At 67.3% G+C, this 57,671-nt stretch carries 49 protein-coding genes and 3 tRNA genes (2 of these 52 cut by a window edge); 30 read left to right on the forward strand and 22 right to left on the reverse strand.

Annotation, left to right across the window (positions count from 1 at the left end; all coding sequences use genetic code 11):
• The 7 genes from aceE to dctA all read left to right on the forward strand — a co-directional run.
• Positions 1-1,315: the end of a pyruvate dehydrogenase (acetyl-transferring), homodimeric type gene (gene aceE / locus ACFXHA_RS39170; RefSeq protein ID WP_379365656.1), read on the forward strand. It extends 1,553 nt beyond the left edge of the window; the window shows 1,315 of its 2,868 coding nt (coding positions 1,554-2,868); its start codon lies off the left edge, out of view; it ends in the stop codon at positions 1,313-1,315.
• 15 nt (positions 1,316-1,330) lie between these two features.
• Positions 1,331-2,662: a PucR family transcriptional regulator gene (locus ACFXHA_RS39175; RefSeq protein ID WP_379365411.1), complete on the forward strand. Its 1,332-nt coding sequence runs from the start codon at positions 1,331-1,333 to the stop codon at positions 2,660-2,662.
• A 128-nt stretch (positions 2,663-2,790) separates the two neighbouring features.
• Positions 2,791-3,705, forward strand: a complete 915-nt coding sequence (locus tag ACFXHA_RS39180; protein WP_379365413.1) for an ACP S-malonyltransferase — start codon at positions 2,791-2,793, stop codon at positions 3,703-3,705.
• A gap of 96 nt (positions 3,706-3,801) precedes the next feature.
• Entirely contained in the window at positions 3,802-4,104 is a 303-nt protein-coding gene (gene acpM, locus ACFXHA_RS39185) for a meromycolate extension acyl carrier protein AcpM (protein ID WP_379365415.1), read from the forward strand.
• Between the two features lie 9 nt (positions 4,105-4,113).
• On the forward strand, positions 4,114-5,364 hold the full coding sequence (locus ACFXHA_RS39190) for a KasA/KasB family beta-ketoacyl-ACP synthase (protein ID WP_379365416.1): 1,251 nt from the start codon (positions 4,114-4,116) through the stop codon (positions 5,362-5,364).
• A gap of 165 nt (positions 5,365-5,529) precedes the next feature.
• A complete protein-coding gene (locus tag ACFXHA_RS39195) occupies positions 5,530-6,960 on the forward strand; it encodes an acyl-CoA carboxylase subunit beta (protein ID WP_379365418.1) in 1,431 nt (476 codons plus the stop codon).
• A gap of 155 nt (positions 6,961-7,115) precedes the next feature.
• Complete coding sequence (dctA, locus tag ACFXHA_RS39200; protein WP_379365420.1) at positions 7,116-8,471, forward strand: C4-dicarboxylate transporter DctA; 1,356 nt, start codon at positions 7,116-7,118, stop codon at positions 8,469-8,471.
• An 11-nt stretch (positions 8,472-8,482) separates the two neighbouring features.
• Here the strand turns inward: dctA and ACFXHA_RS39205 are convergent, their stop codons facing one another.
• Complete coding sequence (locus ACFXHA_RS39205; protein WP_379365421.1) at positions 8,483-9,874, reverse strand: FAD-binding oxidoreductase; 1,392 nt, start codon at positions 9,872-9,874, stop codon at positions 8,483-8,485.
• 248 nt (positions 9,875-10,122) lie between these two features.
• On the opposite strand from ACFXHA_RS39205, the gene ACFXHA_RS39210 reads away from it, so the two are divergent.
• On the forward strand, positions 10,123-12,375 hold the full coding sequence (locus ACFXHA_RS39210; RefSeq protein ID WP_379365423.1) for a protein kinase: 2,253 nt from the start codon (positions 10,123-10,125) through the stop codon (positions 12,373-12,375).
• On the opposite strand, the gene ACFXHA_RS39215 is transcribed toward ACFXHA_RS39210, so the two are convergent.
• From ACFXHA_RS39215 to ACFXHA_RS39230, 4 genes are all read right to left on the reverse strand, one after another.
• Positions 12,364-12,780 carry a hypothetical protein gene (locus tag ACFXHA_RS39215; RefSeq protein ID WP_379365425.1) on the reverse strand — a complete coding sequence of 139 codons (417 nt, stop codon included), beginning with the start codon at positions 12,778-12,780 and terminating at the stop codon, positions 12,364-12,366. The two genes, ACFXHA_RS39210 and ACFXHA_RS39215, sit on opposite strands and share 12 nt — an antisense overlap.
• Positions 12,781-12,861: 81 nt before the next feature.
• Positions 12,862-13,395 carry a DUF3145 domain-containing protein gene (locus tag ACFXHA_RS39220; RefSeq protein ID WP_379365426.1) on the reverse strand — a complete coding sequence of 178 codons (534 nt, stop codon included), beginning with the start codon at positions 13,393-13,395 and terminating at the stop codon, positions 12,862-12,864.
• Between the two features lie 118 nt (positions 13,396-13,513).
• Positions 13,514-14,329 carry a serine hydrolase domain-containing protein gene (locus tag ACFXHA_RS39225; RefSeq protein ID WP_379365428.1) on the reverse strand — a complete coding sequence of 272 codons (816 nt, stop codon included), beginning with the start codon at positions 14,327-14,329 and terminating at the stop codon, positions 13,514-13,516.
• Positions 14,330-14,380: 51 nt separating this feature from the next.
• A complete protein-coding gene (locus tag ACFXHA_RS39230) occupies positions 14,381-15,814 on the reverse strand; it encodes an amino acid permease (protein ID WP_379365430.1) in 1,434 nt (477 codons plus the stop codon).
• Between the two features lie 199 nt (positions 15,815-16,013).
• Between ACFXHA_RS39230 and ACFXHA_RS39235 the strand changes: the two genes are divergently transcribed.
• Positions 16,014-17,201 carry a serine hydrolase domain-containing protein gene (locus ACFXHA_RS39235; protein ID WP_379365432.1) on the forward strand — a complete coding sequence of 396 codons (1,188 nt, stop codon included), beginning with the start codon at positions 16,014-16,016 and terminating at the stop codon, positions 17,199-17,201.
• A gap of 21 nt (positions 17,202-17,222) precedes the next feature.
• Here ACFXHA_RS39235 and ACFXHA_RS39240 read toward each other — a convergent pair whose 3' ends face one another.
• Together ACFXHA_RS39240 and ACFXHA_RS39245 are read right to left on the reverse strand one after the other, a co-directional pair.
• On the reverse strand, positions 17,223-17,801 hold the full coding sequence (locus ACFXHA_RS39240) for a DinB family protein (protein ID WP_379365434.1): 579 nt from the start codon (positions 17,799-17,801) through the stop codon (positions 17,223-17,225).
• Positions 17,802-17,880: 79 nt separating this feature from the next.
• Positions 17,881-18,945, reverse strand: a complete 1,065-nt coding sequence (locus tag ACFXHA_RS39245; protein WP_379365658.1) for a phosphotransferase family protein — start codon at positions 18,943-18,945, stop codon at positions 17,881-17,883.
• A gap of 116 nt (positions 18,946-19,061) precedes the next feature.
• Here ACFXHA_RS39245 and pabB point away from each other — a divergent pair, with 116 nt between their 5' ends.
• Positions 19,062-21,182, forward strand: a complete 2,121-nt coding sequence (pabB, locus tag ACFXHA_RS39250; RefSeq protein ID WP_379365436.1) for an aminodeoxychorismate synthase — start codon at positions 19,062-19,064, stop codon at positions 21,180-21,182.
• Between the two features lie 26 nt (positions 21,183-21,208).
• On the opposite strand, the gene ACFXHA_RS39255 is transcribed toward pabB, so the two are convergent.
• Positions 21,209-21,703: a hypothetical protein gene (locus ACFXHA_RS39255; protein WP_379365438.1), complete on the reverse strand. Its 495-nt coding sequence runs from the start codon at positions 21,701-21,703 to the stop codon at positions 21,209-21,211.
• Between the two features lie 87 nt (positions 21,704-21,790).
• Here ACFXHA_RS39255 and ACFXHA_RS39260 point away from each other — a divergent pair, with 87 nt between their 5' ends.
• Together ACFXHA_RS39260 and ACFXHA_RS39265 are read left to right on the forward strand one after the other, a co-directional pair.
• Positions 21,791-23,395, forward strand: a complete 1,605-nt coding sequence (locus ACFXHA_RS39260; protein ID WP_379365440.1) for a TerD family protein — start codon at positions 21,791-21,793, stop codon at positions 23,393-23,395.
• Positions 23,396-23,637: 242 nt separating this feature from the next.
• The gene (locus tag ACFXHA_RS39265) at positions 23,638-24,420 is read left to right on the forward strand and encodes an SDR family oxidoreductase (protein WP_379365442.1); all 783 of its coding nucleotides are present in this window, start codon (positions 23,638-23,640) and stop codon (positions 24,418-24,420) included.
• A gap of 137 nt (positions 24,421-24,557) precedes the next feature.
• Here the strand turns inward: ACFXHA_RS39265 and ACFXHA_RS39270 are convergent, their stop codons facing one another.
• Positions 24,558-25,328 (reverse strand): hypothetical protein, encoded by a 771-nt coding sequence (locus ACFXHA_RS39270; protein WP_379365444.1) that lies wholly within the window; start codon positions 25,326-25,328, stop codon positions 24,558-24,560.
• Between the two features lie 110 nt (positions 25,329-25,438).
• Between ACFXHA_RS39270 and ACFXHA_RS39275 the strand changes: the two genes are divergently transcribed.
• The 3 genes from ACFXHA_RS39275 (at position 25,439) to ACFXHA_RS39285 (ending at position 28,812) form a co-directional block, all read left to right on the forward strand.
• Entirely contained in the window at positions 25,439-26,674 is a 1,236-nt protein-coding gene (locus ACFXHA_RS39275) for an MFS transporter (protein WP_379365446.1), read from the forward strand.
• Positions 26,675-26,720: 46 nt separating this feature from the next.
• A complete protein-coding gene (locus ACFXHA_RS39280) occupies positions 26,721-27,089 on the forward strand; it encodes an ArsR/SmtB family transcription factor (protein ID WP_379365660.1) in 369 nt (122 codons plus the stop codon).
• A gap of 115 nt (positions 27,090-27,204) precedes the next feature.
• Positions 27,205-28,812, forward strand: coding sequence for a flavin-containing monooxygenase (locus ACFXHA_RS39285; RefSeq protein WP_379365448.1), 1,608 nt, complete (start codon positions 27,205-27,207; stop codon positions 28,810-28,812).
• Positions 28,813-28,877: 65 nt separating this feature from the next.
• Here ACFXHA_RS39285 and ACFXHA_RS39290 read toward each other — a convergent pair whose 3' ends face one another.
• Positions 28,878-29,915 carry an alpha/beta hydrolase gene (locus tag ACFXHA_RS39290; RefSeq protein ID WP_379365450.1) on the reverse strand — a complete coding sequence of 346 codons (1,038 nt, stop codon included), beginning with the start codon at positions 29,913-29,915 and terminating at the stop codon, positions 28,878-28,880.
• Positions 29,916-30,190: 275 nt separating this feature from the next.
• On the opposite strand from ACFXHA_RS39290, the gene ACFXHA_RS39295 reads away from it, so the two are divergent.
• On the forward strand, positions 30,191-31,567 hold the full coding sequence (locus ACFXHA_RS39295) for a serine hydrolase domain-containing protein (protein ID WP_379365452.1): 1,377 nt from the start codon (positions 30,191-30,193) through the stop codon (positions 31,565-31,567).
• Positions 31,568-31,716: 149 nt separating this feature from the next.
• Here ACFXHA_RS39295 and ACFXHA_RS39300 read toward each other — a convergent pair whose 3' ends face one another.
• Complete coding sequence (locus ACFXHA_RS39300; protein WP_379365454.1) at positions 31,717-35,226, reverse strand: BTAD domain-containing putative transcriptional regulator; 3,510 nt, start codon at positions 35,224-35,226, stop codon at positions 31,717-31,719.
• Positions 35,227-35,391: 165 nt separating this feature from the next.
• On the opposite strand from ACFXHA_RS39300, the gene ACFXHA_RS39305 reads away from it, so the two are divergent.
• Positions 35,392-35,808 carry a PaaI family thioesterase gene (locus ACFXHA_RS39305; protein WP_379365456.1) on the forward strand — a complete coding sequence of 139 codons (417 nt, stop codon included), beginning with the start codon at positions 35,392-35,394 and terminating at the stop codon, positions 35,806-35,808.
• Here the strand turns inward: ACFXHA_RS39305 and ACFXHA_RS39310 are convergent.
• Together ACFXHA_RS39310 and ACFXHA_RS39315 are read right to left on the reverse strand one after the other, a co-directional pair.
• Positions 35,805-37,562, reverse strand: a complete 1,758-nt coding sequence (locus ACFXHA_RS39310; RefSeq protein ID WP_379365458.1) for an AMP-dependent synthetase/ligase — start codon at positions 37,560-37,562, stop codon at positions 35,805-35,807. The genes ACFXHA_RS39305 and ACFXHA_RS39310 overlap by 4 nt on opposite strands.
• Before the next feature lie 97 nt (positions 37,563-37,659).
• Entirely contained in the window at positions 37,660-38,274 is a 615-nt protein-coding gene (locus ACFXHA_RS39315) for a TetR/AcrR family transcriptional regulator (RefSeq protein ID WP_379365460.1), read from the reverse strand.
• 98 nt (positions 38,275-38,372) lie between these two features.
• On the opposite strand from ACFXHA_RS39315, the gene ACFXHA_RS39320 reads away from it, so the two are divergent.
• From ACFXHA_RS39320 to ACFXHA_RS39340, 5 genes are all read left to right on the forward strand, one after another.
• Complete coding sequence (locus tag ACFXHA_RS39320) at positions 38,373-39,266, forward strand: metal-dependent hydrolase (protein ID WP_379365462.1); 894 nt, start codon at positions 38,373-38,375, stop codon at positions 39,264-39,266.
• A gap of 146 nt (positions 39,267-39,412) precedes the next feature.
• Positions 39,413-40,477, forward strand: coding sequence for a PDR/VanB family oxidoreductase (locus tag ACFXHA_RS39325; RefSeq protein WP_379365662.1), 1,065 nt, complete (start codon positions 39,413-39,415; stop codon positions 40,475-40,477).
• 13 nt (positions 40,478-40,490) lie between these two features.
• Entirely contained in the window at positions 40,491-42,017 is a 1,527-nt protein-coding gene (locus tag ACFXHA_RS39330; protein ID WP_379365464.1) for a flavin-containing monooxygenase, read from the forward strand.
• Entirely contained in the window at positions 42,017-42,943 is a 927-nt protein-coding gene (locus ACFXHA_RS39335; protein WP_379365466.1) for an SDR family oxidoreductase, read from the forward strand. The genes ACFXHA_RS39330 and ACFXHA_RS39335 overlap by 1 nt, the downstream gene beginning before the upstream one ends.
• A gap of 67 nt (positions 42,944-43,010) precedes the next feature.
• Positions 43,011-43,556 carry a hypothetical protein gene (locus tag ACFXHA_RS39340; protein WP_379365468.1) on the forward strand — a complete coding sequence of 182 codons (546 nt, stop codon included), beginning with the start codon at positions 43,011-43,013 and terminating at the stop codon, positions 43,554-43,556.
• A gap of 88 nt (positions 43,557-43,644) precedes the next feature.
• On the opposite strand, the gene ACFXHA_RS39345 is transcribed toward ACFXHA_RS39340, so the two are convergent.
• Positions 43,645-44,544, reverse strand: a complete 900-nt coding sequence (locus ACFXHA_RS39345; protein ID WP_379365470.1) for a tyrosine-protein phosphatase — start codon at positions 44,542-44,544, stop codon at positions 43,645-43,647.
• A 195-nt stretch (positions 44,545-44,739) separates the two neighbouring features.
• Between ACFXHA_RS39345 and ACFXHA_RS39350 the strand changes: the two genes are divergently transcribed.
• Complete coding sequence (locus tag ACFXHA_RS39350; RefSeq protein ID WP_379365472.1) at positions 44,740-45,222, forward strand: GNAT family N-acetyltransferase; 483 nt, start codon at positions 44,740-44,742, stop codon at positions 45,220-45,222.
• Between the two features lie 127 nt (positions 45,223-45,349).
• Here the strand turns inward: ACFXHA_RS39350 and ACFXHA_RS39355 are convergent, their stop codons facing one another.
• Positions 45,350-47,866, reverse strand: a complete 2,517-nt coding sequence (locus ACFXHA_RS39355; protein ID WP_379365474.1) for a (Fe-S)-binding protein — start codon at positions 47,864-47,866, stop codon at positions 45,350-45,352.
• A 405-nt stretch (positions 47,867-48,271) separates the two neighbouring features.
• On the opposite strand from ACFXHA_RS39355, the gene ACFXHA_RS39360 reads away from it, so the two are divergent.
• Positions 48,272-48,345 (forward strand) — tRNA-Ala (locus ACFXHA_RS39360).
• Positions 48,346-48,377: 32 nt separating this feature from the next.
• Positions 48,378-48,449 (forward strand) — tRNA-Trp (locus ACFXHA_RS39365).
• Positions 48,450-48,491: 42 nt separating this feature from the next.
• Here ACFXHA_RS39365 and ACFXHA_RS39370 read toward each other — a convergent pair.
• Positions 48,492-49,037, reverse strand: coding sequence for a GNAT family N-acetyltransferase (locus ACFXHA_RS39370; protein WP_379365476.1), 546 nt, complete (start codon positions 49,035-49,037; stop codon positions 48,492-48,494).
• 123 nt (positions 49,038-49,160) lie between these two features.
• Here ACFXHA_RS39370 and ACFXHA_RS39375 point away from each other — a divergent pair, with 123 nt between their 5' ends.
• Complete coding sequence (locus tag ACFXHA_RS39375) at positions 49,161-49,490, forward strand: hypothetical protein (RefSeq protein ID WP_379365478.1); 330 nt, start codon at positions 49,161-49,163, stop codon at positions 49,488-49,490.
• 119 nt (positions 49,491-49,609) lie between these two features.
• The gene (locus ACFXHA_RS39380) at positions 49,610-50,617 is read left to right on the forward strand and encodes an AraC family transcriptional regulator ligand-binding domain-containing protein (RefSeq protein ID WP_379365480.1); all 1,008 of its coding nucleotides are present in this window, start codon (positions 49,610-49,612) and stop codon (positions 50,615-50,617) included.
• A 7-nt stretch (positions 50,618-50,624) separates the two neighbouring features.
• On the opposite strand, the gene ACFXHA_RS39385 is transcribed toward ACFXHA_RS39380, so the two are convergent.
• Together ACFXHA_RS39385 and ACFXHA_RS39390 are read right to left on the reverse strand one after the other, a co-directional pair.
• Positions 50,625-50,698 (reverse strand) — tRNA-Ile (locus ACFXHA_RS39385).
• 124 nt (positions 50,699-50,822) lie between these two features.
• Positions 50,823-51,200, reverse strand: a complete 378-nt coding sequence (locus ACFXHA_RS39390; protein WP_379365482.1) for a DUF4234 domain-containing protein — start codon at positions 51,198-51,200, stop codon at positions 50,823-50,825.
• A gap of 131 nt (positions 51,201-51,331) precedes the next feature.
• On the opposite strand from ACFXHA_RS39390, the gene ACFXHA_RS39395 reads away from it, so the two are divergent.
• The 3 genes from ACFXHA_RS39395 to ACFXHA_RS39405 all read left to right on the forward strand — a co-directional run bounded on the left by ACFXHA_RS39395 (position 51,332) and on the right by ACFXHA_RS39405 (position 53,464).
• Positions 51,332-51,760 carry a nitroreductase family deazaflavin-dependent oxidoreductase gene (locus ACFXHA_RS39395; RefSeq protein ID WP_379365484.1) on the forward strand — a complete coding sequence of 143 codons (429 nt, stop codon included), beginning with the start codon at positions 51,332-51,334 and terminating at the stop codon, positions 51,758-51,760.
• A 176-nt stretch (positions 51,761-51,936) separates the two neighbouring features.
• Positions 51,937-52,974, forward strand: a complete 1,038-nt coding sequence (locus tag ACFXHA_RS39400; protein WP_379365486.1) for a TerC/Alx family metal homeostasis membrane protein — start codon at positions 51,937-51,939, stop codon at positions 52,972-52,974.
• A gap of 4 nt (positions 52,975-52,978) precedes the next feature.
• Positions 52,979-53,464, forward strand: a complete 486-nt coding sequence (locus tag ACFXHA_RS39405) for a hypothetical protein (protein WP_379365488.1) — start codon at positions 52,979-52,981, stop codon at positions 53,462-53,464.
• A gap of 18 nt (positions 53,465-53,482) precedes the next feature.
• Here ACFXHA_RS39405 and ACFXHA_RS39410 read toward each other — a convergent pair whose 3' ends face one another.
• The 4 genes from ACFXHA_RS39410 to ACFXHA_RS39425 all read right to left on the reverse strand — a co-directional run.
• Positions 53,483-53,815: a hypothetical protein gene (locus ACFXHA_RS39410; RefSeq protein ID WP_379365490.1), complete on the reverse strand. Its 333-nt coding sequence runs from the start codon at positions 53,813-53,815 to the stop codon at positions 53,483-53,485.
• A 464-nt stretch (positions 53,816-54,279) separates the two neighbouring features.
• A complete protein-coding gene (locus ACFXHA_RS39415; protein WP_379365664.1) occupies positions 54,280-56,007 on the reverse strand; it encodes an SDR family oxidoreductase in 1,728 nt (575 codons plus the stop codon).
• A gap of 63 nt (positions 56,008-56,070) precedes the next feature.
• Positions 56,071-57,180, reverse strand: coding sequence for a PDR/VanB family oxidoreductase (locus ACFXHA_RS39420; protein WP_379365492.1), 1,110 nt, complete (start codon positions 57,178-57,180; stop codon positions 56,071-56,073).
• Positions 57,177-57,671, reverse strand: partial view of a metal-dependent hydrolase gene (locus ACFXHA_RS39425; RefSeq protein WP_379365494.1) — the 3' portion only. It continues 414 nt past the right edge of the window; only the last 495 of its 909 coding nucleotides appear in the window; the start codon falls outside the window, past its right edge — the gene reads right to left on this strand; it ends in the stop codon at positions 57,177-57,179. Before ACFXHA_RS39425 ends, ACFXHA_RS39420 begins: the two co-directional genes overlap by 4 nt.

The following is a 57,671-nucleotide window of genomic DNA, read 5'->3' on the forward strand; positions in this document are numbered from 1 at the left end:
CCGCAAGGGTTCCGGCAAGCAGCATGTCGCCACCACCATGGCGTTCGTGCGCTTGATGAAGGAACTGTTGCGCGACAAGGAGATCGGCAAGCGCATCGTCCCGATCATCCCGGACGAGGCCCGCACCTTCGGTATGGACTCGTGGTTCCCGTCGCTGAAGATCTACAACCGCAACGGCCAGCTGTATACCTCCGTCGACGCGGATCTGATGCTCGCCTACAAGGAGTCGAGCGTCGGCCAGATCCTGCACGAGGGCATCAACGAGGCCGGTTCCACCGCCAGCTTCACCGCGGTCGGCACCTCCTACGCCACCCACGGCGAGCCGATGATCCCGCTCTACATCTTCTACTCGATGTTCGGCTTCCAGCGCACCGGCGACGGCCTGTGGGCGGCCGCGGATCAGATGGCCCGCGGCTTCGTCCTAGGAGCGACCGCCGGTCGCACCACGTTGACCGGTGAGGGCCTGCAGCACAACGACGGTCACTCGCTACTGATCGCCTCCACCAACCCGGCATGCGTCGCCTACGACCCGGCGTTCTCCTTCGAGATCGCCCACATCGTGCGCGACGGCATGCGCCGCATGTACGGCGGCGGCCTGGTCCAGGGCTATCAGGAGGCGCTGCCCGGCACGGATCCGGAGTCGCACTCGGTGCATCACGAGTTCGGCGGCGAGGACATCTTCTACTACATCACCCTCTACAACGAGCCGTATGTACAGCCGGCCGAGCCGGAGGGCCTCGATATCCAGGGTCTGCTCAAGGGCATCTATCTCTACAAGCCCGGTGCCGCGGGCGATTTGCGCGCCAACATCATGGTCGCGGGCGTCACCATGCCCGACGGTCTGCGCGCGCAGGAGATGCTCGCCCAGGAGTGGGGTGTGCAGGCGGATGTCTACTCGGTGACCTCGTGGGGTGAGCTCCGCAAGGAGGCCCTGGCCAAGGAGATCGCGAAACTGCGTCACCCCGACCAGGATCCGGGTCTGCCCTACGTCACCGAGGTGCTGTCCAAGGCGTCCGGCCCGTTCGTGGCCGCCACCGACTGGATGCGCGCCGTGCCGGATCAGATCCGCCAGTGGGTGCCGGGCGAGTACATCACCCTGGGCACGGACGGTTTCGGTTTCTCCGATACACGTCCGGCAGCCCGCCGCGTCTTCAATGTGGATGCCGCATCGATCGTGGTAGCGGCCCTGCAGGGCCTTGCCGCGCAGGGCAAGATCGCACCGGCGACAGCCGCCGAGGCGGCCCGCCGCTACGCCATCGACGATGTGAACGCCGCGCCGAAGGCGGCACCCGGTACCGAAGGTGGCGACGCATAGCCGAACATAAAGACCGTGGAACGTAAACCGCCGAGGCCGCGCCGGATCAATGAAGAAGGCACCTCCTCACACGAGGTGTATCTCCCGACCGGTGCGCTCTCCCCGAATCGGCAGACGCGCGACCCGCTTCCGGACACTCTCCTGAAACGGGTCAAGCAGTTCTCCGGTCGCCTGTCGACCGAGGCCGTGGCGTCGATGCAGGATCGGTTGCCGTTCTTCGCCAATCTGGACGCCGCCCAGCGCGCCGGCGTCCAGATGCTGGTGCAGACGGCGGTGGTGAACTTCCTGGAGTGGCTGCAGGACCCGGAATCGGATATCCGCTTCAGTCTCGATGCGTTCCAAGTGATTCCGGACGATCTGGCGCGGCGGCTGACGCTGCGCCAGACCGTCGACATGGTCCGGGTGGCCATGGAGTTCTTCGAACAGTGGCTGCCGGCGTTGGCGCGCAACGACCGGCAGCTGGTGGCGCTCACCGAGGCGGTGCTGCGATACGGGCGCGAGCTCGGTTTCGCGGCCGCCTCGGTGTACGCCTCGGCCGCCGAGTCGCGCGGCGCGTGGGACACCCGATTGGAGGCCCTGGTCGTCGACGCGGTGGTGCGCGGCGACAACGGCCCCGAGATGCTCTCGCGCGCGGCCACGCTCAATTGGGATGCGACCGCCCCGGCCACGGTGCTTGTCGGCACGCCCCCCAAGGATCAGGTGGCCGTTGTCAGTTCCGTACATAGCGTCGCCGGACGACACGGCCGAAACGCCCTCGCGGTTGTCCAGGGTTCGCGGCTCGTCATGGTAGTCAGCGGACATCTCGGCGACCCGTTGTATCCGTCGCAGTTCCTGGCGGACCTCCTCGCGGACGCCTTCTCCGACGGCCCGGTGGTGATCGGCCCGACCATGCGCACACTGTCGGCAGCGCACGTCAGTTCGGTGGAGGCGATGGCCGGGATGGAGGCCGTGGTGGGCTGGCGTGGCGCGCCGCGCCCGGTGCACGCCTCGGAACTGCTGCCCGAACGCGCCCTACTGGGTGACCGGGCCGCGGTAGACGCCCTGAACGAGCACCTCGTGCTACCGTTGGCCGCCGCCAGCGCCGATTTGTCGGACACGCTGGATGCGTACCTGGATTGCGGTGGAGCCGTCGAAACTTGCGCCCGCCAGCTGTTCGTTCATCCAAATACGGTGCGCTATCGGCTCAAGCGAATCGCAGACATCACGGGCAGGGATCCGATGAATCCGCGCGATGCGTATGTGTTACGTATCGCGGCCACAGTAGGTCGTCTGACTCGAACTCGTAACGAATCGCCCACTCCTGCCACGGATGTGACTCCCGTCACAGACCCTAAGGATGGGCTGTAACGAGATTCGCGGATGGGGCGATCCGGACAACCCACTAGGTCTTTTGTGGACTCCTCACAAAACTGCCAACAAAGCTTCATTCGCGCCGACATCTCGTGAGAGCGGCATCACGGTGTTTTCTAGGAAGCGTGATCGCACTGCTCGCCCCTGGACAGGGCTCTCAGACACCCGGCATGCTCACCCCTTGGCTCGAACTTCCCGGCGCCGCGGATCGCATCGCGCTGTGGTCGAAGGCCTCGGGGCTGGACCTGCTGCGGTTGGGCACGACTGCGACCGCGGAAGAGATCGTGGACACGGCTGTCACCCAGCCGCTCGTCGTCGCGGCCGCTCTGCTTGCTTTTGCTGAAATCCCGCAGGATTCGCTTCCCGCGGATACTGTCGTCGCCGGACACTCGGTCGGCGAATTCGCCGCCGCTGCCGTCGCCGGAGTGCTCTCCGCCGACGACGCGGTGGCATTGGCCGCCATCCGCGGAGCGGAAATGGCCAAGGCTTGCGCCCTCGAGCCGACCGGAATGTCCGCGGTGCTCGGTGGTGACGAAGCGGTAGTGCTCGCTCGTCTCGAGGAGCTCGGGCTCGTTCCGGCCAACCGCAATGCGGTGGGTCAGATCGTGGCGGCGGGTAAGCTCGAGGCGCTCGAAGCCCTTGCCGCGAACCCGCCCGAAAAGGCTCGCGTCCGTGCACTGCCGGTCGCCGGCGCCTTCCACACCGTGTTCATGGCACCCGCCCAGGACGCAGTGGCGGAGGCCATCGCCAAGATCGCTCCCCATGAGCCGGTCCGGACCCTGCTGTCGAACTTCGACGGTCAGCCGGTCAGCTCCGGTCAGGATGCGATCGACAAGCTCGCTGCCCAGGTCACCCGCCCCGTGCGGTGGGATCTGTGCACCGAAACGATCCGTGCGGCAGGGGTTTCCGCGGTGGCAGAGTTGCCGCCGGCGGGCACCCTGGTCGGCATCGCCAAGCGGGAGCTCAAGGGCACCCCGAATCTGGCGCTGAAGACCCCCGCGGACCTCCCCGCGCTCGCCGAGCTGACTTCGACAAGCTAGCTTGGCTCGCGGCCCGCTCCCTCAACGGCGAGGGAGCGATCGGGTCGCAAACCGAAATCAAGTCCCACCCCTCTACATAAGTAAGGAGCCACCACAGTGGCCGCTCTGACCCAGGAACAGATCGTCGAAGAGCTCGGCAAGATCATCGAAGAGGTGACCGGTATCGAGCCCTCCGAGGTGACCATCGAGAAGTCCTTCGTCGACGACCTGGACATCGACTCGCTGTCGATGGTCGAGATCGCCGTCCAGACCGAGGACAAGTACGGCGTCAAGATCCCCGATGAGGACCTGGCGAGCCTGAAGACCGTCGGCGACGCGGTGGCGTACATCCAGAAGCTCGAGGCCGAGAACTCCGACGCGGCCGCCGAGCTCAAGGCCAAGTTCGGCGAAGAGGCCTAGGACCCGACCGTGACCACTCCTTCCACCTTGAACGGGAACTTTCCCAACGTCGTCGTAACGAGCATGGCGGCGACCACGTCGATCGCCGGTGACGTCGATGCGACGTGGAAGGGCCTCCTCAATGGCGAGAGCGGCATCGACACTCTCGAGGACGACTTCATTGCGGAGTACGACCTTCCGGTTCGAATCGGCGGCCACCTGAAGGTGTCGCCGGACACGCTGCTCGATCGGGTCGAGATCCGACGCATGGCGTATGTCGAGCGTCTGGCGACCGTCCTCGGTCGCGAGGTGTGGAAGAACGCCGGCTCGCCCGAGGTTGACCCGCTGCGGCTGGGTGTGGCCATCGGCACCGGTCTCGGCGGCGGCGACGCGCTCATCGATTCGGTGGACAAGCTGAAGAACGGTGGCTATCGCAAGATTTCGCCGCTGGCTGTTCAGATGGTCATGCCGAACGGCCCGTCCGCCGTCGTCGGTCTCGAACTCAAGGCCCGTGCGGGCGTGATCACTCCGGTCTCGGCGTGTTCGTCGGGTTCGGAGGCCATCGCCAACGCGTGGCGGATGATCGTCATGGGCGACGCCGACATCATGGTGACCGGCGGTGTCGAGGGCTTCATCGACTCGGTGCCGATCGCCGCTTTCTCCATGATGCGGGCCATGTCGACCCGTAACGACAACCCGAAGGGTGCCTCGCGCCCCTTCGACAAGGATCGCGACGGCTTCGTCTTCGGCGAAGCGGGTGCGCTCATGGTCATCGAGACCGAGGAGCACGCCAAGGCTCGTGGTGCCACGATCCACGCCCGGCTCATGGGTGCGGGTATCACTTCCGACGGGTTCCACCTGGTGGCTCCCGATCCGGAGGGCAGTGGTGCGGCTCGCGCCATGCAGCGCGCGATGCAGACCGCCGGGTTGTCCGCCAAGGACGTCACCCACGTCAACGCTCACGCGACTGCCACCCCCGTGGGTGACACCGCGGAGGCCAACGCGATTCACAAGGCGGGCGTCAACCACGCCTCGATCTATGCACCCAAGTCGGCCCTGGGCCACTCGATCGGCGCCGTCGGCGCTCTCGAGTCGATTCTCACGGTCCTCAGCATCCGGGACGGCATCGTCCCTCCGACGCTGAACCTCGAGAACCTGGATCCGGCGATCGATCTGGATGTCGTGCACGGCGCAGCGCGTCAGCAGGACATTCAGTACGCGATCAACAACTCTTTCGGTTTCGGTGGGCACAATGTCGCGCTCGCCTTCGGCCGGTACTGACGCGCAACTAAGAAGAACCGCGCACTTCTAGAACCGGTCAGTAAGACGAACACCCGGTAGGGGATTCGGATTCGGCAACCCCGCATCCGAATCCCCCCGCCGGGGACAAACGACATCAGCAGCCGCTCTCAGCGACCGCGCTTCCCTTTAATAGGAGAGTTTGCGATGACCATCATGGCTCCCGCGCATGCGGATACCACTACCGATCCCCGTGACCCGCTGGGTCGGTTGCAGCGCTTCTTCGATCCCGGAACGGTTCTCCCGCTACACCCGCGCGACAAGTCCGGTGTGCTGGCCGCGATCGGTGAGATCGACGGCGTTCGTACCGTGGCCTACTGCTCCGACGCGACCGTGATGGGCGGCGCCATGGGCGTCGAGGGTTGCAAGCACATCGTCGACGCGATCGACACCGCCATCGATTCCAAGGTTCCCGTTGTGGGCCTGTGGCATTCGGGTGGCGCTCGCCTGGCCGAAGGCGTCGAGGCGCTGCACGCCGTCGGACTGGTCTTCGAGGCCATGGTTCGCGCGTCCGGTCAGGTCCCCCAGATTTCCGTGGTGCTCGGCTTCGCCGCCGGTGGCGCCGCCTACGGTCCCGCGTTGACCGACATCGTGATCATGGCCCCGCAGGGCCGTGTCTTCGTCACCGGCCCGGACGTGGTCCGCAGTGTCACCGGTGAGAACGTCGACATGGAGACCCTCGGCGGCCCGGTCACCCACGGCAAGAAGTCCGGCGTCTGCCACATCATGGCCGATGACGAGCAGGACGCCATGCACCGTGCGCGCCGCCTGGTCTCGATGTTCGCCGAGCAGGGTGAATTCGACCTGGCCGCCGCCGCACACGGCGATGTGGACCTCAAGGCCATGATGCCGCCGTCGGCCAAGCGCGCCTACGACGTCAAGCCGATCATCAACGAGCTGCTCGACAATGTCGACGGCGAAAGCTCTTTCGAGGAGCTGCAGGGCGGTTACGCCCGCTCCATGGTGGTCGGCATCGGCCGCCTCGGCGGTCGCACCGTCGGCGTGCTGGCCAACAACCCGATCCGCCTGGGTGGCTGCCTCAACTCCGAAAGTGCCGAGAAGGCTTCGCGTTTCGTGCGCCTGTGCAACGCCTTCGGCATCCCGCTGATCGTCGTCACCGACGTGCCCGGCTACCTGCCCGGTGTCTCGCAGGAGCTCGAGGGCGTGGTGCGCCGCGGCGCGAAGCTGCTGCACGCCTTCGCCGAGGCCCGCGTCCCCCGCGTCACCCTGGTGACCCGCAAGATCTACGGCGGCGCCTACATCGCCATGAACGCCCGCTCGCTGGGCGCGACGGCCGTATACGCCTGGCCCGGTTCCGAAGTCGCCGTCATGGGCGCCAAGGCCGCGGTCGGCATCCTGCACAAGAAGGCCATCGCGGCCGCCCCGGAGGAGGAACGCGAGGCCCTGATCGAGCGGCTGACCGAGGAGCACGAGCGGATCGCGGGTGGCGTCGAGCGCGCCATCGCCATCGGCGTCGTGGACCAGGTCGTCGACCCGGCCAAGACCCGCTCGACCATCGCGGCGGCGCTCGCGGCGGCCCCGGCCCGCCCGCAGCACAACAAGAACATCCCGCTGTAATCGGTTACGCGGCAACAACATCGGGCGGCCTCTTCGGAGGCCGCCCGTTTTTGTGTTCGGAGGCATCGGGCACGGCGGCCGTGTACAAAACTTACGAAATTTCGGCGATACGCATGGGATACGGCGTTGATACCGGGTGTTTCTAGCGTGCGGGCATGTCAGAGACGCTCGAAGCCGATGCGGTGGCGGTCCCGCGCACGGCCTGGTATCGGTCCATGTTCGTGCAGTTGCTGGTGGCGGTGGTCGCGGGGATCGTCGTCGGCAAGTTCTGGCCGCAGCTCGGGACGGATCTGAAACCGTTGGGGGACGGGTTCATCAAGCTGATCAAGATGGTGATCGCGCCGATCGTGTTCTGCACGGTGGTGCTGGGGATCGCGCATGTGGGGAATCTGCGGTCGGTGGGGCGGATCGGGGTCAAGGCGCTGATCTACTTCGAGGTGGTGACCACGTTCGCGTTGCTGTTCGGGTTGCTGGTGGGGAATCTGGTGAAGCCAGGGGCCGGGTTCAGTATCGATGCGCAGACGCTGGCGACCGGGGCCGATCAGATCGCGAAGACGACGCAGAAGGCGGAGTTGCCGCATACGGTCGACTTTCTGCTGAATGTCATTCCGACATCACTGGTTTCGGCGTTCGCGGAGAACAAGCTGTTGCAGGTGCTGTTCGTGTCGGTGCTGTTCGGGCTGGCGCTGGCAAAGTTCGGGGAGAACGGGCCGCCGGTGGTGCTGGAGGCCATCGATCATGTGAGCCGGATCCTGTTCATCGTGATCGGCTGGATCATGCGGCTGTCGCCGCTGGGCGCGTTCGGGGCCATGGCGTACATCATCGGGCAGTACGGGCTGAAAGCCCTTGGGACGTATGGGAAATTGATCGCCTGCTGCTATGGGGCGGCGGTGTTGTTCATTCTGGTGCTGGCGGCGATCACCCGGATCTTCGCGGGTGCGAGCCTGTGGAAGTTCGTGCGCTACATCAAGGATGAGCTGTTCGTCGCGCTGGGCACGGCGTCGACCGAGGTGGTGCTGCCGCGCATCATGACCAAGCTGGTCGATGCGGGCTGCTCGCGGGCGACGACGGGATTGGTTGTGCCGACCGGGTATTCGTTCAATCTGGACGGTGCGACGCTCTATCTGGCGATCTGCGTGCTCTTCCTGGCGCAGGCGCTGGACGTGAATCTGAGCGTCGGCGAGCAGATCACGGCGCTGCTCGCACTCATGCTGACCTCCAAGGGCATGGCGGGCGTTCCGGGCTCTTCCTTCCTCGCCCTGTCCGCGACGGTCAGCGCCATCGGCCACGGCTCGATTCCTGTTGCGGCGGTGGCGATTCTGCTGGGTGCGGATCGGCTGATGGATTCCATGCGGGTGACGGTGAACCTGCTCGGCAACTGTGTCGCCACGCTGGTGGTCGCCAGGTGGGAGGGGCAGTTGGATGGCGAGCGGCTCGCGCGGGTGCTGGACAGGCAGCCGGTGGAACCGCTCGCGGACCCGGACCCGATGGCGGAGACGGCCCGGGTGTGAGGGGCCCGGCGTCAGGCCGGGGAGATGTTCGCGTTGTGGCGGAAGACGTTGTCGGGGTCCCAGGTGGATTTGAGCGCTGCGAGGCGGGAGTACTTGTCGCCGTACGACTCTCGCAGGCGGTCCGGGTCGTTGTCGGCCAGGAAGTTGACGTAGGTGGCGGCGGAGTTCGCGTGGGGGCGCAGCTCGTCCCAGAGGTCGCGGACCCACTGGCGTTCGGTGGAGAAGCCGGTGGGGTCGGGGGTCATGGCGCTGATGTTGATCACCCAGCAGGGGTTCCGGGGGCCGCTGAAAGCTGTTTCACCGTCGCCGATTTCGCTGTAGCGGCCGCGCAGCGGGAAGATCGGGACGATGGTCAGCGGGGAGTTGCGCAGCGGGTAGCGGGCGATGATCGGGGCCAGCACGTCATCGGTCAGATCGTCGACATAGAGGGCCTTCTCGTACGCGTAGAACCCGTGCGGGGCAGCCTCGTCGAACATCTGCTGCAGGGCGGTGTACGGGATGGGGGTGACCAGTTCCCAGGCGGGGGCGGGGGCGGCGTCACGCAGCGGTTTCAGCACCGCCTCGAGCTCGTCGGGCGCACCGAAACCCGCTATGCCGACCGCGAATCCCGGTTGTCCCTGATACTGCTCGGGAACGAACGGGGCCGGTGGGCCGCAGACGGCGAACACGGCGGCGCAATAGCCCTCGGGCAGGGATTCGATGAGTGCGCGTCCGGCCGCGAGACCCTCGGCGCCGGCATCGGGCGTCCACCACAGCATCGCCAGTTGGGCAAGCGGTGAGAGTTCGTGCAGGGTGAAGCTGAATCGGGTGACGATGCCGAAGTTGCCTCCGCCGCCGCGCAATCCCCAGTACAGGTCGGCGTTCTCCTCCGCCGAGGCGGTGACGATGCGGCCGTCGGCAGTGACGACTTCGGCCGCGGCCAGGTTGTCGCAGCTCAGGCCGTACCGCATGGTGAGCCAGCCCATCCCGCCGCCGAGGGTGAGGCCGCCGATGCCGGTGTGGCTGATGAACCCGCCGGTGAAGGCGAGGCCGTGCGCGGTGGTGGCGGCGTCGACGTCGGCCCATAGGGCCCCGCCGCCGCAGTGGGCGAGCTTGGCTTCCGGGTCGACGGTGACGGTGTTCAACACCCGCAGGTCGATCATCACGGCGTCGTCGGCGACCGCATGACCGGCGTAGTTGTGGCCGCCGCCTCGGACGGTCAGATCCAGGCCCTGGGCACGGGCGGCCCGCACCGCCGCCGCCACTCCGGCCGCGCTCGACGGGCGGACGATCGCCGCCGGGAGACGGTCGAAACAGCCGTTCCAAACCTGGCGTGCCGCTTGGTATTCCGGGTCTTCAGGGGTGATCACCTCCCCGTCGACGGCGGCGCGCAATCCTTCGATGTCGATGCGGGCTGTGGTCATGGTCGGCTCCTTCGGTATTCGTTTCCCGGGCGAATCCAGGGTGAGCTGCGCGGCGTACCGGCACATCGGTCGTTCGCCCTATCGACCGCCCCTCGGTGTCGTGCCGCGTTCCAGTCGTTACGCAGGCGAGCGGCGTGCGGTTCATTCCCGGGGCGCGGCGGGTGCGCTCATCCGATTCGCCGGGCGACCGATCGGACCCGGGCGTATGGTTGCCTGGCTGGCATTGGGGATGTGGCGGAGGCAGCGGTATGCGGCTCGAACCGGGGGCGGAGTTCGCGGGGTTCACCATCGAGCGGGTGCTCGGCAACGGGGGTATGGGGGTCGTCTATCTGGCGCGTAATCCGCGGCTGAATCGACTGGTTGCGTTGAAGGTGCTGGGGGACTTGATCGCCGCCGACCCGCGCGGGCGGGCCCGGTTCGAGCGGGAGGCGGCGCTGGCGGCACGGCTGGAGCATCCGAACATCGTGGCTATCTACGACCGCGCGGACTCCGAGGCCGAAAGTCCTTGGATCTCCATGAAATTCGTGTCCGGCGGTGATGTGGCGCAGCGGATGGCCGAACGCGGCGGTCCGCTCGCCCCCGACGAAGCGGTGCGCATTCTCACCGATGCGGCCCACGGCCTCGACTACGCGCACCAGCACGGCGTCCTGCACCGCGACGTGAAGCCGGGCAACATCCTCCTCGACCGCAGCACACCCCACCGAGACCGCGCCCTGCTCACGGATTTCGGCATCGCCCGCGCCCTCGACGACACCCTCACCCTCACCGGCACGGCCGCCACCTTCGCCTACGCCGCCCCCGAACGCTTCCACGGCACCACCGCCGACCACCGCGCCGACATCTACTCCCTCGGCTGCACCCTCTACGAACTACTCACCGCCACACAACCTTTCCCCCGCACCGACCAGGCCGCCGTCCTCGCCGCCCACCTGACCGCTCCCCCACCCCGCCCAACCGACACCAACCCCGCCCTACCGCCCGGCCTCAACGACGTGATCGCCATCGCCATGGCCAAGAACCCGGACGACCGCTACCCGACCTGCACCGCCCTCGCCGACGCCGCCACCCGAGTACTGGCCGACGCGGGCCGCGCCCACGCCGATCGCGGAAACCCACGCACCGCACCGACTCTCGCCGCCCCGCCCCGCCAAGAATTCATCGAGACCCTTCCCGCTGCGGATTCACCGAACACTGCGCCCGACGCAGATCTACCGGACTCGATCCGCACCGCCCTCGACAGCCCACACCCCGAAATTCGCCAGGGGGCGGTACACGCCCTGGGTACCATTCTGTCGTCCAGCGATAAGGTTCGCGCCGACTCGGCGCGAAACGCCCTGCGGGATATAGCGATCAGCGATGTTCCAGCCGTAGCGTCCGCCGCCCGCGAAGTTCTCGGCGGCGCATCCACCATGGACAGCCCCCGCCTGCCTACCGTCCGGCAGCCCCGCGACAAGTCATCGCCGAGTCCGGGGCCCGCCGGACCGCCGGATCATGCACCGCAAGGCGGTTCGTGGGCGAGTGCCACCGGGCCGCGTGGTCCCGAAGCATCCACGCCCGGTCGGACACCGGATCCTTCAGCAGGAACTGTTGGGGCTGATTCATCGGGAACTTCTGGGACACAGCCGGATACGAGCAAGCGAGTGGATGTCGGGGCGGCTGGTCGTGGACGCCGGCGGGGCAAGCTCGCCACCGTCGTGACCGGGTTATCCGGCGTCTCTGCCTTCGTGGCCGGCGGTGTGATGCTGGACAGCGGGCACATGCCGTTTGCCGATTCGACCTCCTCGGGTCTCACGTTCTTGCCTTTCGGCGATCTGGTCTCCGGTGGCGACCTGTATCTCGCGGTGCTCACGTTCGTGTCGGCCGCAGTGGGGCTGCTGACTTTCCTCGTTCAGCCGCGCCGGCAGATCACGCAGGCTTTGCTGGCCGGGTTCGCGGCGACGAGCCTGTGGGGTGTAGCGGTCATCGCTCGGCTGGAGGGCTGGATCACGCGGGAACGACCGATGTTCGATGTTTCCACCGGTGCTCACTTCGCGCTCAACGGCCATCTGTTCCTATGCCTGGCAACGGTACTGGCGGTGGCGGCGCTGCTATTGGAGGGCACACGATTCGAATTCCATTGGCCAAGAGGACGATTTGCGACCGCGACCGCTGTCCTGGCTGGTGTGGGCTGCGCTTCCCTGACTGCGGTGCTGCTGCGGTCGGTCATCGGCTCGCCGATCACCCGGGTGGACTTCTACTGGCAGTTCGCGACCGCCGCGATGCTGGCCCTGGCACCGGTCTTGCTGTCGGCCGTGCATCCGCGATGGCCAGCCGGCCTGCTCACCATCGGTTATGTGGCCGGGGAATCCGTGATCGGCACCCTGCTCATCGCCCAGGCGAGGTCGCAGAGCCGCACTACCGCCGAGCTCTGGAGTGTGGCGATGCCCGTCCTGTCCATGATCACGTTGGTGGCCATCGCCGCGGTCAGTGTGCTCGAGCTCCGCCGCACGTCAAGACAGTAGCCGAACCTTGTCGGCGGATTCGTTCTGGCTCGAGCATTCCTGGTAGGGGTTGGGGTCGCCTTGGCGTTGGCCGCAGACCCAGCGGATGGTGTCGATGGTGACGGCGATGTCGCCGGAGGATTGTTTGCCGCGTTCGTCGGCGTAGGCGGTCACGACGGAGAGGGCGGTGGGGCAGAAGTCGTCGCCGTGGGCGGTGGAGGCTACGACGGCCAAGCCCCAAGGGCCGGTGCCGCATTGGACGGCCTGGTGGCCGGCGGCCGGGAAGGCGGCCGCGGAGGTGGGGGCGGCGGGCTTCGGGGTGGTGCTGCCGACGGCCGCGGTGGAGGTGCTGTCGTTGCAGGCGGTCAGGGCCAGGGCCGCTGTGATGGCCAGGGTCGCGCCCGCGATCTTCGCTGTGGTCCGCACGAAATCCTCCTCGTCGACTGTCGCTCCCCTGGGCATTCTGCCCGGTTCGCGGCGATCGCGAGGGATGCCACGCGTGGTCGGTCAGCCGACGTCGCGGCGCAGCCAGGTGACTTCCGCGCCGTCGCCGCCGAGGCGGTAGGGCTCGAGGATGTCGTCCCAGGCGGTGCCGAGGGCGCGGTCGATCTCGGCGGCGATCTCGGTGGCGGAGGAGCGGCCGTGGGCGCGGGCCTCGGCGACGATGGCGCGCAGCCGGTTCTCGCCGACGACGAGATCGCCGCTGGCGCTGGTGACGCAGTTCCACAGGCCGAGGCCGGGGACGAAGGAGAAGCGTTCGCCGTCGACGCCCTCACTGGGTTCCTCGGTGACCTCGAAATACAGGACGGGCCAATCTCGCAATGCTCTAGCTAATCTGCCACCGGTACCGACCGGGCCGTACCAATCGGTGGTGGCACGCAAATTTCCGGGATCCGCCGGTTGCGCGGTCCACCGGAGTTTCGCAGGGGCTTTGAGGGTGGAGGTCAGCGCCCATTCGATATGTGGGCACAGCGCGGCCGGCGACGAATGGACATAGACGACTCCAGACGTCGACTCCGCGAACTGACTAGACGCACGCACCACTGACACCTCCGGCTCGACGAGGGACGTCTTCCCCAACGGCCCGTCTCGATGCTCGGCGTTGCCCGAGTTTACTGGAGTGCCCGATGTTGCGTGTGTTACTTATTGCCCGTGTCGGCTACCGCTCAAACTCCACGATTACGGCGTCACTGAGGGGTGGCCACGCCACCCGGGCCCAGTCCCCGAAATTTTCGTCCGCCAGCGCGAGACACGCCATGCCGACTTCCGGATCGACCCAGAGAAATGTCCCGGACTGCCCGAAGTGCCCGAAAGTCCGGGGCGAGTTAGCGGTACCCGTCCAGTGCGGCACCTTGTGGTCACGGATTTCGAAACCGAGACCCCAGTCATTGGGACGCTGCGACCCGTATCCCGGCAGGACGCCATTGCGATCCGGGAATTGCACTGTGCTTGCTTCGGAAACCAATTCCGCACTGACGACCACCGGATTCAGCAATTCGTCAGCGAACCGCAGGAGATCTGCGACAGAGGATCGGCCCGCATGCCCGGCCGGACCCGCCAGCACCGACGCGGTCATACCCAGCGGCTCGAACACCGCCTCCTGCAGGTAAACGTTGAACGGGATACCGGTTTGGGCGGCAACGAAATCCGCGAGCACCTCGAATCCGGCGCTGGAATAGATGCGCTTTGCGCCCGGCTGCGCCAGCACCTCGGCGGAGTCGAAGGCCAGCCCGGAGGCGTGGGCCAGCAGATGCCGCACCGTCGATCCGGGCGGCCCGGCGGGCTGGTCCAGCTCGATGGCCCCTTCCTCGACGGCCACCAGAACCCCGTACGCCACAAGCGGTTTGGTCACCGAGGCGAGAGGAAACACCTTCGCGGTATCGCCCTCGGTGTCCACCACGCCCTTGCCGCGCACGACAACGCCCGCCGCCGCGTTCCGGACCGGCCACCGTTCAATCTGCTCCAGCGCTCGCACACGACGAGCCTACGTGTGCGCGATCTTCCCCCGCGCCACCCTCCGGGGCAGCTACGAATATATTTCGGGCGCTGCGGCTTTCGCGCTCCGGTCCAGCAGCGACCGGCGGCGGCCGTAGCCGAAGTAGACGACCAGGCCGACCGCCGACCACAGGGTGAAGGCCAGCCAGGTGACGCCGGGCAGGTGGATGAGCAGCCACACGCACATGGCGACGCCGATCACCGGCACCAGCGGCACCAGGGTGCGGAAGGAACGCGGCAGGTCGGGCTTGGTGCGGCGCAGCACCAGCACACCGATATTGACCAGCCCGAACGACACCAGGGTGCCGATATTGGTGGCGTTCACGAGTTCGCCGAGCGGCACCAGCGCCGAGAGCACCGCCACCACGCCGCCGACGATGAGCGTGTTGACCGTCGGCACCCGCTGCTTGCCGACGCGGGAGAGCACCGGCGGCATGAGCCCGTCGCGGGACATGGCGACCAGGATGCGGGTCTGTCCGTAGAGCACGGTCAGCACCACCGAGGCGATGGCGATGATCGCGCCGCCCGCCAGGATGGTGGCGGGCCAGCCGCGTCCGGTGACCGTTTCGAGCACGGTCGCGAGGGACGCGCCGGAGCTGCTCACATTGTCGACGCCGACCGCGCCGACGGCGGTCAGCGCCACCAGCACGTACATCAGGGTGACGATGCCGAGCGAAATGATGATGGCGCGCGGCAGATCTCGCTGCGGGTTCTTGGCCTCCTCGCCGGCGGTGGAGGCGGCGTCGAAGCCGATGAAGGAGAAGAACACCATGGAGGCGGCCGCGCCGACACCGGAGACGCCGTAGGGCGAGAAGGGGTGCAGATTCGAGGAGTCGAACGCGGTGACCGCCACGCAGACGAAGAAGATCAGCACCGCGATCTTGATCGTGGTGGTGACGGTGGTGACGCGCGCGCTCTCGCGAACGCCGCCGAGCAGCACCACGGTCGCGAGCAGCACCACGATGGCCGCGGGCAGGTTGAACACGCCGCCCGCGCCCGGCGGCTGCGCCAGCACGTCCGGAATCCGCCAGCCGACGGTCGAGCCGAGGAACTCGTTGAGGTAGGCACCCCACCCGACGGCCACCGCCGCCACCGAGACGCCGTACTCGAGCAGCAGGCACCACCCGCAGATCCAGGCCACGATCTCACCCAGCGTCGCATAGGTATACGAGTAGGCCGAGCCGGATACCGGGACGGCACTGGCCAGTTCGGCGTAGGAGAGCGCCGAGAACAGCGCGGCCAGGGCGGCGATCACGAAGGAGACGACGACGGCGGGCCCGGCCAGCGGGGCGGCCTCGCCGAGGACCACGAAGATACCGGTGCCGAGGGTCGCGCCGACCGACAGCGCGATCAACGGAATCAGGCCCATGCTGCGCCGCAGTGCGGTGTGCTCGCCGTCGGCGGCGAGCTGTTCGACGGGCTTGGTCCGCAGCAATGACGCGGTAATCCGCTGGAGTCCAGGCATGTACGGCCACGCTACCTGGTCAGAGGCGTATTCCGGCCATCGGAGGGTCGTGTCGAAAGGTATTCGCAAGGCCGCAGCAATGCGGTGGCGTGACCCATTGTGCGCTGGGTCGCACGGCCGTCGCGTGGTGGATGGCAGGGCTCGTACCTGCGCCGCAGGGGTACGCGGGACCGATGCCCCCGGCTACCATCGACGCATCATGAGTGAGCAGGTTATCCACGGCGAGGTGGACTCCGGCTTCGGTCCGGTCGCCGACGCGTTCCGCCGCAATTTCACCCGGCACGGCGAGATCGGTGCGGCGGTGGCCGTATTCGACGGGGATCGGCCGGTGGTCCAGCTGTGGGCCGGGCATCGCGATCGCAAGCGTCAGGTGCCGTGGGAGCGCGACACCATGGCCCCGGTGTGGTCCTCGACCAAGGGGATGGCCGCGTTCACGATGGCCGCCGCGGTGTCGGCGGGGCTGCTGGACTACGAGGATCCGGTGGCGTTGCACTGGCCGGAGTTCGCCGCGCACGGCAAGGAATCGATCACCGTACGGCAACTGCTGGATCATCAGGCGGGGTTGGCTGCGCTGGATCGGCCGTTCCGGCTCACCGATATGGCCGATCTGGACGGCATGGCGGTGGTGCTGGCCGAGCAGAAACCGTTGTGGCGGCCGGGAACCCGCCAGGGCTATCACCCGATCACGGCGGGGCTGTATCAGGGCGAGCTGCTGCGGCGCGTCGATCCGCACCATCGGACGCTGGGACGGATCTTCGCCGAGGATATCGCCGGGCCGCTGGGCGCGGAGTTCTATATCGGTCTGCCGGAAGAGGTTTCGATGGATCGGGTGGCCACGCTGTCGGCCACCGAGGGCCTCGATATCCTGCGTTACGAGCGAGATCTGCCGGTGCGCATCGGAATTCAGCTCTACGGCAAGCGTGGGCTGTCCTTCCGTGCCCTCAACAGCCCGCAGGTCGGCGCGCCCGCGCGGGCCGCTCGGCGCGAGTTCCTGTCGGTGGAGAGCCCGGCCGCGGGTGGTGTCGGCACCGCGAGCGCGCTGGCCCGGGTGTACGGGGCGGCCGCCAAGCAGACCGGCGAGCTACCCATCGACAAAGCGCTGCTCGACCGACTGGCGGCCGCCGACACTCCCGAAGATGTACCGGCCGGGGACCTCGTACTGCTCACACCCAGCCGCTATCACCTGGGCTTCCGGAAGTCACGGGGCAGCTTCCGGTTCGGGACCGACAAGCGCGCCTACGGCACCACCGGCTACGGCGGTTCGTTCGGATTCGCCGATCCGGCAACGGGTCTCGGGTTCGGTTATGTGATGAACCGGCTGGGCATGGCGGTGCTCGACGATGTCCGCTCCCGCAATCTGCGCGAGGCGCTGCTGCGCTGCGCGTGACGCGCTTCCACTGACGCGGGTTCAGCCGCGCACGTCGTGGACGTGGTGTACGAGGTCGTGCAGGAAGTAGCGCGCCATCGAGTCGATGGTGAAGGCGGATCCGTTGCTGCGCAGCGCCGCATTGTCCCGCTCGGCGACCGGCACGGCTTCGAAGGCGCGCGCTGCGGTTTCGGCGGCGTCGGCGAGTTCCGCTGCGACGGTGGCGGTTTCGGCGGCAGCGTAGTCGGCGGCGAGCGCGGTGGCGTCCTGGTCCCAGTTGGCGAACATGGGAATCCCGTTGTCCCCCACGGTGACCGTGGTGTCGTAGGCGGCGATGACCGGACCCGGCCGGGCACCGCCGGTGCGGGCGATGTCGAGGCGGTGGGTGAAGATGCGGCACACGTCGCGCACGTGTGCCGCGTATTCCAGGGTCGACCAGGTCGAATCGTCGGGGCGCCGGGCGGCATCGGGGCGCGCCAGAGCGGCGGCCAGGCGGGCGGCGCTGTCGCGGGTCACTCCCGGCACGGCCTCGAAAGCGGTGTCCTCCGGGACGAATCCACAATCGGCGCAGGTACGTTCGAGCACCCAGGTCCAGTCTTTGGCATCGGGAACGATCGGCATGACCGATAACCTAATCTGGCGCTAGATTATCGGCCACCAATATCCTGCCAACCGTCACCAAGATGGCGACAAGTTGCCTTCACTCCATGATGCTGTGCGCCTTCTCGAACAATTCGAGGGTGATGGCATGCAGGAAATCGCCGACCTGCTTGGGCGCCTTGCCCGCACAGGCCCGGGCATGCGTGCCTTCCAGCACGATGCCCAGCTTGAAACAGGCCAGCACGGAATACCAGTTCACGTGGCTGAGATCGCGGTCGGAGAAACGGCCGTAGTGCTCGATCATCTCCTCGACCGTCGGCAGGCCGCCGACCGCACCCAGCGAGCCGACCAGCGCCGCACCGGTGGTGCCGGGCACCGGCCGGGTGGCGATCTGCCAGCCGAGATCCAGCAGCGGATCGCCGATGGTGGACATCTCCCAGTCGACCATGGCCACCACTTCGGGGCCCTCGAAGGAGAACATCATGTTGGCGAGGTGGCAGTCACCGTGCAGGATGCCGGGTTTCGCGTCGGCGGGGCGGTTGCGGTCGAGCCAGTCGCCGACCTGCTGGACGCCCGGGATCTCGGGTCCGGGGTAGCCCTCGTTGACGCTGTAGGAGTCGAGTTCCTTGAGCCAGCGCGGCACCTGGCGTTCCAGGAAGCCCTCGGGCTTGCCGTAGTCGGCCAGACCCAGCGCCTCGTGATCGAGCGAACCGAGCCGCGCGATGGCCTCGACGGCGGACAGGCCCATCTGCCGCCGGATCTCGGCGTCGCCCGCGTGCAGTGCGGGCAGTTCGGTCTGGGGGTTGAACCCGGTGATCGGTTCCATGAGGTAGAAGGACGCGCCGATGACCGACTCGTCGGGGCAGGCGGCGATCACCTTGGGGGCGCGAATCTCGGTGTCGCCGAGCGCGCCGAGAATGCGGGACTCCCGCTGGATGACGGTGTTGCTGGCCGAGCGCAGATGCTTGGGCCCACGACGCAGCACATAGTCGCGACCGCCGCGACGGAAGCGCAGCATGATGTTCTGGGTGCCGCCGCCGAGCGGTTTCACCTCCTCGAACTCGCCGCCGGGCAAGCCCTGCGCCTCCATCCATTTCCCGACGATCGCGAAATCGACGACGTCACGATCCACTTCGACCGGCTGTGCGACAGACATGCCGCCCATTGTGCCGTAGGCCACGGGTGAAACTGAAGGCGTCCGCCCGCAGTAGTGGCGGGCGACTCGTTCGCGCAGGTCGGAACACGGAGTGTCCCGGGCACAGGCGTAATGTGCTTCGACAAATGCGGACCCTGTTGATCGATAACTACGACTCGTTCACCTACAACCTGTATCAGCTGATCAGCCAGGTGAACGGGGTCGAGCCTGTCGTCGTGCGCAATGACGAAGTGGCGTCGATCGAGGAGTTGGGGCTCGAGCGGTTCGACAACATCGTCATCTCCCCCGGGCCCGGACGACCCGACATTGCCCGCGATTTCGGCATCTCGGCCGAGCTGATCGCGCGGGCCGAACTGCCGTTGCTGGGTGTGTGCCTGGGGCATCAGGGCATCGTCATCGCAGCGGGCGGGTCGGTCACCGCCGCGCCGCGTGCCCGGCACGGGTACCCGGATCGCATCACCCATGACGGACAGGATCTGTTCGCCGGTGTGCCCCAGGACTTCTCGGTGGTGCGGTACCACTCGCTGTGCGCGGGGCGGCCGCTGCCGCAGGCACTGGAGGTCACCGCGACCGCGCCGGACGGGGTGGTCATGGGGGTCCGGCACCGCACCCGGCCGCAGTGGGGCGTGCAGTTCCATCCGGAATCCATTTCCAGCGAGCACGGCGAGCTGCTGCTGCGCAATTTCGCCGACCTGACCGTCGAACATCAACCTCGTCATTCCGGCGTGCCTGTGACCGGAATCCGACGCCCGAGTGCGGATTCCGGCCGAGCGCACGCCGGAATGACGATGGGAAGCTCGGTCCGTTACCGGGTCGACCAGACTGTCGTAGAGCGGGCGGTCGACGCCGAGGCGATCTTCGACGCCCTGTATTCCGAGTCTCCGCATGCCTTCTGGCTCGACAGTGAGCATGTCGAACCCGGCCTGGATCGTTTCTCCTTCCTCGGTGACGCCTCGGGCCCGCTGGCCGAGGTGGTGCGATACCGGGTCGGGAGTGGCCGGGTGCAGGTCGAGTCCGCGGCCGGTCGGCGCGAGGTGCCGGGTGGGGTGCTCGATTACCTATCGGGTGAGCTACGCCGCCGGGAGATCGACTTCCCTGATGTGCCTTTCGATTTCGTCGGCGGCTATGTCGGCTATCTCGGCTACGAGATGAAGGCCGACTGCGGTGCGCGAGCGGTGCACCGCGCCCCCACCCCCGACGCACAGTGGATCTTCGCCGACCGCCTGATCGTGGTCGATCACGAGGCGGGCCGCACCCATCTGCTGGCCCTGTCCGAACCGGAATCGCCTGTCGCCGCCCAGGATTGGCTGGCCGCCACCCGCGCGATCGTGGAAACGCTGCCGACCTGGGAAAACCCGCCGCCCCTGGCTTTGCATGTGGACGAGGCGACGGTCGCGCCCTTCCTGACCCGCGGCCGAGATCGGTATCTCGCCGATGTCGCCGCGTGCCGGGAGCAGTTGCTCGCCGGCGAGTCCTACGAAATCTGTATCACCGACAGTGCCTGTCCCCCGGGCGATGCCGACGGCCTCACCGTGTATCGCACGCTGCGACGCAGCAATCCGGCCCCGTACGCGGCCTTCCTGCGCTTCGCCGACCTCGAGGTGGCCTCTTCCTCGCCCGAGCGCTTCCTCAAGGTGGATCGCTCCCGCACGGTGGAGAGCAAGCCGATCAAGGGCACCGCACCGCGCGGGCACACACCGGCCGAGGATGCCGAGCTGGCAGCGGAATTGGCGCGCAATCCCAAAACGCGCGCCGAGAATCTCATGATCGTGGATCTGCTCCGCAACGATCTGGGTCGCGTCTGCGAGATCGGTTCGGTGCATGTGCCGCACCTGATGGCGGTCGAGACGTACACCACGCTGCACCAATTGGTGTCCACGGTGCGCGGCAGCCTGCGCCCCGAACTGACCGTGATCGACTGTCTGCGCGCCTGCTTCCCCGGCGGCTCCATGACCGGCGCCCCCAAACTCCGCACCCTCGAGATCATCGACACACTGGAAACCGAAGCGCGCGGCGTCTATTCAGGCACCATCGGCTTCCTCGGCCTGGGCGGCACCGCCGATCTCAATATCGTCATCCGCACCGCCGTCCGCCACGACGATCGCTGGCGAGTGGGCGCGGGCGGCGCGATCGTCCTGGATTCCGATCCGGCCGAGGAGTATCGCGAAATGGTCTGGAAAGCCGCCGCCGCCCTGCGTGCCCTACCCGGTCTGGCCGGGCCGGTGCCGCAGGTGATTCAGGCGTAGCTCCACCCGCATTCGCGGCATTCGGCCTATTTGCGGCGGCTGCGGCGAGACTTGTCGGGTTCTGGTTCGGGTTCCCGGCGCGTGCCGGTGAGGCGGCCCAGCAGCGAGACGCCGGGCAGCTTGTCGAGGCGGCCGAAGACGTCTTCGCCCAGGGCGGTGAGCGACTCGAGGCGGGTGAGCACCTTGTCGTAGGCGAGGAAAGCGGGCTCGGCCAGTGCGAGGGTGCGGTCCAGGCGGTCGATCGTCGCGTTGAGGCGTTCGACGGCGCTGGTGAGGTTTTCGATCAGGTCGGGGAGCTGGGCGGCCAGCTGGATCGAGGCGGGCGGGAGCCGCACGGCGGTGTCGAAGGCGGTGGAGGCGGTGGTCTGGGCGGAGTCGAGGGCGAGTCCGGCGGCGTTCTGGGCGGCTTCGACGGCGGCCTGGGCGGCGGCGAGGATGTCGCTCGCGGTCGGGACGCGCGAGGTCGGGGGTTTGGCGCGGGGGGTGGGGTCCGGGCGACCGGAACCCTTCGGAGTGCTCATGCCTCTACTGTGCCGGACGTTTTTCAGATTCCGGTGGAGGATCGATCGCAATCTCTTGTCGGGGGGTCATGGCATCATTCGAGCACCATGAATCTGACCACGGGCGAGCATACGGCGGTTCCGACATCGCTTCTCACGGTTGTGCTTTCGTGGCGGTCGCGACAACCGGTACGGGCACAGGCCGTGCTGGTCGGGGCGAACGGGCGGGCCCGGACCGATCGGGACTTCGTGTGGTCGGAGGCGCCGCGGCACGTATCGCAGGCGGTGACCCTGGATCCCGAACCCGAAGCGGGCATCGCGCGACTGTCGGTGTCGCTCCCGCGAACCGGGCCCGATGTGGCCGGGATCGTGGTCATCGGTTCGGTGTCCGACAGTTTCGCCGAGGTCGCTGATCTACGGCTGACGGTGCTCGACCATGACGATCCGGTGGTCTCCTACGACGTGGACACCTCGGTCTCGGTACCGGCCCTGGTCCTCGGCGAATTCCTGCGTGTGGAAGCGGATTCGGGCCGGGGCTGGGAGTTCCGGGCACTCGGTGAGAGCGGGGTGAGTTTGGCCGGGCTGGTCCGGGAGTTCGGGGTGCGGGTTGATCCGGTCCGCGCGCCGCAGCCGCGGCAGACCCCGCCGCCACCGGATTCCGAACGCCCGGACTGGCATCCGGACCCGCGCGATCCGGCCCGGCTGCGCTGGTGGGACGGCACCACCTGGACGGGTGCGACACGCGCTGTGCCGCCGTCGGATTCCCGGCACTGCCCACGATGCGGCGAGCCCCGCCGCCGACGGCTGTTCAACGCGACCGCGTGGTGCCGTGAATGTGCCACCGAAACAGGCGAATACCTTGCCGATTGGCGGCCGCGCGCCGAACGCGCGCTGCGCCGCGCCGAACCGTACGAGGACTGGGACACGCTGTGGGCCGCGCTGCGCTATCAGCGCATCGATCGCGCGCCCGCCCTGGAGCTGCTGCGTCCGACGGCTCATGATCACCTGGAACGCCTGGTGGCCTTCACCTTCGCCGACGGCGTGGTCGAGCAGGCGGATCTGGACGATTTCGAGGACACGGTCGCCGAGCTGTCGCTGTCGGGTCCGCTCATCGAGGATCTGCGCCGCCGATTGCGGCGCTGCCGCGTGCTCACCCGGCTCCGCTCCGGCGAACTGCCGCTGGCCCAGACCACCGGCCTGCACCTGGACCCGGACGAACGCGTGCACCTGAGCCTGCCCGCCGCCCACATCCGGCAGCTGGCCCGCGGCACCAAACGCAGCGAGGGCCGTCTCATTGTCAGCAATCGCAAGATTCGCTTCACCGCATCGGATGCGGGCACCGAAATTCCCTGGGCCCGAGTGGTTTCGGTGACGTCCACCGACGGCCTGGTCGAAGTGTCGGCCACATCCGCGCGCGGCGGCGCCCTCTTGGAGGTGGCCGACCCGGCCTACGTGGCGGCCGCCATGGAGGGTGCGCTGCGCATCGCCAAACGCCTGGCGCTGGCTCCCGGCCGCCGCGACACCCGCACCATCCCACCGGATGTGAAGGCGGTCGTCTGGCAGCGCGACGGCGGCCGCTGCGTCGAATGCGGCGACAGCCACTACCTCGAATTCGACCACATCATCCCGATCAGCCGCGGCGGCGCAACCAGCCCCGCCAACCTCCAAATCCTCTGCCGCGGCTGCAACCGCACCAAGGCCACCCATATTTGATCCGCCGCCACTCTCCACCGGACCGCCACGCCCCGACGCGGGGTCCGAATCCCGGCCCCACTGCCGCGAATTCGCGGCGCTGGACCTCCGTCGACAGCGGGGCACGGGGGCGGGCATTGAACCTCGCCGACGCGCGGTTGCGGACGGAATGTGGCGAATTCCTCTGCATGCGATGAATCATGTTGAGCGGCAGTGGGTGTGGTTCTAGCGTCCGAGGGAGTCAGTCGCGGAAGGGGTTCGGTATGCAGGTGGCGGTCGTAGGGGGCACGGGGGCGCTCGGGGTGCCGGTGGTGCGGGAGTTGGTCGCGCGGGGGCATACGGTGCGGGTATTGAGCCGGACGGCTCCGGCCGATCCGGTGCCGGGGACCACGCATCACGCCGTGGACCTGGCGAGTGGGGCGGGGCTCGACGCGGCACTGGCGGGTGTGCACACTGTGGTGGACGCGGTCAGCCATCGGGGTCTGCGCAGCGCGCCGGTCATGGTCGAGGGGGTGCGGACATTGCTGGCCGCCGAGCAGCGGGCGCAGGTCGGCCATCATGTGGAGATCTCGATCGTCGGCTGTGAGCAGGTGCCGTTCAGCTATTACCGCACGAAGGTCGCGCAGGAGCGGGTCGTGACTGCCGGTCCGGTGCCGTGGACATTGCTGCGCGCCACCCAGTTCCACGACCTGATCGACGAAATCCTCGGCGCGAGTGCGACTTTCCGGCTAGCACCGCGCAGCGCCATGCGTTTCCAGCCGATCGACACCGGCGCGGTGGCCGCGCGGCTGGCCGACGCGGTCGACGCGGGTCCGGCCGGGCGGGTCCGCGACCTGGGTGGCCCGGCGGTGCAGACCCTCGCCGAGCTGGCCGATATCCGCCGGCGCGCCCTCGGGCAGCGGGTGCTGCCGTTGCCGGTGCCGCCACTCGGACGCGTCGTGCGACGGGTGCGCAGCGCTGCGCTGTGCCTCGACTCCGATGGCGAGGCAGTGTCGTTCGACTATGCCGAGTGGCTGCGCCGGCGTCATTCGAAGCCGGCGAACTGACCCGTATTCATGGTCGCGCCGCGGCCGATCGGGCGGTATCGGGAACACCCCTGAGACATCCCGGATTCGGTGCCCGACGCGTGGAACGATTCATGTCCGACGTGCAGCACGATTCAGTGCCCGACGCTCGAAACAAGTCAGCGCCGAACGCGGAGCACGGTGGGTTCGGCGCAGAACTGGGTGGTGGCCTGGTCGGGGGTGAGGGTGGTGCGGGCGAGACCGCCGGTGTCAGTGACCGTGCATTCGCTGCCGCCGATGTGGCCGGTGCCGTCGTCGAGGAATTTGACCTCGGCGGTGACGAGCGGGTGCAGGATGTCGGCGTCGAAGTAGAAGAACTCGATCTTCCAGAGTTCGTAGCTGTCACGCGCGGTGACGACGGTGTAGCCCGCGGCGGTGGTGTCGAGCCCGATGCCCGCGAGTTCGCCCGCGCGCTGGAGGTGCACCGAGTCGCCGGTGGCGTGGTAGACGAGGTAGCGGGTGTTGGAGCTGGCCAGCATGATCGGGATGACGAGCTCGTCGCGGCCGTCGTTGTCGAGGTCGCGTAGCCGGGGCGCGGTGGTGCCGACGGACTGTTCGGTAATGGTCTGCACCTGCGCGCCGGTGGCGTCGAGCACGCTGATGGTGACCGTGGCCCGCTGTCCGGTGCCGGTGTGGCGCACCTCGAAGGTCAGGCCGACCCGGTCGCGGGACTGCAGGTAGCAGTCGGGAGGCGTTGCGGCGGTGGCGATGTCGCCGCAGGGCGGTAAGTCGGACACCGGGGCGGCCGGAGCGGTGGTGGCCTGGGTCGGCTCGGCGGCGGGCGGGGCGAGATTGCCGGCCATGGGCGCGGTGGCGGTGGTATGCCGAGCGCAGGCGGCGGTGGCCAGCGTCGCGGCGGCCAGCGCACCGGCCGCGAATTTCCTCCCCATGCACGCGAGGATAGCGACGAATCGCCCAGCAAACCCAATGGGTTCGGGCAGCCCGGAGGATATCGGACATCATGTGCACACCTGCGCACGTATTGGCCTATAGTGGTTTCGTGCTCGTCGTGCTCCGTCATCCCCAGTTCCGCAAGCTGTACACCGCCCAGGTGGTCGCCCTGGTCGGCACCGGGCTGCTGACCGTCGCCCTCGGCCTGCTCGCCTATCAGATCGCGGGCGGCCAGGCAGGTGCGGTGCTCGGCACCGCGCTGGCCATCAAGATGGTGGCGTATGTGGCTGTGGCGCCGGTGATCTCGGCGCTCACCCAGCGGCTGCCGCGGCGGCTGGTGCTGGTCTCGGCGGACGCTGTGCGCGCGGCGATCGCGCTGCTGCTGCCGTTCGTCACGCACACCTGGCAGATCTATGTGCTGATCGCGCTGCTGCAATCGGCCTCGGCGACCTTCACGCCCGCGTTCCAGTCGCTGATCCCGTCGATCCTGGTCGACGAGGAGGACTACACCCGCGGACTGTCGCTGTCGCGGCTCGCCTACGACATGGAGTCGCTGCTGAGCCCCGTGCTGGCGGCCGTACTGCTGACGGTCATCAGCTATCACTCGCTGTTCGTCGGCACCGCGGCCGGTTTCGTGGCCTCGGCACTGCTGGTGGTGACCACCCGGCTGCCGCACCTCGCTCCGGCGGAGCGTTCCGCCCCGCTACTCGAGCGCATCACCGAGGGCGCGCGGATCATGCTGAACCGCCCGGTGCTGCGCGGGCTGCTGGCCATGAACCTGGTGGTGGCCGCAGCCACCGCGCTGGTGATCGTGAATACCGTTGTGTACGTGCGGGATCGGCTGGGCGGGTCGAACACCGAGGTGGCGCTGGCGCTGGGCTGCTTCGGATTCGGGTCCATGGTGGTGGCGCTGGCGACCCCACGGCTGCTGGCCGTCATCCCCGAGCGCCGTTTCATGCTGACCGGCTGCGTCGTACTCCCGCTCGGCTTGCTCGCCGCGGCCCTGCCGACCCTGCTCCCCCGCCCCGCCGGAGCCGTCGTGCTGGCACTGACCTGGATGCTGCTCGGCGCGGGCACCTCCCTGATCAACACCCCCTCCGCCCGGCTGCTGCGCGCCCAGTCCGAACCCGAAACCCGCACAGCCGTTTTCACCGCGCAGTTCTCGCTCTCGCACGCCTGCTTCCTGATCACCTACCCGATCGCGGGCAAGCTGGGCGCGCTGGCGGGCCTGCCGACCACGGCGATCGTGCTGGCCGCGCTGGCTACACTGGCAGCTACGACGGCGGCCCGCGCCTGGCCCGCGTCCGCCGCGGCGGACACCGAAAGGGCGACGGCGACACGGTGACAGGAAGGTGGAGCAGGTGAGCAAGGCGAAATCGGTACCCGCCGCAGTGAATCCCGCCCACCCGCCGGAACACACCCACACTCCGAGCCTGACCCATCCCGTCGTTCCGGATCAGACCCGACTGGACGCCGCCACCGCCACCTTCCGCATGCTGTCGGATCCGACCCGGCTGCACATTCTCTGGCTGCTCGCCGATGCCGAGGCCGATGTCACCGCGTTGACCGAGGCGTGCGGCGCGTCCCGCACGGCGGTCAGCCAGCACCTGGCCAAACTCCGCTTCACCGGCATGGTCGAGACCCGCCGCGACGGTCGCCGCATCATCTACCGGCTGCGGGACGGGCACCTCGCACGCCTGGTCCGCGAGGGTCTCAATCACGCCGATCACGTCGTGACCGGGGAGCCCGCGCACGAGTGACCGACCCTCGGGCCTGCGCTCCTGGTCAGTGGGACCTGCTATCGCCCGCTGCCCGCATTCGCCTTGACGATATGCCTAGTCGAAATATCGCAAGACGGATAGTGAGAGGTCGCGCATGCACCCCGAGCAGGGCAGCCCATTCGATGTGATCATCATCGGTGCCGGATTCGCCGGACTCTACGGCGTCCATCAGGCGGCGCGGGCCGGACTGAACGTGCTCGGTCTGGAGGCCGGCGAGAGCGTCGGCGGCACCTGGTACTGGAACAAGTACCCGGGGGCGCGCTGCGATGTGGAGAGCGTCGACTACTCCTATTCCTTCGATGAGGAGTTGCAGCAGAGCTGGACCTGGACCGAGCGGTTCGCGGCGCAGCCGGAGATCCTCTCCTACATCGAGCATGTGGCCGAGCGCTTCGATCTGAAGCGGCACTACCGGTTCGGGCAGCGGGTCACCGCCGCCGAGTTCGACGAGTCCACTGCAACCTGGACGCTGCGCACCGATACCGGCGGCGAATTCCGTTCGCAGTTCGTGGTTTTCGCTACGGGGTGCCTGTCCGCGCCGATCAAGCCGAACCTGCCCGGGATCGAATCCTTCGCGGGCGAGGAGTATTTCACCGCGCAGTGGCCCGAGGATGGCGTCTCGTTCGAGGGCAAGCGGGTCGGTGTCATCGGTACCGGCTCCTCCGGCATCCAGGTTTCGCCGATCATCGCGCGAGAGGCGCAGGCGCTCACCGTCTTCCAGCGTTCCGCCAATTTCAGTGTGCCGGTGCCGAATCGGCCGTGGACGGATGCCGAGCAGGGCGAGATCCGCGCCACCTACCGGCAGCGACGCGAGAAGTCCTACTACGCGGGTGCCGCCACCCCGCACGCCTCGCTCACCACCAAGGCCCTGGACCTGTCGGCCGCCGAGCGTGCGGAGGCCATGGAGGACCGCTGGAACGGCGGCGGCGTGCTGTTCAACAAGGTGTTCCCCGACCAGAACAGCGATCTGGCCGCCAATGAGCTGGTGCGGGAGTTCGCGGTCGCCAAGATTCGCGCGAAGATCGACGATCAGGCGGTGGCGGACGATCTCATCCCCTACGACCACCCCATCGGCACCAAGCGCATCTGCACCGACTCCGGCTACTACGAGATGTACAACCGCGACAATGTGTCGCTGGTGAATCTGCGTCGCGAGGGCATCGAGGAGGTCACCGCGACCGGCATCCGTACCGGCGAGCAGTTCATCGAGCTCGACACCCTGGTGTACGCAACGGGTTTCGACGCCATGACCGGGGCGCTGCTGCGCATCGACCCGCACGGCGCGCGGGATGCCCGCCTCGGCGAGTCGTGGGCCGATGGGCCGGTCACCTATCTGGGCTTCGGCATTCCGGGCTTCCCGAACATGTTCAGCATCAACAGTGTCGGCACGCCGTCGGTGATGGCGAACATGGTGCTGCACTCCGAGCAGCAGCTGGATTGGGTGCTGGCATTGGTTCAGCACTGCCGCGCCAACGGGATTCGCACGGCCGAGGCGCGTGAGGATGCTGCGGTGAAGTGGACCGATCACCTGCTGGAGGTCGCGGAGGGCACGCTGTTCGTGAAGGCGAACTCCTGGTACATGGGCGCGAACGTCGAGGGTAAGAAGCGCGTATTCATGCCCTACATCGGCGGTTTCGGCAATTACCGCCGGTACTGCGACGAGGAGCGCGACAACGGCTACCCGAACTTCGAGTTGACCGCCTGACTCCGGAAACGCAACGAAACCGGCTCGCTTCCCCGTGAAGGCGTGCCGGTTTCGTCGTTACCGGATCAGGCGGGCAGGCCCAGACCGGTAGCCAGGACGGGCCACGACGCCTTCAGCGCGTCCTGCCAGTAACCCCACGAGTGGGTGCCGGTGGGCGTGAAGTCGTAGGTGGCCGGAATGCCGAGGCCGTCGAGCTTGGCCTTCAAGTTGTGGGTGCAGTAGTTGGTGGCGGCCTCGAGGCCCGCGCCGAGGGTGTTCTGGTTGACCCAGCCGCCGGTGCCGGGCAGGGTATGCGGGCCGTTGAGGGTGTCCCACTGGCCGGGGAGTCCGGAACCGCTGGAAATGAACAGGTTCAGACCGCGCAGCTGGTCGGCGTGCACGTAGGGATCGTTGGCGGCCCACATGGGATCGCCCTGCGGCCCGTACATGTTCTTGCTGTCGCCGCCGCCCGCGGCCACCACGGTATTGACGAAGTTGTAGCCGATCGGGTCGCTGATCTGCGCGCAGCCGCTGTAGGCGGCGACCGACTGGTAGAGCCCGGGCGCGGCGATGGGCAGCTGCAGCACCGAGGTGCCCGCCATGGACAGTCCGGCGATGGCATTGCGCCCGTTGGTGTTCAGCGCCTTGTCGATGAGCGGCGGCAGCTCCTCGGTGAGGAAGGTCTTCCACTTGTTCACGCCGAGCGTGGGATCTGTTGCGCGCCAGTCGGTGTAGTAGCTGAACCCGCCGCCGACCGGCTGCACCACATTGACGTTCTTGTCGGACAGGAAGTTCAGTACGTCGGTCTGCTTCTGCCAGGTCGCGGAGTCGGTGCCGCCGCCCGCGCCGTTGAGCAGGTACAGCACCGGGGTGGGCTGCGAGGTGTCGGCGGCACGCTGGACATCGACCTCGATGTTCTTGTCCATGGCAGCCGAGTAGACCTGGAGTTTCAGGGTGCGCGCGTCGGACGCGGTGCTGGAGGCGATCTTGGAGCCGTCGGCGGAGGTGCCCGCGTAGTTCAGCGAAGCGGCCGGGGCTGCGGAGGCGGTACCTGCGGCGACCGGTAGCAGAACGGTTGCCGTCAGGGCCAGCACGGCGCCGCCCCAGATCCTCTTCGAACGCACGCTAGATCTCCTTGCAGGTCGTTTCCAATTGGTAAGACTTGATTCACCAGCCTGTCATTCGGCAATAAGCATTTGCTGGCCCGAAGCTGAGCTCGGCCTGAGAGGGCGGCGGAACCGCTGGTCAGGCCCCGGAAATCGACTGTCGGTGAGCTGTCGATGGCTGTCGGCGCACTGTCGGTGCGCTGTCAGCGGGCGTCGGCAAAGTCATGGACACACCGGATGCACCGGCCGGAACAACCGGGCCGGGCACGAACCAGCCGTTGAAAGGCAGTCCCATGAACGACACCGCACTCGCCGATTTCGTCGCCGCCACCGCCGCCGAGTTCGATATGCCCGGCATGGCCGTCGGCATCTGGGTCGGCGGCCGCGAGATCATCGCCAATGTCGGCGTGACCAGCACCGAGAACCCGGTTCCGGTGACCGAGCACACCGTGTTCGCCATCGGCTCGACCAGCAAGACCTTCACCACCACCGCGCTCATGCGGCTGGTCGCCGAGGGCAAGGTCGACCTGGACGCTCCGGTCCGCACGTATGTGCCGGAGTTGAAGCTGTCCGACGAGCACCATGCGGCCACCATCACCGTGCAGCAACTGCTCAACCACACCGCCGGATTCGACTGGAATCTCATCAACAACACCGGTGAGGGTGAGGACGGTCTGGCCGCGTTCGTCGCCACGCTCTCGGAGCTGCCGTTGATCGCCGCACCCGGCGAGCGGCCGTCCTACAGCCAGGCGGGTTTCAATCTGCTGGGCCGGGTCATCGAGAACGTGACCGGTGAGCCGTTCGAAAAGGTCATCGCCGAAACGGTTTTGGAGCCGGTCGGGCTGCGCGAGAGCTTCTACTCCCGCGACGACATCATGACCCGCCGCTTCGCCGCCGGGCACGAGCGGCAGGAGAACGGCGTGCTCGAGGTGGCGCGGTCCTGGAAGGGCACTCGCGCCAACAACCCCGGTGGCGGGCTCGGCTCGACGGTGTCGGATCTGTTGCGCTGGGGCCGATTCCACCTCGGCGACGGCCGCGCCGAGGACGGCGGCACCGTGCTGCCGACCGAGGTGCTGCATCGGATGCAGCAGCCGACCGTCGCGTTGAGGGCGAGCACCATGGCGGACGCGTTCGGGCTGTGCTGGATGCTGCGTGACGTGGACGGCGTCCGCACGGTCGGCCACGACGGTTCCGGCTTCGGCCAGTTCGCCAATTTCCAACTGGTCCCCGAACGCGATTTCGTCGTGGTCGTCCTCTCCAACGCCAGCCCCGACGGCATCCCCGCCAATCAGGCCGTCATCCGCTGGGCCCTGGAGCACTACCTCGGTGTAATCGACAAGGACCCCGAGCCGGTCCCCTTCGACGCGGCCCGCGCCCCGGAACTGTTCGGCGTCTACGACATCGACGCCATGACCATGACCTGCTACGCCGAAGGCGACCAGCTCTACCTCGAATGCAAGGTCAAGCCCGAAATCCGCGCCGCCGCCCCCGAGGCCGAAATCCCCCAGGACCACCCGCCCTTCCCCTTCGGCCTGCTGCCCGGCAACACCGACGAATACGTCATCACCGCAGGCTCTTTCACCGGCCAACGCGGCTTCTTCAGCCGCAACGCCGACGGCGAGATCACCGGCATCGACCTGGCCGGACGCCTCTTCACCCGCCTCCCCTGACTACCCCCCCCGACCGCCGGGGTCTCACGAAACCCGCTTCCTCACAGCCGGTTCCGTGAGACCCCGGCATCGCCATGTCCGGAGCTCGGCGCTCTCGACGGCTGCGCACACCCCCGCGCGGCAACGGTCACTCACGGTTGGTCAGGTGGTCACCGCGCGGCCTCTGCCGCCAGTTGTTCCAGCGCATCGGAGCGGGTTAGTTCGCTGCCGCGGCGGTAGGCGGCGCGGAATTCGTCCTCACCTAGGATGGAGGTGAGTTCCGCTGTGAGAGTCGCTAGTTCGGGTTCGCCGTGATCGAAGATGCCGCGCAGGACCTCGCTGAGGCCGAGGGCAGTGGCGGAACCGGACGGATCGCCTTCCAGGAGGCGGAGTTTCGCCAGTTGTTCGGCGGCGTGGGCGACCGACTGGGCTACGGCGGCGGAGTCTCCGTAGACGACAGAGCCTTCGATCACCTGTAAGAGCAGGACGTGAGCGGCCTCGGGTTCACCCGCGGTGAGCCGGTTGGCAAGCCGTGCGACCGCGATGCGGTGGGCAGCCCAGGCGGCCGGGTAGGGCAGACGGCTGATGCGGTGCGCGAGCTGGTCGAGATCACGGTCGGCGCCGGTGATGTCGCCCGCGCGGCGGTGGAGTTCAGCACTCGAGAACAAGATGACCGCGGCGAGGCGGGCGAAGCCGGATTCGGCGGCCAGTCGCTGTGTGGCCTCGATATCACTTGCGGCCGAGGCCGATTCACCACCGCGCAGTCGCTCCAGGATGAGGGCCTCGCGGGTTGCGGAAATATCGTCCTCCGTATCGAGTTCGGAGGAGAGGGCAACGGCGCGGCCGAACGCCGCGAGCGCCAGCTCGTGCTCACCGCGCAGCGCATGGTCACGACCGACGGCGAGCACAGCCATTGTCAGCCCCCAGCGGTCGCCCGCGATCTCGAACCCGCGCAGGGCTTCTCGCCGGGACTCAGCCCCGGCGGGCAGCTGCCCCTGCCCGGTCAGCGCAATATCGCGCGCGAGATGCGCGCTGGCCCGCACCCAGGGGTCCGGCCAGGCCAGCGCCTGCTCGAGCTGTCGTTCGGCGAGCTTCTCGTCGCCGGTACGGGCCGCCATCAGCGCCGCCCAGAGCGGCAGAGCCGGATGGTATTCCAGTCCACCCGCCCGCACACAGTCCTCGATCAACGCCGACAACGTGCCACCGGCCGGTGGCGCACCGCCCATCAACGCGATCACGGAGAACGCGGCCTGCGCCTGAGCCGGAACATCCTCGCCCAGGCCGCGCACCGCGGTGAGCGAGCTCTCGAACTGGGTGCTCATCCCACGAATTCCCCAGTACCAGAACATCGCCCGAACCAGTCGTGCCGCGACCGGAGCACCGCCGACGAGAGCACCGCCGCTCTGAGCGCCACCGTCGGCCGTGACAACCTCAGTGCCGTCGCCCACACCACCGCCGTCCGCGGCGTCGGCCGTGACCGCGCCGCCCGGCCCTTCCGATGACGCGGCGAACTCACCGGTACCGGCGTGGCCGCTCGCTCGCTCGCCAGGTCCGGCCGAGCCGGTGACCCGCCGTACGGGTGACCGGGGGCTTGTGGAGCCGGTGTGCTCGCCGAGCGAGGCACGAAGTGCGGCTGCCATATTGGCGTGCTCGGCATCGAAAACGGCTATGGCGGTGAGCTGTTCGCTGCCGCGCATGAGCGGTTCGTAGTGTTCGGCCAGCATGAGGTAGTAGTCGGTGAAGCGAAGGACGAGGTCGTCTTTGGAGCGGGCGAGCTGATCTGCGGCGTAGGCGCGGATGGTTTCCAGCATGCGGTAGCGCGGCGGGTCGTCTGTGGTGGCTGTGACGAGGGATTTCTCGACGAGTGCGTCGAGGAGGTAGGGGATGTCGTCGGTGGGGAGGTCGGTGTCGGCGCAGACGGCTTCCAGTGCGTCGGCGGTCGCTCCACCGGGGAAAATGGAAAACCTTCGGGCCAGCAGCCTTTCGGGTTCTTCGAGCAGGTCCCAGCTCCACTCGACCAGGGCGAGCAGGGTGCGCTGACGGGGTAGGGCGGTGCGGCTGCCGGAGGCGAGCAGGCGGAAGCGGTCGCCGAGGCGGCGGGCCACCTGGTCGACGGACATGGCGCGCAGCTTGGCGGCGGCCAGCTCCAAAGCCAGTGGGAGACCGTCGAGTTGGCGGCAGATGGCGACCACGGGTGCCACGGTGGCCTCATCCAGTACGAAACCCGGACGCACGGCGGCCGCCCGCTCGGCGAACAGCCGGACCGCCGGGGACCGTTGGGCCACAACCGGATCCACGGTCTCCACCGGCGGTTCCAAGGGGTCGAGGTGGCACAGCACCTCACCGGTGATGGCGAGGGGTTCGCGGCTGGTGGCCAGCACGCGCAGTTGTGGCAGCCGGTCCAGCAGCCGCTCGGCGAGTTCGGCTGCGGCGGCGATGACGTGCTCGCAGTTGTCGAGCACAAGCACGGCCGGGCCGACGTCGAGCAGTTCGATCAGTCGCGCGGTCTTGTCGGGCCGTTCGGCGGTGCCGCTCTCGAGTGCGCCCGCCACGGCATCGGCGAGCTGATCGGGCGCGCCGAGTTCCGCCAACGGTACGAAGAACACCACGCCGGACTGCCGGTCCATGGCCTCGAGGGCGAGGCGGGTCTTGCCCGCGCCACCGGGGCCCACAATGGTGACAAGGCGCGAATCCGCCAGCAGCCCGACCAGTTCGGACAGCTCCGTCTCGCGACCGATGAAGCCGGTCAGGCGGGCCGGGAGCGCCTTGGTCGCGGGTTCTCTACGCGGAGCAGGTATTTCCAGCTCGCCGCGCAACAGCGCCAGATGGGTGTCGCGCAGTGCGGCGGACGGGTCGATGCCGAGTTCCTCGTCCAGACGGGCCCGCATGCCCTCATAGACCGACAGCGCATCGGACTGCCGTCCGGCGGCCGCGAGAGCCCGCATGCGCAGGGCGGCAAGCCGCTCGCTGAGCGGATTCTCCACGGCGGCGATATCGAGATCGGCGAGCACGTCTACATACTGGCCCAATTGAAGCTCGGCCTCGAAACGGTCCTCCTGCGCCGCGGAGCGCAACTCGTCCAACCGGGTGGCGCTGGCCTGGGCGAACGGCGCGTCCAGCACATCGCCGAGCGCGGGACCGCGCCACAGCCCCAAGGCCTCGCCCAGGATCCGCGCGGCGGATTCCGCGCGACCGGCGGCCAGTTCCGCGCGCCCCTGCCGCACCAGCTCTTCGAATCGATCGACATCCACGGTGATCCCGGGCAGCCGATAACCGCCGGTCCCGAATTCGATCGCGCCCACCCCGCGGAGCGCCTTGCGCAAGCGGGATACCAGCGCCTGCAGCGCACCGGCCGCGTCCGCAGGCGGCTCCTCACCCCACAACCCGTCGATGAGCGCCGTAACGGGCACGTCCCGTCCCGATTCCAACGCCAATCGCGCCAGCAGCATTCGCACCCGGAACCCGGGTATCTCCACCGGCGTCCCGTCCTCTGCATGAACCCGAACCGGCCCCAACACACCAACCTGCACCCCCGAAGTCTTCCAGACCGCCCCGACCCGAACCCGCCACCGACGCCCGCTGCCGCGCCGCTGCGCCCACAACCCCGCGCCGCTGTAGCCACAGCCCACGCCGCCATCGCCGCAGCCCGCGTCGCGGTGGCTCGCAACCCGCTCGATCATGGCCGTAGCCAACGCCATCCAAGGCCGGTGCCCATGAGAGACAGTTGCCCGCGCGAACCCGACCTGCGTCCAGCACTCGCGCCCCGGTACCGGTGTCATCGAGGCCCGCGGCCATTACCCGCGAGGTAATCGACTCGCGGCTGGGTGTGGGGCAGAGTCGGTCTCATGACCGACACGGAGATCACCACCGACCCGGTGGGTACGCAGCTGTTCGCCACCATGCCGTTCACCGAGGGACTCGGGGTCGAGGTGCTCGAGTGTGGTCCGGAGCTGGTGCGCAGCCGGCTGGGGTGGCGCGAGAACCTGTGCACGCTGGGCGGTTCCATGCACGGTGGCGCACTGATGTCGCTGGCCGATGGCACGGCCGCGGTGTGCGCCTTCCTGAATCTGCCCGAGGGTGCGCAGGGTACGACCACGGTGGAGTCCAAGACGAATTTCGTGCGCGCCCTGCGTTCGGGTCATGCCACCGCGACCGCGACGCCGCTGCATGCCGGGCGCAGTTTCATCGTGGTGGAAACCGAGATCCGTGACGACGCGGGCAAACTCGTCGCCAAGGTGACCCAGACCCAGGCCGTGCTCTAGGCGTACAGCTCTTCGATGAGGGTCGCGTAGCGGGCGTGAATCGGCTTGCGGCGCGGCTTCATCGTGGGGGTGAGCAGGTCACTGCCGGGCTGCCAGAATTCGGGCACGATGCGGAACTTCTTGATCTGTTCGACGCGCGACAGCTTGGCATTGGCGGCGGTGACGGCCGCGCCGATCATCACCTCGATCTCGGGGTGCGCGGCCAGCGTGACGGGATCGGTTGCCAGCCCGTGCTTTTCGGCGAATCCGGCGACGGCGTCCTGATCCAGTGCGATGAGCGCGACATTGTATTTGCGGTTGTCTCCCACCGCGATCGCCTGCGCCACCAGGGGACTGAAGGCCTTCACCCAGTTCTCGATGGTGGCCGGTGACATGTTCTTGCCACCGGCATTGATGATGAGTTCCTTCTTGCGGTCGACGATTCGCAGGTAGCCGTCGAAGTCGAGGTCGCCGATATCGCCGGTGTGCAGCCAGCCGTCGGCGTCGATCACCTCGGCGGTCTGCTCGGGCCGATTCAGGTAGCCCTTCATCACCAGCGGCCCACGCACCAGCACTTCACCGTCGTCGGCGATGTGAACTTCCAAGCCGTCCAACGGCTTTCCGACGGTGCCCATCTTCAGCCGCCCCGGCGGGCAGATCGACCCCATGCCGGACACCTCGCTCATGCCCCACGCGTCGCTGACCTCGATGCCGAAACCGTTGAACCAGCGCAGCAATTCGGGCGACACGGGTGCCGCGCCGGAGATGGCGATCTTGAGGTTGTCGAGCCCCAACGTCCGGCGAATCTTGGACAGCACCAGTCGATCCGCGATCGCATGCTGGGTCCGCAACGCCACCCCGATATGGTTGCCGTCGAGCCGGGCATCGGAGTACCGGCGGCCGACGGCCACCGACCAGTTCGCCAGCGCAGCCTTGGCCCCGGTGGCCTCCCCCAGCTTCTCCTCGATCCCCGTGCGCAGCTTCTGCCACACCTGCGGCACCGCCCCGAGCAGCGTCGGGCGGCAATCCGCCAGCCCCGGAGCGAATCCCGCCCGGTCGGCCACGGTGGTGATGGTATTGCCCAGTGCCATGCACAGATACAGCGCCGACCAGCGGTCCGCGATGTGCGCGGACGGCAGGAACGACAGCACCCGCTCCTGCTCGGTGGCGTCGGCGAGCCGGATGCTGGCGTCCACCATGGCCACCAGATTGGCGTGCGTGAGCTGCACACCTTTGGGCGCTCCGGTGGTGCCGGAGGTGTAGATGAGGGTCAGCACATCCTCGGGTCGCACTGCGCGCCAGGAGGATTCGAAGTCGAAGCCGGGATCGGCCGCGGCGGCCAGTTCGTCGAGGCTCATGCCGCCCTCGCCGTCGAGGCAGACGATGAAGCGGACGTCGGTGCCCTGGCGGCCCTGCTCGATGACGGGCAGGAACTGCGTCTCGCACACCACGACGGTGGCTCCGGAATCGCTCAGCAAATGATGGATCTGCTCGGGCGAGGAGGTGTTGTACATGGAGAACGGCACCCCGCCCAGATGCACGACCGCGGTGTCCACCGGATAGAACTCGGGCCGATTGGTCATCATCAGCGCGACCTTCGAGCCGCGCCCGACGCCGAGCGCCGCGAACCCGCCGGCCAGCTCCCGTGCCCGCGCACCCCATTGCCCGAAGGTCATGGTGACCCCGTCGCCCGCGGTGCGCACGGCGATCGCCTCCGGGTTGCGGGCAATGGTGGCCTGGAAGGCCTCGCACATGGTCGCGGGTACAGCTGTCATGACCTCGGTCGCTCCCTCGTTGGATCGAATCGCTAGGTCAGCATACTCAGAGCAAACGTACGGTTACGTAGGGGTAGGGCAAAACGGGCGTCCGCGGCTACCCGGCAATGATCGGCACCAGGTACGAACGCGCGAATTCGGCCAGCTCGTCCGGGGTTTCGAGATCGGCCAACCCACCCCGCACCAGGATCATCGAATGCACCACGCGGCAGCCGATTTCGGCCCGCGTGGCCAGGTCGGACGGGGCCTCGAACAATCCCGCGGCGGCAGCCCGGCCGAGGATTGCCACGGTGGCGGCCACGGACATGGCGAAGACACCCTCGCCATCGACGGTGAGCTTCACCAGGATTCGCTCGGGCTCGACGGCGAGCAGGCGCTCCACCAGCGGATGTGCGCGCCAGCGCGTGATGACGGTCACGAAGACCTCGGCGACCAGACCGCCGAGATCGGTGTGCCGGTCCGGGATGCCGGTGAGTTCGGCCAGGAAGGTGGCGACCTCGCGGCCGACCACGGCCTGCACGAGACCGTCGCGGGAACCCAGGCGCCGGTAGACGGTCACCCGGTCGACGCCGGCCTGCTTGGCCACATCCTCGATGGTCGTCTTCTTGACGCCGACCTTCTGGAATTGCACCAGCGCCGCGTCGAGGATGCGCGTCTCGATGTCATCGGCGGCATCCGTGCGGGTCAGCGGGGTTTTCGAGGCGGTCGTCACCGGATCCACGCTAGCAGGCGAACGACCGGTTGCAACAATCTCATGCGATTTGTTGCTGCAACATTGCAATCGAATTTGTTGCGCTGTACGGTTCCTGCATGGCTGAGAAGGCTGGCGCAACGAAGCGCCATTACGGCGACGAGGCACACGCCATTGCCGCCCGCGACGTCCACTTCGACTTCGAATCCGTTCCGCTGCACTACATTCCGGGCGAGGTGCTGGCCACCCATATCGTCGACGTCATGCACCTGGTGCTGCCGGAGGGTGAAAGGGCCATGGCGCAGGCACTTTCCGAGGCGCTCCCCTATATCGACGACGAGCGGCTCCGCGAGGAAGTGACCGGGTTCGTCGGGCAGGAGTCCATGCACGCGGCCAGCCACGAAGCGGCGCGGCAGCACCTGCAGGCGCTCGGCCTCGACGTCGACTCGTATGTGAAAGGTGTTGCCTGGCTGGTCGACCGGATCCTCGGCGATCACGGGCTGACCGGGCGAGCCAAGGAGCAGTGGCTCAAAGAGCGACTCGGGCTGTTCGCCGGGATGGAGCACTACACGGCCGTTCTCGGCGAATGGCTGCTCGAAGCCGACATCTTGGAGACCAAGGGCATGCATCCGGCCATGCTGGACCTGGTCCGCTGGCACGGCGCCGAAGAGGTCGAACACCGCAGCGTGGTCTACGACGCGTACATGCATCTCGATGGCGGCTACCTGCGCAAGGCCCGCACCGGCGTGCTGGCCAGCGCGACACTGCTACCCCTGTTCATCCTGTCGGCGGGCTACCTCTACCGAAAGGACCCGTCACCGGACAAGGGCCGCTTCTGGGGCCGCCAATTCCTGAGCGCGACCCGCCGCGGAGTAATCCCCAGCTGGACAGTCTTCTTCACCGAGATCCCCCGCTACCTACGCCCGGGCTTCCACCCATCCCAACTGGGCCCGATGGACACCGCCCTCCGCTACCTCGCCCACTCCCCCGCAGCCCGGGCGGCGGCCGAATGAGCACGGATCGCCCCTCTGGCACGAGCACCGACAGCGCCGCCGACCGGGCACGGAACCTCGCGCGCGACCATGCACCTCGTCATTCCGGCGTGCTCGTGGCCGGAATCCACGCTGGTGGTGTGGATCCTGGCCAAGAACACGCGGGGATGGCGGGCGGGTCACTCGCAGGGCCGACGCGACGTGCGGCTGCTCAGCCCATCGGGCTTCGGGTGCTGGGTGGGGTGATGGATGTCTACAAGCGGGTGTTCGTGAGCGGTGTGGCGGCGCCAGTGTTGTCTCCGGCCAATCCGGTGCGGCGCAGTGGGTTCGAGATCGCGACCGTGGTCGAGAGGCTGGAGCGGCCGGTGGCGGATGTGCTGGCGGTGACATTGCGGGCGGCCGGTGGGGGCGAGCTGCCGAGTTGGCGGCCGGGAGCGCATGTGGATGTGTTTCTGCCGTCGGGGCGGCAGCGGCAGTACTCGCTGTGCGGGGATCCGAACGATCGGCTGCGGTATCGGATTGCGGTGCGGTTGATTCCGGGCGGCGAGGGCGGGTCTCGGGAGGTGCACGAGGCGTTGTGGGTCGGGGATCGGGTGCGAATTCGCGGTCCGCGCAATGCTTTTACGTTGGTGCAGGCACCGTCGTATCTGTTTCTGGCGGGCGGGATCGGGATCACGCCGATGTTGCCCATGGTGCGGGCGGCAGGGGCACGCGGAAAGCTGGTGTACACCGGGCGGTCACGGGAGTCGATGCCGTTTCTGGACGAGTTGCCGCAGGCGGAGATTCGGCCCGATGACGAGTTCGGGCCGCCCGATGTGGCGGCGTTGATCGCGCGGGCCGAGCCGGGTGCGGCCGTCTACGTATGCGGTCCGCCCACGATGCTGGCGGCGGCGCAGCGGTGCCGATTCGCGCTGGATCCGACGGGATCGCTGCATACGGAACGGTTCTCGGCATCACCGGTGGTCGACGGGCGGCCGTTCGATATCACTCTCGCGCGCAGCGGCCGGACCGTGCACGTCGGCGCGGAGGAAACCGCGTTGGCCGCCGTGCAGCGGGTCGCGCCGGACGTGAATTACTCCTGCCGCCAAGGCTTCTGCGGAACCTGCAAGGTCGGGGTGCGCGCCGGTGCGGTGGATCACCGCGATCGACTCCTCACCGCCGCCGATCGGACCGACCGGATGCTGCTGTGCGTGTCCCGTGCTGCGGGCGACTCGCTCGTGCTCGATCTCTGAACCAGGAAGATTCATGTCGACTCACACGGAAACAACTGTGCCGCACTCGGATTCGGACTCGACCGAGCACGTCCACATCGCGATCGTCGGGGCCGGGTTCGGGGGCATCGGGCTGGCGGTCAAACTGCGCGAAGCCGGGTACGAGGATCTGGTGATTCTCGAGCGGGCGGACGATCTCGGCGGGACCTGGCGGGCCAATACCTATCCCGGCTGCGCGTGCGATGTGCCGTCACAGTTGTACAGCTACTCGTTCGCACCGAATCCGGACTGGTCGCGCACCTATGGGCGGCAGCCGGAGATTCTGGAGTATCTGCAACGTGTGGCCCGGGACCATGATGTGTTGCGGCACATCAGGTTCGGCGCGGAACTGCTGGACGCGCGGTGGGATGACCGGCACTCGGTGTGGCAGGTGCGGACCGCGCGCGGCGACCTCACCGCCGACATCCTGATCTCGGCGGCGGGCATCTTCGCCGACGCGAAGTACCCCGAGCTGCCCGGACTGGATCGGTTCGAGGGCAAGGCATTCCACTCCCTGCACTGGGATCACGATCATGACCTGACCGGTGAGCGGGTGGCGGTGATCGGCACCGGCGCGTCGGCGGTGCAGTTCGTGCCGGAGATCCAGCCGCTGGTCGGGCGACTGCTGTTGTTCCAGCGGTCCGCGCCGTGGATCGTGCCACGCCTGGACCGGCCCACGCTCGGCGTGGAACGGTCATTGCTGCGACGGATTCCACTCGCCCAGAAGGCGATCCGGGGCGGCTGGTACGCGGCAATCGAAGGTTTCGGTCTGATCTCCTTGGTGGACAAGCGGTTCCGGCATCCCTATGAGGCGCTCGGCCGGCTACAGCTGCTGCGGCAGGTGCGCGATCCCGCCCTGCGCGCGACGCTGACACCCGACTATGTGATCGGCTGCAAACGTGCCATCTTCTCCGATGCCTATCTGCCCGCGCTGGATCGGCCGAATGTCGAGGTCGTCACCGAGGCCATCGCCGAGGTGCGCGAGCGTTCGATCGTGCTGCGCGACGGCACCGAGCATCCGGTCGACACCATCATCTACGGCACCGGATTCACCTCGATCCCCTCTGCCTATCAGCGCTATGTGGGCCGGCACGGGCAGTCCATCGCGCAGCTGTATCACCTTGAGCCGCAAAGCTATCTGGGCGCGACCGTGGCCGGGTTCCCCAACTTCTTCTGCACCCTCGGGCCGTTCGGGGCGGCCGGGAACCAGTCCGCCATCTACATGATCGAATCGCAGATCGCCTACATCGTCGATGCGTTGAAAACGATGCGCGACAAGGGAATCAGCCGAGTCGAACTGCGTCCGGAGGTGCAGGACGACTTCCTCGACGAGATGGACCGCCGCAGCGCCGACAGCGTCTGGCTGACCGGCGGCTGCCAGAGCTACTACACCACCGCCGACGGCCGCAATGCCGGGCTGTATCCGAACTGGAGCTTCGAATACCGCAGGCGCACCAGGCGCTTCGACGCCGAGTCCTATCTGATGACAACCGAAGCCGCGATCACAGAAATGAGCCGCTGATGTCCACGCCGCGCTGTCTCCCCGGCCCCGGACCGTTCCGTCCCGCAGGCAGGGTCGCGCTGATCACCGGGGCAGGTCAGGGGATCGGCCGCGAACTCGCCGCCATCCTGTACCGGCGAGGCGCGTCGGTCGCCATTGTCGATGTCGATGCCGTGGCCGCCACCTCGCTGGCCGCCGAATTGGGTGAACGAGCGCTGCCGGTCATCGCCGACGTCTCCGACCGGGCCGCCATGGCCGAGGCGATTCCCCAGGTGGTCGCCTATTTCGGGCACCTCGACATCGTGGTGGCCAATGCCGGTGTGGTGCCGCGGCCCGCGACCCTGCGCACCATCGCGCCTGCGGATTTCGACCGCGTGCTCGATATCAATCTCACCGGGGTGTTCAATACCGTGCACCCGGCGCTGGACCACATCATCGCCGCGCGTGGGCATGTCGCGGTCGTGTCCTCGTGTGCCGCGTTCGCGCCGGGTATGGGTGGCGCGCCGTACATGATCAGCAAGGCGGCAGTCGAGCAGTTGGGGCGGGCGCTGCGGGTCGAGCTCGCGGCGCACGGGGCCTCGGCCGGGGTCGCGTATTTCGGGATCGTCGACACCGAGATGACGCAGGCGACCCTCGACCGGGACGATCTCGGTCGCCGCATCGAGGCGCTGCTGCCGTGGCCGCTGAATACCCGCATCAGTGCCGCGCAGGCCGCACGGACACTCGCCGATGCCATCGAAGCGCGTGCGGCACAGTCGATCTCACCGCGGGCGTGGGGGCCGTACGCAATGCTGCGCGGAGTGATCAACACGGTGCTCGATTACGGCCTCGCGCATGATCCGCGAGTGCACGCACTCCTACGCGAAGTCGAGCGCCGCAGCCTCGGAAAACCCGCCTCATCAGCGATTATGCCCATGGACACGGGCCGGGTTGAGGCGCATTATTGATCTCACATCCGGTGCCGTTCGTCGGGGGGACGACAAAGGAACCCTCCCGGACGGATCGGATACGGAAATGTTCACCAAGAAGATGATGGCGACAACGGTGTTCGCCATCGCGGCCACGGGCATCACCATGGCGACGGCACACGGCGAGGCGGGGCTCGCGGATGTCACCCTCAATGCGATGGATGGCCAGGTCGGCTACACCACCACGCTGGCGGCCGACCACTCCAATGCCCTGATCACGCTGGCCTCCGGCCATTTCGTGCTCGCACCGGACGCGGTACAGGTCGTCGGTGACGACGGCACCCTCGTCGGGTCGATCCCGATGACGCTCACCGCGGCCGACACCGGCCAGATCCTGCAGGTCTCACCCACATTGAACAGTGACACCTCGCTGACCCTCACCCCGGTGGGCGGCCCGGCGGTGGCCGCGACCAGCGCCCAGGATCTGCCGTTCATGCACAACGCCGATGCGGACGGCGGCGCGATCCTCGCCGGCGCAGTGGTCGGCTGCCTGGTCGGCATCGTGATCGGAATCTGGTTCTTCCTGGTCGGCGCGATCGTCGGCTGCGCCATCGGTGCGGCCATCGGCGGCTTCATCGGCGCGGTGTCCTAGGCATTCGATTCCCTTGCGGGTCGGGTGAACAGGAGGTCACGCCGGATAGCGGAGGCGTCGGTGCCGATGCCTCCGCCGACGGATCGTGTTATTTGATCAGCTTGTCCCGCAACTGTTCGATGGTCTTGCCCTTCAGGCCGAGGCCCTCCTTCAGGTACTTCTCGACGGAGCCGTACTGGCTGTCGAGCTGGTCGATGCCAGCCTGCAGGTAGCTGCGGTCGACGCCGAGCAGCGGGGCGTAGATCGCCGCTGCCGCATCGCCCTTCGCGGCCTTGATCTGTGCCAGCGTGGCCGAATTCGTGGCCGCGAGGTAGTCGTTGCTGAGCAGGTAGTCGCTCATGATGGTCGAACTATCGACGCGGGCGATGCTCTGCAGCAGGAAGGCCGTCCAGCCGGTGCGGTCCTTGCCTGCGGTGCAATGGAATACGGCCGGACCATCCTGATCGGCCAGCTGGGTGAGCAGCTCGGCGAACTTCCCGCGTTCACCGGCATCGGCGACGAAGGAGCGGTTGAGATCCTGCATGAATTTCTTCGCCACGTCCGGGGAAGTGAGATTCGGGGTACTGCTGGACAAATTCCCGCCCAGGATCGGGATATTGACGTAAGCCGCGCCCGCGGGCACCCGGTCGGCCTTCTGCGCGATCTCGTCGGCGCTGCGCAGATCGAACACCGAACCCAGGTGCAGGCCATTGAGGGTGGCCAGATCGGCGTCATTGGGAGTCAACGCATTCGAGCGGTAGAACACACCCTTGTTCAGGTGATGATTGCCCTGGCCACGGTAGCCCTCACCGGTTCCGGCGAGGTCACGGAAGTTGACGACGCTCGCCAACCGGGGCGCGTCCGCACCCTGCTCGTGATGGGGCTTCGCCGACGCGACCGGCATCCCCAGCATCGCCGAATCGGCCACGACCGAACCGACCATCGGAGACGCGAGCAGACCCGCGGCGATCATGACAACGATTCCACTGCGCCGCACTGAAACTGACACCTACAAACTCCTGTTCACGCGCAACACCCGCAGCCACACTCCGTGACTGCGGGTGCCACAAATAGATCGCGACAGGTATATCGGCGGCATATGAACCGAAAGCAATCGCGCGGCGAACAGTCCAGCGGCACTTCGGAAACCCGGAACGGCGGGAAACATATATGGTTTCCGCCGATCCCCGACTAGACAGATGCCATGCCAATCCTGGTCGAACCCACCACCCGGCTGCACGCCGCATGGCTCGAGGCACACACGGAATGGGGCCCCGGCCATCACGAAGACGGCTTCGGCCTCCAGCACTCCGACGACGTCACCTCCCCAACCGGTTTCGCCACCTGGGTCGCCACCCTCACCACCCCACCCATCACCTGCACCTACCGCTGGATCCTCGACGCCGATCGCATCCTCGGCGGCATAGCCCTCCGCCACTACGACACCGGCCTCGGCCACATCGGCTACGGCATCCGCCCCACCGCCCGCCGCCAAGGCACAGCCTCCTGGGCCCTCGCAGCAATCCTCCCCGAAGCCCACTCCCTCGGCCTCACCCAAGTCGCCCTCGTCTGCGCCCCCGACAACCTCGCCTCGATCCGCACCATCGAACGCAACAGCGGTGTCCTACAAGGCATCCGAACCACCCCACTCGGCCCAGCCCGCCACTACCGCATCGACCTCACATGACACCAGCCACCCCGAACATTCCAAGATCAGGGAGTTCTCATGGAGGTGATCCGGACAAAATTCCGCAGTGAGAACTCCCTGATCTTGAGTCCAGCCCTGGGCTCTCGTCGCGAACAGCCGCGCGGCGCTACCCGGACGCCTTCCCGGCAGCCTCCGAAGCCGATGCGCCCGTGCCAGTTTCGGCTGATCCAGCGGCCTCGGACGCTGCCGCAGACCTCGCCCCCGGAGCCTTCGCCGCCCCTTTCATCTGCAGCCCCTTGCCACCAGGGGCCTTGAGGCCGCCCTTCATGGCCAGACCCTTACCACCGGGGGCCTTCAAGCCACCCTTCATACCCAGACCGCCACCGGCCGGAGCCGCCTTCGGCGCCTCGACCACAGCCTCGGCGACAGCAGCCTCGGCCTTGACCGGCTCCGGTTCGGAAACCGGTTCCGGCTCTTCGACCTTCGGGGTCTGAACAACCTTCAAGTTCTCCGTCAGGACCGACGCCTCGACACGGGCGATCGACTGCAGCATCAACTGCGCCACGTCGACGACCTCGACACCCTGGCCGACCTCGCCACCATCCTTACGCGCGGTCACACCATCGGTCAGCATCACGCGGCAGAACGGGCAGCCGGTCGCGATCATCGACGGCTCGTTGCCGCCCTTGAGCGTGTCCAATGCTTCGTCGACGCGGTCGACGTTGATGCGCTTGCCGAGGTTTTCCTCCATCCACATGCGGGCGCCACCGGCACCACAGCACATGGAACGCTCACCGTGACGCGGCATCTCGACCAGGGTCGAGCCGGAGGCTTCCATCAACTCACGCGGCGCGTTGTAGATCTTGTTGTGCCGACCCAGGTAGCACGGGTCGTGATAGGTGACGTTCTGCGCCACCGGCGACACCGGCACCAACGACTTCGCCCGCACCAGGCGGTTGAGCAACTGGGTGTGATGCACGACCTCGTAGCTGCCACCGACCTGCGGGTACTCGTTGTTCAGGGCGTTGAAGCAGTGCGCACAGGTGACGACGATCTTCTTCTTCGACGCCTCCACACCCTCGAACACGGTGTTCAACAACTCGATGTTCTGCATCGCCAACTGCTGGAACAAGAACTCGTTGCCCGCACGACGCGCCGAGTCACCGGTGCAGGTCTCTTCCTGACCGAGCACCATGAACTTCACGCCCGCGGTCGCCAACAACTCGGCCACAGCCTTGGTGGTCTTCTTGGCGCGGTCTTCATACGCACCCGCGCAGCCGACCCAGAACAGGTACTCATACCCGTCGAAGCTGTCGGCGTCACGGCCGTAGACGGGGACCTCGAAGTCGACCTCGGAAATCCAGTTCAACCGGTCCTTGGAGTTCTGACCCCACGGGTTGCCCTTGTTCTCCAGGTTCTTGAACAGACCCGCGAGCTCGGACGGGAACTCCGACTCGATCAACACCTGGTAGCGGCGCATATCGATGATGTGATCGACATGCTCGATATCCACCGGGCACTGCTCGACGCACGCACCACACGTGGTGCACGACCACAGGACTTCCGGATCGATGATGCCGCCGGACTCTCCGCCCTGTGCGGGCGCGACCAAGGCTCGTTCTCCCTCGGCGCGTTCCGAATCCGACAGCTTGTCCTCGTCACCATGAGCCAGCAGATACGGAGCCTTGGCATAGGTGTGGTCACGCAGCGACATGATCAACAGCTTGGGAGACAATGGTTTTCCGGTGTTCCAGGCCGGACATTGGGACTGGCAGCGCCCGCATTCGGTGCAGGTGGTGAAGTCGAGCAACGCTTTCCAGGTGAAATCCTCGACCTTGCCGACGCCGAAGGTATCCACGTCCGGATCTGCGGAGTCCATGTCCAGGTTCTTGCCGCCGGACATCATGGGCTTGGCCGCACCCAGCGCGACCGAACCGTCGTCCTCACGCTTGAAGTAGATATTGACGAATGCCGAAAGCCGGTGCCACGCAACACCCCAGGTGAGCTTGCGGCCGATGAGGTAGAGGAATGCCGCGCCTGCAAGCATTTTGACGAAGGCGAAGACCGAGATCAGCACCGGACTGGCGGGCAGCAGGCGGGCGACCTGCAGGGTGAACGGATCGGTCGAGGCGTGCCCGCCGCCGTAGGTGGCGATCTTTCCGGCTTTGACGAGCACATCGCCGAAACCATGTGTGAGCACGATCAATTCGATGATGTACGCGGCGACGAAGTTCGACCCGGCGAACCGGGAGAGTCGCTCCGGACGCCGCGGATGGTTCAGCTGGCGGATGGCGATCAGCGCCACGATCCCGATCACCGTGGCCAGGCTGAATATTTCCTCCAGCAGCCGGTATCCGGCGGTCTCCCCCACGATCGGCCAGTGGAATTCCGGGTCGAACGTCTGCCCGTACGACTCGAAGTAGAAGAGCATCCCGACCAGGAACCCGGTCATCACCAGCCAGTGCGCCCAGCCCACGGATCGGAACTTGCTCATCCGGGTATGCGCGATCACCTCCACGACAACGGTTTTCGCCCGCGGCAGCACCGGCCGCAGCCGCGACCGATCCGCCTGCCCCGCCCGCAGGACGCGAACCATCCGCCCCAGCCCGATGGCCAGCGTCCCCCAACTCAGCAGGGTGACGACTGCACCGATGATCCCCAATACGACCGTCGTGGTACTCACGATCCCGACCTCCCCCCGGCCCGAGCAGCACCGGCCACAAACCAGATCGATGCTACCCGCCAGTAACTTACGCTGTTGTCTGCATCATGACATCGCCGGCGGGCCCGAGTCCACCCTGTCGGGCTATGACATGAACACCCTTGCGGCAGAGCGCATATGAGGATTACGGTGTTCGTCCCCAGCCTCCAGACCGGCCCCAATAAATTCAGTACCGCCCCGACACAGGCGCTGTTAACGTTGAGACACAACAACAACGGAAGGAATGGCAATGACCGGGATCGCGGATACCACGCTCGCGTGGTGGCACGTCGCCGGTGATCGCCTAGACGGTCCGTAAGGGTTTTCAGACCCTTCACACGGGCCGTTCCCGGCGGATTCACCGCCGACGGAACGGCCTTTTTCGTTGGGCCAGTAGCTCCAATTGGCAGAGCAACTGTTTTGCACACAGTAGGTTCCGGGTTCAAATCCCGGTTGGTCCACGCAACCGCGCCGCAGAGCGCGGTACCCACTTACGCCTGTAGCTCAGCGGCAGAGCGACGGTCTCCAAAACCGGACGTCGCAGGTTCGAGTCCTGCCATGCGTGCAACACATTCCAGCCACTTCTCGTCGGTACGGGGTGCGGCGGCTATCCGAGTTGCGACGTGAGTTCGCGGGTCATCCAGATCGAGTTGCCCCGGACCGGATTCGGGGTGATGCGGCCACTCTTGTAGAAGTCGATCTTTTCCAGGACGCGGAACGACGCGGCATTCCAGTCGCGCACCGTAGCCCACAAACGCCGCCGCCCCGTTGCCGCGGCAGCCTCGACGACTGCCCGGCCCGCTTCGGTGGCGTATCCATTCCCGTGCGCCCACCGGGCGAGTTCGTAGGCTATCTCCGGTTCGTCGAAGGACGCCTCGCCGATGGTCAGTCCGCAATAGCCGATGAACTCGCCGGTGGCCAGCAGCTCGATAGGGAGTAGGCCGAGCCCCGGAGCAGCCGTAAGAGGGTTGGCTCGCAACCGGTCTCGCACTTCTTCGACGGTCGGCCGCCCGGCCGCGTCGAAACTGCGGACGGATCGCGCATCCCGCTCCATCCACATCGCACGGTATTCCTCCGCGTCGGAGGGAAGCCACCGCCGCAGCCGCAGCCGCTCGGTCGAAAGACTCGCCGGGAAGTCCGTATAGGCCGCCACCATCCCAATCTAGTTGACTCGCAGGGCATTCAGGTGCGTACGACCAGTCTCGGATGCTGCCAGTGAACTGCCAGGACGGTCGGGAATGCTCGGTTGGATTCGAATCCGATCGAAGGGATCACTATGACCGAGTCCTTGCCGGAAACCGCTGTTGTGCGGGTCGGCCGAGCGAGTTTCGAGCCCGGCAACTATGCGGAGTTCGAGGCTCTGATCAGGAAGCAGGCGGATTATCTGGTGCCGGCGATCAAAGAGTTGCCGGGGCTGCTGCACTGGTTCACGGGTGTTTCGCCGGATGGGTCCACGGTGCAGATCAGCGTGTGGGATTCCGAAGAGCATGCGAAGCAGATGGATGACCTGAAGTTGATGGCTGTGGTCGCGCGTGGGGAGATGGAGGCGATCGGAGGGAAGTTCGAGCGGCCGATCATCAATTACCCGATGACCTGGACCATCTGACGCCGCCGAGCGACGGCGACGCCTGAAGAGGCGCATTCGCCGAAACTGGGAAATACTTGCCGACGCGGCCCACCCGAAATGGGCTGCGCGGCGAGACCCGGTGGCGTTTGGAGTGTTCGATGGTGGCGGCGGAAACGACCGACACTGTGCTGTTGCCGCGGACGGTGCTGCGTCACGCACTCGGGGCCGGGGTGGAGCGCGAGCGCGTCGCCCGGGACTGCGGACTGTCCGAGTGGCAGACCACCGACGGCAGCGTCCGCACCCCGAGCGGCATCTACCTGCGCACCTGGGAAGTGGTGGAGCACGAACTCGGCGGTGAGGACACCGCCATGCACATCGCCGACCGATATGTCATGGGCGAGGCCGGATTACACGACTACCTCTTCTCCACCGCACCCACCCTCGGCGCCGGACTGGCAACGGTAGGCCCCTTCATCGGCGCGATCAGCACCAACTTCCATTTCGAGCCGGGCCCCGAAACCGAGGACGAGGTCAGCTTCGAGATCACCATGATCAACGGCGAGGGCCGCGGCAAGGACCTCGCCATGCAATGGGGCACAGCCGCATTGCTGGCCCGAGGCCGCCTAGCCACCGGCATCGCGGTAAACCCGGTCCGAGTCGCATTCCGACAGTCCGCACCCCGCCGCCACGCCGGCATGATCGCATCGCTCGGCACCACCGCCATCGATTTCGACGCCCCCGTGGACAGCCTCACCCTCCGCAAGTCGGACCTCAACCTCCCCCTACACACCGCCGACCCGAACCTAGCGGCCCTCCTCCAACGAGTGGCAGCATCCACCCCCACCCCACCCCCGCAGGCCACCACCTGGCTCGACCACCTCGCCATAGTGATATCCACTGCCCTCGAAGACAATTCAGCCACAGTCGACGCCGTAGCCCGCCGCCTCTTCCTGAGCCGCCGCACCCTCCAACGCCGCCTAGCCGACCACGGCACCACCTGGCGCACCGAACTGGACCGCGCCCGCCGAACCCGCTACGAATCCGCCGCCCCCGACTCCGACCAAGCAGCCTTACTCGGCTACGCAGACCCCCGCTCCGCCCGCCGCGCCACCCAACGCTGGAACACCGCACCCCCCGCCGACCGAACCCCCATGGCCGACAGGTGATTACAAGTGGGGCGGGCGGGGCTCGAACCCGCGACCAATGGATTATGAGTCCACGGCTCTAACCGACTGAGCTACCGCCCCGGACCGCGCTTGCGCGCGGGCGTCGCGATGATATCGCGAGGGGGGTGGGAATGCCTACTTGACTCGGGGGAATGGGGGGATGGGAGTGTCCTGCCCCGGGGAAGGGGGCACGACACGGCGGGGGTCAGTAGGCGGGGTGGTCGGCGATCTTGTTGAGTTCGAGCTGGTAGTAGAGGACGCCGAGGCCGAAGAGGAAGTTGAGGAGGAAGCCGAGGATGGGCTGGCAGGTGCCTTCGAGGCCGGCGGCTTCCTGGGTCTGGCGGATGCGGGTGCCGGTGCGCCAGAAGCTGATGATGGCGGCGATGCCGGTCCAGGACAGGAAGATCATGACCAGGAGGGGGCCGGCGACGGGGGCCTCGGGGTCGCGACGGAGTTCGGCCATCTCCTTGTGGATCTTGTAGTACCAGACCAGGAAGTAGATGCCGAGGGTGATGAGCGGCCAGACGAGCCACACCAGCACCGGGTTGCGAGGCTTGATCGGCGTGGCGAGGGCGGTGGTCATGCTGATGAATCCTTTTGTTGTGATGCGGAATTCGATTCCCCGAACCAGGGTGCCCGGGAAACGTATCCACAAGATCGTGACCGGATCGTGAAGCGTTAATGTGGGTGCCGACCACGATCGCAGGAGGAACGATGGCGAATCTGTTCGTGAACGTGTTGCGGGGACATCAATGGCTCTACGAGAACAGCAACGGGCTGGTCGGACACAAGTTGCTGTTCGGTAACCCCACCCTGCTGCTGCGGACCGTCGGGCGGAAGACGGGACAGCAGCGGACCAATGCGCTGACCTACGCCAAGGACGGCGACGCCTACCTGGTGACCGCCTCCAATGGCGGCTCGCCTCGACCGCCGGGCTGGCTGGCCAATGTGAAGGCCAAGGGAGACTGTGAGATTCAGGTCGGTACCAAACGGATACCGGTCACCGCGACGGCCACCTATCCGGACGATCCGGACTATGCGCGGCGGTTCGAGCTCGCGGACAAGGTGAATCAGGGCCGGTACGCGCAGTATCAGACTATGACGACGCGCCCGATTGCTGTGGTAGTGCTCACGCCGCGCTGATTCGGGTTTCGACTGGACGCGACAGGTAAGGGTCGACTATCCTCTCGGGCTAGAGGGGAGTACTTCCCAAGAATCATTCCGGTCAGTACGGGCCGCGCCGTCGCGTCCCCCGGGTGATCGCCCACGGACATGGGTGAAGGAGACCTCGGCTGGTTTTCCCTGCCCGAGGAGGTCCAATGAGTCCTACCCTGTCCGTTCTCGCAAGTTCCCCCAGCATCGACACCGTCGGCACGCCCTGGTTGTGGGGCGGCACCATCGTGGTGGTGCTGGCCCTGCTGATCTTCGACTTCGCGCTCACCCGCCGCCCGCATGAGGTGTCGATGCGGGAGGCGATCGGCTGGACCGTCTTCTACATCGCGCTACCGGTCGTGTTCGGCGTGTTCCTGTGGATCAACAACGGCTCCACCCCGGCCACCGAGTTCTTCACCGGGTATCTGCTGGAGAAGTCGCTGTCGGTGGACAACCTGTTCATCTTCATGCTGCTGCTGTCGGCCTTCGCGGTTCCGGCCGCACTCGCCCAGCGGGTGCTGCTGTACGGCATCGCCGGCGCGCTGGTGCTGCGCGGCATCTTCATCGCGCTGGGCGCGGCCGCCCTGGCCAGCCTCGACTGGGCATTCCTGCTGTTCGGCCTGATCCTGCTGGTCACCGCCGTCAAACTGCTGGCCGACGCACTGAGCGGGCACGAACAGGACGTCGATATCTCCACCATGAAGTCGGTGCGCCTGCTGCGCCGCTTCTGGCCGGTCACCGACGACTACCAGGGCACCAAAATGGTGGTGCGCGAACAAGATCCGGCCCAGCCGTCGAAGATGCGCCGCGCCCTGACCCCGCTGGCCCTGGTCGTGGCGGCCGTCATGGCCACCGACGTCGTCTTCGCCGTCGACTCGGTCCCCGCGGTCTACGGCGTCACCGGCGACCCGTTCCTGGTCTTCGCCACCAACGCTTTCGCCCTACTCGGCCTGCGCGCCCTCTACTTCGTCTTGCACGCCGCCCTCTCCCGCCTGGTCCACCTCGCCTACGGCCTCGCCGCCATCCTCGCCTTCATCGGCGTGAAACTGGTCCTGCACTGGGCCCACGGCATCTGGAACGGCGTCCCCCAAATCCCCACCCTCGCTTCACTCCTGGTGATCGTGGTGGTCCTCACCACGGTGACCCTCACCAGCCTCGCCGCCACCCGCAACCAGGAAACTCCCGAGGACAGCAACGTAGCCTGAAACCATGCTGCTGAACCGTTCCCGGCCGCCACGGCCCGAACAGATCAATCGGGTCGTGGCGGAGTTGGAGCTCCCCGACGCCGTGTTCAAAACGTCGCCGTGGCAGCCTCGGGAGCTGGTGGAAACCGGCCTGCGGCAATGGTTGCGGTGCTGCGGGGCCGCTATGCGGGACGATCAGGTGATCGGGATGCCGTCGCATGCGGTGGATGAGGCTTGGCACGGGCTGATCTTGTGCACCAAGCGGTATGCGCGGTTCTGCGACAGCGCGTACGGCAGGTTCCTGCATCATTTCCCCGACGGCGAAGGCAGCGGGTCGGGGGATCCGATGGCCGATCAGTTGGGGCGGACCGTGGTGGCCTGGTCGTTCGTGGCGCAGCCGGGTGAGAAATGTGTGCTGTGGGATCTGGATAGCGTTGTCGGAGTGGATCATCCGTGGGGTATCCCGGCGGAACGGGTCCACTCCATCGAGGCTGCGCTGCGGGCGGGCTGACCGACCCATCGGATCGGGCTAGCTGCCGCCTCCTCCACCACCGCCACATCCGCCGCCGCCGCAACCTCCACCGCCGCAGGAGCTTCCACCCCCGCATCCGCCGTGGCCGCCGCCGCAGCCGCTATGGCCGCCGCCGCAACCGTGGCTCTGCCCGCCACCACTGCAGCCGCCGCTGCCACCCCCGACATGACCGGTCCAGCCGGATGCGCCGAAACTCCACACCCGGTGGCGATGTCGGCGACGCGGCCGAGCAGATGTCTGGAAATGGGCCACGATGATCGTGATCACGCTGACGGCGATGATCCCGACGCCGATCACCAGGCTGATCGTCTTGAATACGGTCTCGATCACAGGTTCCCTCCCCTGCCTGCGCTAGCTGCTGCCCCCGCCGCAACCTCCACCGCCGCAACTACTGCCCCCGCCGCACCCGCTACTGCCACCACCGCACCCGCTACTGCCACCACCGCAGCCGCTACTACCGCCCCCGCAGCTGCTACCGCCGCCACAACCGCTGCCCCCGTCGGACCCACCACTGTCGCTGGATCCGCCCCAGTCGCCGCCGCCGTAACCCCAGCTCCTGTCGCGCCTGCGCCGATGATCGGACCCACCACCGGCAATACTGCTGGCGACCCCGACCAGCGCGATCATGATGATGACAAAGATTGCGATGCCGAACATCATGGCCTCCTCCCCCTGTATCACGGCCCCTCCGACCGCGAGGTACAGCGAAAGCTACGCCGGAACGAATCCCCACGACAAACCCATTTTTCGGGGGACTCGTCCGTGGTGTGAGTCCCCCGAGAAACGGGTAATCCCTACGTCAGCTTGACCCGGGCGGCGAAGAAGCGGGCGACCGAGGGGGCGTAGCGGTTGAAGCGGTATTGGAGCCAGGCTTCGGGGGTTACCGGGACGACCTCGCGGCCGTTTTCGACGGCCTTGAGGATCTGGGCGGCGACCTTTTCCGGGCCGTAGCGGCGGGCCGCGTAGAGCTTGTCGTAGCGCTGCTGCTTGGCGGCTTCCTCTTCGGCGGAGATGCCCGAGAAGCGGGTGGTGGCAACGATATTGGTGTGCACGATGCCGGGGCAGATGGTGTGCACTTCGATACCCTTGGCGGCCAGTTCCGCGCGCAGGCAGTCGGAGAACATGAAGACCGCCGACTTGGAGGTGGAGTAGGCGGCGAAGCCCTGCTGCGGGGTGTAGGCGGCCATCGAGGAGAGGTTGACGATGTGGCCGCCGAGGCCGCGGTCGGTCATGGCCTTGCCGAAGGCGCGGCAGCCGTTGATGACTCCGTGCAGGTTGATGTTGAGCACCCGGTCGAATTCGGCCGCCGAGGTGTCGAAGAAGTCACCGGCCGCGCCGACGCCCGCATTGTTGATGAGGATGTCCGGGACGCCGTGGGCGGCGATGACGGTGGCCGCGTGCTCGTTCACGGCGTCGGCGGAAGACACGTCCAGTTGGTAGGCATGCGCCTTACCACCTTGGGCCGCAATGAGTTCCGCGGTCTCCTTGGCCGAGTCGAGGTTGATGTCCGACAGCACGACCTCGGCCCCGCTGCGCGCGAACGCCAGCGCGGTCTCGCGCCCGATGCCACTGCCACCACCGGTGATCACCAGCAGCTGATTCTCGAAAGCCCGCTGCTGCGCACCGACTTCGGCCCGCTTGAGCCCGCGCGAGGTCTCCCCTGTGCGGAGCGCGTCGATGAGTTCGACGGTGGAGGTGGCCAGCAGTTCCGGATGCGAGAACGGCAGCCAGTGCCCGCCGCCGACCTCACGCCGGTACAGGGTAGGCGCGTACTCCTTGGTGTCGGCGTAACCGGCGGGCCGCACCGCCACATCGCGGCGCGCGATGATCAACTGCACCGGCACCTCGGTGCGCCGTTCACGCGGATCGCTCAACCGCTGCAGGATGTTGGCGCGGTAGATGCGCATGCCGTCGAAGAAGTCGCGACGGAACTCCGGACCGAATTTGATGTTTTCCGGCGAGGTTTCGTTCATCAGCCCGACGAAACGCGACCACATCTTCTCGGTGCCCAGCGGCTTGAGCACCACCCGCGGCACGCCCGGCGTCATGAACAGCCCGGTGTACATCGACGACAGCAGCTGCGTGAACGGCCCCCACACCTTGCCCTGCGACAGGCTCGAACGCACCCACGCGCCCAGGTGATCCAGGTTGGGCCCGGACACCGAGGTGAAGGAGGCGACCCGCTCGGCGGCCTGCGGCTCGCAGACGGCCTCCCACATCTCCACCGAACCCCAGTCGTGGGCCAGGATGTGCACGGGCGCATCGGGACTAACCGCGTCCGCGACCGCGAAGAAGTCGGCCGCGAAGTGCTCGAGCTTGTAGTCCTCGGTGCGGTCGGTGCGGGTGGAGCGACCGTGCCCGCGGGTGTCGTAGGTGACCACGTGGAAGCGGTCGGCCAGCAGCGGCACCACCCGATCCCACAGGTGGTTGTCGTCGGGCCAGCCGTGCACCAGCACGATGGTCTCGGCCGAGGGCTCACCGTATTCGTAGACGGCGATATCGAATTCGCCCGAGCGCACCATGCGCTCGGCGGCGGGGATGACGGTGGGGTGATCGGTCACGATCTTCTCCTCGTTGAGACGGTGCTAGATGTCCAGCACCAAACGGTCCCCGCCGCAACGGGATACACAGATGAGCATGTCGCCGGCCGCACGCTCGGCGTCGGTGAGCACGGTGTCGCGATGGTCGACGTCGCCCTCGCGGACCCGCACCACGCAGGTGCGGCAGAAGCCCTGACGGCACGAATAGGCGCTGTCCGGACGGAGTTTCAGCACTTCCTCGAGCACCGACTTGTCGGCGGGCACCTCGATGACCTCGCCGCCGCGGGCCAGTTCCACCTGGAAGGCGGTGCCGTTGACCACGGGCGGCGGTGAGAAGCGCTCGGAATACAGTTCCACCCCGGGCATCTCGCGAATCTGATCGGCGATGAGCTGGGTCATCACAACCGGACCGCAGCAGTAGACGGAGGTGTCCGTGCCGACGCCGGGCAGCAGGTCGGCCCCGCTCGGAATCCCGTGCTCGTCATCGGTTCGCACGGTCACCCGCGACCCGAACGACTCCACTTCCGAGAGAAAGGGAATGGTGTCGCGAGAGCGCCCCGCGTACACCATGGTCCACTCGACACCGAGCCGCTCGGCCATCCGGATCATCGGCAGAATCGGCGTGATACCGATGCCGCCCGCCACGAAATGCATACGCGCGGCCGAGGATCCGTATCCGGGCAGCACGAACGGGAATGCGTTGCGCGGCCCCCGCACGGTCAGCGCGGTGCCGATCTTCAGCTCGTCGTGCACTTCGAGGGAACCGCCGTTGCCGTTCGGAATCCGGCGCACCGCAACGCGATACGCGTGCCGATCGGCGGGATCGCCGCACAGCGAGTACTGCCGCACCTTCCCCGAGGGCAACTCCAGGTCCAGGTGCGCGCCTGGCCGCCACTCGGGCAACGCGCGCCCATCCGGCGCGGTCATGAGCAGGCTGATCACATCGGTGTCGTGCGCCTCCACCCGGCGCTCCACCACGACCAGCGGAATCCGCCAGTCGTTCACCGGTGCCGGCGGTTCGTGCCGGTTGACGAAAGTGGTCCAGCGCAAACGGCTTTCGGCGATGAAGTCCAGCACCCGGGTGGTGCGGTCGGCACGTGCCTTGCCGTACAGGTCCTGCGGCGGGTCGAACGGAACGGGCCGGGTAGCGCTCACGACGCCATCATCCGGGCGGCCGGGGACTGCGCCAGGTACGCGATGGCCTGGGCGCTGGAACCGACGGTCGCGGGGGTGTATCCGGGCTTGAAGGTGGACAGTGCGCTCACCAGCAGCGACGGGATACCCGGCACCGAACCGCGCCACATGGACGCGAAGATACGCAGGATCAGCATCGGGTAGCGGTGGTTGGGCAGCGAGGGATCCTGGTGCACCAGATACTTCGCGCCACGCGCCAGCAGGGCGATGAAGATGGGGAACACCATCAGCATGAGCGCGCACCGGCGCACGTAGCTGACCTCGAAGTATTCGGCCACATCGTGCGCGACCATGCGGTGTTCGACTTCCTCGGCTCCGTGCCAGCGGAACAGGTCCAGCATCTGTGGGTCGGCGTCGAACTTCTCGAGGTCGGCATTGAGCACCCAGTCGCCGAGCCAGGCGAAGAAGTGCTCGAGCGCCGCGATCACGCCCAGGCGTTCCACCAGTTGCTG

Origin of the sequence: Nocardia sp. NPDC059240, assembly GCF_042753865.1 — a bacterium.
GTDB lineage: Bacteria > Actinomycetota > Actinomycetes > Mycobacteriales > Mycobacteriaceae > Nocardia.

Excerpts from the sequence above, each read along its gene's own strand:
- ACFXHA_RS39330 (WP_379365464.1), top strand. The coding sequence starts at position 40,491 with ATGTCGACTCACACGGAAACAACTGTGCCGCACTCGGATTCGGACTCG.
- ACFXHA_RS39255 (WP_379365438.1), bottom strand. The coding sequence starts at position 21,703 with ATGAGCACTCCGAAGGGTTCCGGTCGCCCGGACCCCACCCCCCGCGCC.
- ACFXHA_RS39335 (WP_379365466.1), top strand. The coding sequence starts at position 42,017 with ATGTCCACGCCGCGCTGTCTCCCCGGCCCCGGACCGTTCCGTCCCGCA.
- pabB (WP_379365436.1), top strand. The coding sequence starts at position 19,062 with ATGCGGACCCTGTTGATCGATAACTACGACTCGTTCACCTACAACCTG.
- ACFXHA_RS39340 (WP_379365468.1), top strand. The coding sequence starts at position 43,011 with ATGTTCACCAAGAAGATGATGGCGACAACGGTGTTCGCCATCGCGGCC.
- ACFXHA_RS39390 (WP_379365482.1), bottom strand. The coding sequence starts at position 51,200 with ATGACCACCGCCCTCGCCACGCCGATCAAGCCTCGCAACCCGGTGCTG.
- ACFXHA_RS39195 (WP_379365418.1), top strand. The coding sequence starts at position 5,530 with ATGACCATCATGGCTCCCGCGCATGCGGATACCACTACCGATCCCCGT.
- ACFXHA_RS39400 (WP_379365486.1), top strand. The coding sequence starts at position 51,937 with ATGAGTCCTACCCTGTCCGTTCTCGCAAGTTCCCCCAGCATCGACACC.
- ACFXHA_RS39240 (WP_379365434.1), bottom strand. The coding sequence starts at position 17,801 with ATGCCGATCGTTCCCGATGCCAAAGACTGGACCTGGGTGCTCGAACGT.
- ACFXHA_RS39375 (WP_379365478.1), top strand. The coding sequence starts at position 49,161 with ATGACCGAGTCCTTGCCGGAAACCGCTGTTGTGCGGGTCGGCCGAGCG.
- ACFXHA_RS39295 (WP_379365452.1), top strand. The coding sequence starts at position 30,191 with ATGAACGACACCGCACTCGCCGATTTCGTCGCCGCCACCGCCGCCGAG.
- ACFXHA_RS39205 (WP_379365421.1), bottom strand. The coding sequence starts at position 9,874 with ATGACCACAGCCCGCATCGACATCGAAGGATTGCGCGCCGCCGTCGAC.
- ACFXHA_RS39265 (WP_379365442.1), top strand. The coding sequence starts at position 23,638 with ATGCAGGTGGCGGTCGTAGGGGGCACGGGGGCGCTCGGGGTGCCGGTG.
- ACFXHA_RS39415 (WP_379365664.1), bottom strand. The coding sequence starts at position 56,007 with ATGGTGCGCTCGGGCGAATTCGATATCGCCGTCTACGAATACGGTGAG.
- ACFXHA_RS39305 (WP_379365456.1), top strand. The coding sequence starts at position 35,392 with ATGACCGACACGGAGATCACCACCGACCCGGTGGGTACGCAGCTGTTC.
- dctA (WP_379365420.1), top strand. The coding sequence starts at position 7,116 with ATGTCAGAGACGCTCGAAGCCGATGCGGTGGCGGTCCCGCGCACGGCC.
- ACFXHA_RS39310 (WP_379365458.1), bottom strand. The coding sequence starts at position 37,562 with ATGACAGCTGTACCCGCGACCATGTGCGAGGCCTTCCAGGCCACCATT.
- ACFXHA_RS39350 (WP_379365472.1), top strand. The coding sequence starts at position 44,740 with ATGCCAATCCTGGTCGAACCCACCACCCGGCTGCACGCCGCATGGCTC.
- ACFXHA_RS39270 (WP_379365444.1), bottom strand. The coding sequence starts at position 25,328 with ATGGGGAGGAAATTCGCGGCCGGTGCGCTGGCCGCCGCGACGCTGGCC.
- ACFXHA_RS39285 (WP_379365448.1), top strand. The coding sequence starts at position 27,205 with ATGCACCCCGAGCAGGGCAGCCCATTCGATGTGATCATCATCGGTGCC.
- ACFXHA_RS39320 (WP_379365462.1), top strand. The coding sequence starts at position 38,373 with ATGGCTGAGAAGGCTGGCGCAACGAAGCGCCATTACGGCGACGAGGCA.
- ACFXHA_RS39405 (WP_379365488.1), top strand. The coding sequence starts at position 52,979 with ATGCTGCTGAACCGTTCCCGGCCGCCACGGCCCGAACAGATCAATCGG.
- ACFXHA_RS39235 (WP_379365432.1), top strand. The coding sequence starts at position 16,014 with ATGAGTGAGCAGGTTATCCACGGCGAGGTGGACTCCGGCTTCGGTCCG.
- ACFXHA_RS39230 (WP_379365430.1), bottom strand. The coding sequence starts at position 15,814 with ATGCCTGGACTCCAGCGGATTACCGCGTCATTGCTGCGGACCAAGCCC.
- ACFXHA_RS39325 (WP_379365662.1), top strand. The coding sequence starts at position 39,413 with ATGGCGGGCGGGTCACTCGCAGGGCCGACGCGACGTGCGGCTGCTCAG.
- ACFXHA_RS39300 (WP_379365454.1), bottom strand. The coding sequence starts at position 35,226 with ATGATCGAGCGGGTTGCGAGCCACCGCGACGCGGGCTGCGGCGATGGC.
- ACFXHA_RS39380 (WP_379365480.1), top strand. The coding sequence starts at position 49,610 with ATGGTGGCGGCGGAAACGACCGACACTGTGCTGTTGCCGCGGACGGTG.
- ACFXHA_RS39395 (WP_379365484.1), top strand. The coding sequence starts at position 51,332 with ATGGCGAATCTGTTCGTGAACGTGTTGCGGGGACATCAATGGCTCTAC.
- ACFXHA_RS39245 (WP_379365658.1), bottom strand. The coding sequence starts at position 18,945 with ATGGGCGGCATGTCTGTCGCACAGCCGGTCGAAGTGGATCGTGACGTC.
- ACFXHA_RS39260 (WP_379365440.1), top strand. The coding sequence starts at position 21,791 with ATGAATCTGACCACGGGCGAGCATACGGCGGTTCCGACATCGCTTCTC.
- ACFXHA_RS39210 (WP_379365423.1), top strand. The coding sequence starts at position 10,123 with ATGCGGCTCGAACCGGGGGCGGAGTTCGCGGGGTTCACCATCGAGCGG.